The organism is Nonomuraea composti (assembly GCF_012034275.1).
In the GTDB taxonomy this organism is placed as follows: domain Bacteria; phylum Actinomycetota; class Actinomycetes; order Streptosporangiales; family Streptosporangiaceae; genus Nonomuraea; species Nonomuraea composti.
Map to the genome: position 1 here is coordinate 1 of NZ_JAATEP010000053.1, position 57,232 is coordinate 57,232.

Annotated in this window: 52 protein-coding genes (1 of these 52 cut by a window edge); 23 read left to right on the forward strand and 29 right to left on the reverse strand. The window is 71.2% G+C overall.

Annotated features, from left to right (window positions below):
• Positions 1–416 precede the first annotated feature (416 nt).
• The 3 genes from HCN51_RS45775 to sigJ form a co-directional block, all read right to left on the reverse strand.
• Positions 417–677, reverse strand: coding sequence for a hypothetical protein (locus HCN51_RS45775; RefSeq protein WP_168018201.1), 261 nt, complete (start codon positions 675–677; stop codon positions 417–419).
• A 378-nt stretch (positions 678–1,055) separates the two neighbouring features.
• Positions 1,056–1,562: a phosphotransferase gene (locus tag HCN51_RS45780; protein ID WP_206068658.1), complete on the reverse strand. Its 507-nt coding sequence runs from the start codon at positions 1,560–1,562 to the stop codon at positions 1,056–1,058.
• A 381-nt stretch (positions 1,563–1,943) separates the two neighbouring features.
• Positions 1,944–2,831 (reverse strand): RNA polymerase sigma factor SigJ, encoded by an 888-nt coding sequence (gene sigJ, locus HCN51_RS45785; RefSeq protein ID WP_168018202.1) that lies wholly within the window; start codon positions 2,829–2,831, stop codon positions 1,944–1,946.
• Positions 2,832–2,976: 145 nt separating this feature from the next.
• Between sigJ and HCN51_RS45790 the strand changes: the two genes are divergently transcribed.
• From HCN51_RS45790 to HCN51_RS45805, 4 genes are all read left to right on the forward strand, one after another.
• Positions 2,977–4,119 (forward strand): serine hydrolase domain-containing protein, encoded by a 1,143-nt coding sequence (locus HCN51_RS45790; RefSeq protein ID WP_168018203.1) that lies wholly within the window; start codon positions 2,977–2,979, stop codon positions 4,117–4,119.
• Positions 4,120–4,128: 9 nt separating this feature from the next.
• Positions 4,129–5,577, forward strand: a complete 1,449-nt coding sequence (locus tag HCN51_RS45795; protein WP_168018204.1) for an MFS transporter — start codon at positions 4,129–4,131, stop codon at positions 5,575–5,577.
• 88 nt (positions 5,578–5,665) lie between these two features.
• Positions 5,666–6,148, forward strand: a complete 483-nt coding sequence (locus tag HCN51_RS45800; protein WP_168018205.1) for a carboxymuconolactone decarboxylase family protein — start codon at positions 5,666–5,668, stop codon at positions 6,146–6,148.
• A 298-nt stretch (positions 6,149–6,446) separates the two neighbouring features.
• Positions 6,447–6,755 (forward strand): carboxymuconolactone decarboxylase family protein, encoded by a 309-nt coding sequence (locus tag HCN51_RS45805; RefSeq protein WP_206068669.1) that lies wholly within the window; start codon positions 6,447–6,449, stop codon positions 6,753–6,755.
• A 1,053-nt stretch (positions 6,756–7,808) separates the two neighbouring features.
• Here HCN51_RS45805 and HCN51_RS45810 read toward each other — a convergent pair.
• Positions 7,809–8,147 (reverse strand): hypothetical protein, encoded by a 339-nt coding sequence (locus HCN51_RS45810; protein WP_168018206.1) that lies wholly within the window; start codon positions 8,145–8,147, stop codon positions 7,809–7,811.
• Between the two features lie 44 nt (positions 8,148–8,191).
• Positions 8,192–9,463: a tetratricopeptide repeat protein gene (locus tag HCN51_RS45815; protein WP_168018207.1), complete on the reverse strand. Its 1,272-nt coding sequence runs from the start codon at positions 9,461–9,463 to the stop codon at positions 8,192–8,194.
• Positions 9,464–10,680: 1,217 nt separating this feature from the next.
• On the opposite strand from HCN51_RS45815, the gene HCN51_RS45820 reads away from it, so the two are divergent.
• The 3 genes from HCN51_RS45820 to HCN51_RS45830 all read left to right on the forward strand — a co-directional run bounded on the left by HCN51_RS45820 (position 10,681) and on the right by HCN51_RS45830 (position 13,507).
• Entirely contained in the window at positions 10,681–11,814 is a 1,134-nt protein-coding gene (locus tag HCN51_RS45820; protein ID WP_168018208.1) for an MFS transporter, read from the forward strand.
• A 222-nt stretch (positions 11,815–12,036) separates the two neighbouring features.
• Positions 12,037–12,801 carry a ferric reductase-like transmembrane domain-containing protein gene (locus HCN51_RS45825; RefSeq protein WP_168018209.1) on the forward strand — a complete coding sequence of 255 codons (765 nt, stop codon included), beginning with the start codon at positions 12,037–12,039 and terminating at the stop codon, positions 12,799–12,801.
• 112 nt (positions 12,802–12,913) lie between these two features.
• On the forward strand, positions 12,914–13,507 hold the full coding sequence (locus tag HCN51_RS45830) for an SbtR family transcriptional regulator (protein WP_168018210.1): 594 nt from the start codon (positions 12,914–12,916) through the stop codon (positions 13,505–13,507).
• Positions 13,508–13,580: 73 nt separating this feature from the next.
• On the opposite strand, the gene HCN51_RS45835 is transcribed toward HCN51_RS45830, so the two are convergent.
• Together HCN51_RS45835 and HCN51_RS45840 are read right to left on the reverse strand one after the other, a co-directional pair.
• Complete coding sequence (locus tag HCN51_RS45835) at positions 13,581–14,039, reverse strand: ATP-binding protein (protein WP_168018211.1); 459 nt, start codon at positions 14,037–14,039, stop codon at positions 13,581–13,583.
• 200 nt (positions 14,040–14,239) lie between these two features.
• Positions 14,240–14,917 (reverse strand): ATP-binding cassette domain-containing protein, encoded by a 678-nt coding sequence (locus tag HCN51_RS45840; RefSeq protein WP_206068659.1) that lies wholly within the window; start codon positions 14,915–14,917, stop codon positions 14,240–14,242.
• Between the two features lie 647 nt (positions 14,918–15,564).
• On the opposite strand from HCN51_RS45840, the gene HCN51_RS45850 reads away from it, so the two are divergent.
• Positions 15,565–16,755, forward strand: coding sequence for an enoyl-CoA hydratase-related protein (locus HCN51_RS45850; RefSeq protein ID WP_206068660.1), 1,191 nt, complete (start codon positions 15,565–15,567; stop codon positions 16,753–16,755).
• A gap of 115 nt (positions 16,756–16,870) precedes the next feature.
• Here the strand turns inward: HCN51_RS45850 and HCN51_RS45855 are convergent, their stop codons facing one another.
• From HCN51_RS45855 to HCN51_RS45865, 3 genes are all read right to left on the reverse strand, one after another.
• Positions 16,871–17,413: a TetR family transcriptional regulator gene (locus HCN51_RS45855; protein ID WP_168018212.1), complete on the reverse strand. Its 543-nt coding sequence runs from the start codon at positions 17,411–17,413 to the stop codon at positions 16,871–16,873.
• A 266-nt stretch (positions 17,414–17,679) separates the two neighbouring features.
• Positions 17,680–18,180 carry a GNAT family N-acetyltransferase gene (locus HCN51_RS45860; protein WP_168018213.1) on the reverse strand — a complete coding sequence of 167 codons (501 nt, stop codon included), beginning with the start codon at positions 18,178–18,180 and terminating at the stop codon, positions 17,680–17,682.
• 55 nt (positions 18,181–18,235) lie between these two features.
• A complete protein-coding gene (locus HCN51_RS45865; protein ID WP_168018214.1) occupies positions 18,236–19,084 on the reverse strand; it encodes a dienelactone hydrolase family protein in 849 nt (282 codons plus the stop codon).
• Between the two features lie 92 nt (positions 19,085–19,176).
• On the opposite strand from HCN51_RS45865, the gene HCN51_RS45870 reads away from it, so the two are divergent.
• Positions 19,177–20,142: a GlxA family transcriptional regulator gene (locus HCN51_RS45870; RefSeq protein ID WP_206068661.1), complete on the forward strand. Its 966-nt coding sequence runs from the start codon at positions 19,177–19,179 to the stop codon at positions 20,140–20,142.
• A gap of 9 nt (positions 20,143–20,151) precedes the next feature.
• Here HCN51_RS45870 and HCN51_RS45875 read toward each other — a convergent pair whose 3' ends face one another.
• The 3 genes from HCN51_RS45875 to HCN51_RS45885 form a co-directional block, all read right to left on the reverse strand.
• Positions 20,152–20,667 (reverse strand): NUDIX hydrolase, encoded by a 516-nt coding sequence (locus tag HCN51_RS45875; protein ID WP_277350255.1) that lies wholly within the window; start codon positions 20,665–20,667, stop codon positions 20,152–20,154.
• Positions 20,664–22,142 (reverse strand): MFS transporter, encoded by a 1,479-nt coding sequence (locus tag HCN51_RS45880; RefSeq protein WP_168018216.1) that lies wholly within the window; start codon positions 22,140–22,142, stop codon positions 20,664–20,666. The genes HCN51_RS45875 and HCN51_RS45880 overlap by 4 nt, the downstream gene beginning before the upstream one ends.
• Positions 22,143–22,246: 104 nt before the next feature.
• Entirely contained in the window at positions 22,247–23,101 is an 855-nt protein-coding gene (locus tag HCN51_RS45885) for an alpha/beta fold hydrolase (RefSeq protein ID WP_168018217.1), read from the reverse strand.
• Between the two features lie 310 nt (positions 23,102–23,411).
• Between HCN51_RS45885 and HCN51_RS45890 the strand changes: the two genes are divergently transcribed.
• The 3 genes from HCN51_RS45890 to HCN51_RS45900 all read left to right on the forward strand — a co-directional run bounded on the left by HCN51_RS45890 (position 23,412) and on the right by HCN51_RS45900 (position 25,619).
• The gene (locus HCN51_RS45890; RefSeq protein ID WP_168018218.1) at positions 23,412–23,894 is read left to right on the forward strand and encodes a hypothetical protein; all 483 of its coding nucleotides are present in this window, start codon (positions 23,412–23,414) and stop codon (positions 23,892–23,894) included.
• Positions 23,895–24,009: 115 nt separating this feature from the next.
• Complete coding sequence (locus HCN51_RS45895) at positions 24,010–24,474, forward strand: RNA polymerase sigma factor (protein WP_346434027.1); 465 nt, start codon at positions 24,010–24,012, stop codon at positions 24,472–24,474.
• Entirely contained in the window at positions 24,471–25,619 is a 1,149-nt protein-coding gene (locus HCN51_RS45900) for a hypothetical protein (RefSeq protein WP_168018220.1), read from the forward strand. The genes HCN51_RS45895 and HCN51_RS45900 overlap by 4 nt, the downstream gene beginning before the upstream one ends.
• A gap of 24 nt (positions 25,620–25,643) precedes the next feature.
• Here HCN51_RS45900 and HCN51_RS45905 read toward each other — a convergent pair whose 3' ends face one another.
• Positions 25,644–26,183 (reverse strand): hypothetical protein, encoded by a 540-nt coding sequence (locus tag HCN51_RS45905; protein ID WP_168018221.1) that lies wholly within the window; start codon positions 26,181–26,183, stop codon positions 25,644–25,646.
• Positions 26,184–26,413: 230 nt separating this feature from the next.
• Here HCN51_RS45905 and HCN51_RS45910 point away from each other — a divergent pair, with 230 nt between their 5' ends.
• A complete protein-coding gene (locus HCN51_RS45910) occupies positions 26,414–27,322 on the forward strand; it encodes an FG-GAP repeat domain-containing protein (protein ID WP_206068662.1) in 909 nt (302 codons plus the stop codon).
• A gap of 72 nt (positions 27,323–27,394) precedes the next feature.
• Positions 27,395–31,828: a polymorphic toxin-type HINT domain-containing protein gene (locus HCN51_RS45915; RefSeq protein ID WP_168018222.1), complete on the forward strand. Its 4,434-nt coding sequence runs from the start codon at positions 27,395–27,397 to the stop codon at positions 31,826–31,828.
• 85 nt (positions 31,829–31,913) lie between these two features.
• Here HCN51_RS45915 and HCN51_RS45920 read toward each other — a convergent pair whose 3' ends face one another.
• The 8 genes from HCN51_RS45920 to HCN51_RS45955 form a co-directional block, all read right to left on the reverse strand.
• On the reverse strand, positions 31,914–32,156 hold the full coding sequence (locus tag HCN51_RS45920) for a hypothetical protein (RefSeq protein WP_168018223.1): 243 nt from the start codon (positions 32,154–32,156) through the stop codon (positions 31,914–31,916).
• An 18-nt stretch (positions 32,157–32,174) separates the two neighbouring features.
• Positions 32,175–32,441 carry a hypothetical protein gene (locus HCN51_RS45925; protein WP_168018224.1) on the reverse strand — a complete coding sequence of 89 codons (267 nt, stop codon included), beginning with the start codon at positions 32,439–32,441 and terminating at the stop codon, positions 32,175–32,177.
• Positions 32,442–32,697: 256 nt separating this feature from the next.
• Positions 32,698–34,161 (reverse strand): aldehyde dehydrogenase family protein, encoded by a 1,464-nt coding sequence (locus tag HCN51_RS45930; protein ID WP_168018225.1) that lies wholly within the window; start codon positions 34,159–34,161, stop codon positions 32,698–32,700.
• 277 nt (positions 34,162–34,438) lie between these two features.
• A complete protein-coding gene (locus HCN51_RS45935) occupies positions 34,439–34,759 on the reverse strand; it encodes a hypothetical protein (protein WP_168018226.1) in 321 nt (106 codons plus the stop codon).
• A 69-nt stretch (positions 34,760–34,828) separates the two neighbouring features.
• Positions 34,829–35,758, reverse strand: coding sequence for an endonuclease/exonuclease/phosphatase family protein (locus HCN51_RS45940; RefSeq protein WP_206068663.1), 930 nt, complete (start codon positions 35,756–35,758; stop codon positions 34,829–34,831).
• Between the two features lie 139 nt (positions 35,759–35,897).
• On the reverse strand, positions 35,898–36,158 hold the full coding sequence (locus HCN51_RS45945) for a helix-turn-helix domain-containing protein (RefSeq protein WP_168018227.1): 261 nt from the start codon (positions 36,156–36,158) through the stop codon (positions 35,898–35,900).
• On the reverse strand, positions 36,158–36,859 hold the full coding sequence (locus tag HCN51_RS62700; RefSeq protein WP_168018228.1) for a DUF2975 domain-containing protein: 702 nt from the start codon (positions 36,857–36,859) through the stop codon (positions 36,158–36,160). The genes HCN51_RS45945 and HCN51_RS62700 overlap by 1 nt, the downstream gene beginning before the upstream one ends.
• Before the next feature lie 102 nt (positions 36,860–36,961).
• Positions 36,962–38,254 carry an amidohydrolase family protein gene (locus tag HCN51_RS45955; RefSeq protein ID WP_168018229.1) on the reverse strand — a complete coding sequence of 431 codons (1,293 nt, stop codon included), beginning with the start codon at positions 38,252–38,254 and terminating at the stop codon, positions 36,962–36,964.
• A 190-nt stretch (positions 38,255–38,444) separates the two neighbouring features.
• Here HCN51_RS45955 and HCN51_RS45960 point away from each other — a divergent pair, with 190 nt between their 5' ends.
• Positions 38,445–39,416 carry a hypothetical protein gene (locus HCN51_RS45960; protein ID WP_168018230.1) on the forward strand — a complete coding sequence of 324 codons (972 nt, stop codon included), beginning with the start codon at positions 38,445–38,447 and terminating at the stop codon, positions 39,414–39,416.
• Between the two features lie 158 nt (positions 39,417–39,574).
• Positions 39,575–39,712 carry an alcohol dehydrogenase catalytic domain-containing protein gene (locus HCN51_RS63200; protein ID WP_428981576.1) on the forward strand — a complete coding sequence of 46 codons (138 nt, stop codon included), beginning with the start codon at positions 39,575–39,577 and terminating at the stop codon, positions 39,710–39,712.
• Between the two features lie 130 nt (positions 39,713–39,842).
• Here HCN51_RS63200 and HCN51_RS45965 read toward each other — a convergent pair whose 3' ends face one another.
• Positions 39,843–40,619: a TetR/AcrR family transcriptional regulator gene (locus HCN51_RS45965; RefSeq protein WP_240973934.1), complete on the reverse strand. Its 777-nt coding sequence runs from the start codon at positions 40,617–40,619 to the stop codon at positions 39,843–39,845.
• A gap of 88 nt (positions 40,620–40,707) precedes the next feature.
• Here HCN51_RS45965 and HCN51_RS45970 point away from each other — a divergent pair, with 88 nt between their 5' ends.
• A complete protein-coding gene (locus HCN51_RS45970; RefSeq protein ID WP_168018232.1) occupies positions 40,708–41,934 on the forward strand; it encodes an FAD-dependent oxidoreductase in 1,227 nt (408 codons plus the stop codon).
• Between the two features lie 279 nt (positions 41,935–42,213).
• On the opposite strand, the gene HCN51_RS45975 is transcribed toward HCN51_RS45970, so the two are convergent.
• From HCN51_RS45975 to HCN51_RS45995, 5 genes are all read right to left on the reverse strand, one after another.
• Positions 42,214–43,635 (reverse strand): serine hydrolase, encoded by a 1,422-nt coding sequence (locus HCN51_RS45975; protein ID WP_168018233.1) that lies wholly within the window; start codon positions 43,633–43,635, stop codon positions 42,214–42,216.
• A 219-nt stretch (positions 43,636–43,854) separates the two neighbouring features.
• Positions 43,855–44,124, reverse strand: coding sequence for a hypothetical protein (locus HCN51_RS45980; RefSeq protein WP_168018234.1), 270 nt, complete (start codon positions 44,122–44,124; stop codon positions 43,855–43,857).
• 301 nt (positions 44,125–44,425) lie between these two features.
• Entirely contained in the window at positions 44,426–46,294 is a 1,869-nt protein-coding gene (locus tag HCN51_RS45985) for a P-loop NTPase family protein (RefSeq protein WP_240973935.1), read from the reverse strand.
• A 21-nt stretch (positions 46,295–46,315) separates the two neighbouring features.
• On the reverse strand, positions 46,316–47,692 hold the full coding sequence (locus tag HCN51_RS45990; protein WP_168018235.1) for a DUF2201 family putative metallopeptidase: 1,377 nt from the start codon (positions 47,690–47,692) through the stop codon (positions 46,316–46,318).
• A gap of 62 nt (positions 47,693–47,754) precedes the next feature.
• On the reverse strand, positions 47,755–50,274 hold the full coding sequence (locus HCN51_RS45995; RefSeq protein WP_168018236.1) for a hypothetical protein: 2,520 nt from the start codon (positions 50,272–50,274) through the stop codon (positions 47,755–47,757).
• A gap of 213 nt (positions 50,275–50,487) precedes the next feature.
• On the opposite strand from HCN51_RS45995, the gene HCN51_RS46000 reads away from it, so the two are divergent.
• Entirely contained in the window at positions 50,488–50,745 is a 258-nt protein-coding gene (locus tag HCN51_RS46000) for a hypothetical protein (protein WP_168018237.1), read from the forward strand.
• Between the two features lie 226 nt (positions 50,746–50,971).
• Here the strand turns inward: HCN51_RS46000 and HCN51_RS46005 are convergent, their stop codons facing one another.
• Positions 50,972–52,003: a substrate-binding domain-containing protein gene (locus HCN51_RS46005; RefSeq protein ID WP_168018238.1), complete on the reverse strand. Its 1,032-nt coding sequence runs from the start codon at positions 52,001–52,003 to the stop codon at positions 50,972–50,974.
• 119 nt (positions 52,004–52,122) lie between these two features.
• Between HCN51_RS46005 and HCN51_RS46010 the strand changes: the two genes are divergently transcribed.
• From HCN51_RS46010 to HCN51_RS46030, 5 genes are all read left to right on the forward strand, one after another.
• Positions 52,123–53,022, forward strand: a complete 900-nt coding sequence (locus tag HCN51_RS46010; RefSeq protein WP_168018239.1) for a nitrilase family protein — start codon at positions 52,123–52,125, stop codon at positions 53,020–53,022.
• A complete protein-coding gene (locus tag HCN51_RS46015; protein WP_168018240.1) occupies positions 53,022–54,200 on the forward strand; it encodes a hypothetical protein in 1,179 nt (392 codons plus the stop codon). Before HCN51_RS46010 ends, HCN51_RS46015 begins: the two co-directional genes overlap by 1 nt.
• Positions 54,197–55,624, forward strand: coding sequence for an amidase (locus HCN51_RS46020; RefSeq protein WP_240973936.1), 1,428 nt, complete (start codon positions 54,197–54,199; stop codon positions 55,622–55,624). Before HCN51_RS46015 ends, HCN51_RS46020 begins: the two co-directional genes overlap by 4 nt.
• Entirely contained in the window at positions 55,617–56,648 is a 1,032-nt protein-coding gene (locus tag HCN51_RS46025) for an alpha/beta fold hydrolase (protein WP_168018241.1), read from the forward strand. Before HCN51_RS46020 ends, HCN51_RS46025 begins: the two co-directional genes overlap by 8 nt.
• 466 nt (positions 56,649–57,114) lie before the next feature.
• A protein-coding gene (locus HCN51_RS46030) for a hypothetical protein (protein ID WP_168018242.1) crosses the window boundary here: on the forward strand, positions 57,115–57,232 show its 5' portion. It continues 83 nt past the right edge of the window; the window shows 118 of its 201 coding nt (coding positions 1–118); the start codon lies at positions 57,115–57,117; the stop codon falls past the right edge of the window.

Here is a 57,232-nt window from a genome sequence, read left to right on the forward strand (position 1 = left end):
GGCAGGTCGCTGTCGTGCAGCAGCTTCTCCACCGCGAAGAAGTGGCGGTAGATGCCGGGGACGAGCTTGGCGACGTCGATCCTCTGACTCATCGGTAACCTCCGAGGTCGTCTCAGTTTTCAGGGAGACAACACAGCCCGTCCTGTTGTGACGACCCCAGCACGCAGGCAGTGCCGCCGGAGCGTGGGCGGCCGCTCGCGGGGCCGGGCACGCTCGCCCACGGGGCAGGAGGCGCTGTGGCGCGTGCGCCGCGAGGTGTACCGCCGCCGTGACGGCCGGGCCTGATCGTCCGGCGATCAGGCTCGGCCGCGTGCAGATGTAGGTTCAGTACTCCGCCAGCAGCGTGATCGCGGGCACGTGCTCACACATCGCGCCTCATCGAAGAAGGTGCGGGACCATGTGGGTGCTGAACGTCCTCAGGTTTCCCACACCAGGAGTTCCAGTGCGAACCGGCCGTCGTCCCTTTCAGCGCAGTAGTAGGTAAGGGCATCTCCCCTCTGCACCAGTACCTCTCCGACTGCGATGCACGCCGAGGCATATTTGTAGACGTCGTACACTTTCCACACGTACTCCATGGCCGTGCTTGCGTTGGCCGCCGGCACAGCCGACACACTTGTTCCCGCGACCATGGAAGCCGCAACAACCAGTGCGCCGAGACCACGCTTGATGGCTCGCATACCGCCTCCTGTTCGTCTTCGCGTTTCCGGCAGAGTACGAAGCGTCAGAAGAACGCGTATCCGTCATTTGACTGGCCGTCGAAATGCTGCCATCCGTTGCGCCTCTTGAGCATCCGGCTCCGACAGCTCAAGCCTGGCCGGCCTCTTCACTACCGATTCGTGATCCTGCCGGCCTGCCGATGACGGTGCTGACAGGGTGCCCGGTGGTATCCGGCGAACGCGCCGCTCATGGCGCGCTGGCGTCGGCGGCGATCGCTTGAAGGTGTGCCCGGCGGCATTCGGCGACGAAGGCGGGAGAGGTGTGCCGGTAGTAGGAGATGCCGCTGAAGCCCACCGCCATGGCCCATCGTCGCAGTCCTGCAGACGGCCTCTGCGGTATCAGCTGAGGGCGTCCGGGCGAGTCGCTCCCATCAGGTCGATGTCGTGCAGTTCCCGCACGAACGCCGCCAGATCGGTGCCGAAGGCGGCCCAATCCTGGATGGTGTCCCGCCGGGCCTCGTCCCCGGCGATCCAGCGGTAGACCGACCAGGAGAGCGGGAACGCCGTGGTGGGCGCCGCGGCATGGACCGGCTCCGGGATCGCACGCGTGGGCAGTGCCGCGAGACGAGCAAGCCATTCCTGTTCCTTCCGTACGGACCGCGCCTTGTCGGCTGTCCGGGGCAGCCGCACAAGCGAGTCCTCGCCCAGCCGGTACAGGGTGTTATCCGTGCCCGCGCCCGCCGGCGACAACGGCAGGCGGGCCCACTGCGGGCAATGCTCCTCCAGCAGCGACCGACCGTCACCTCGTCGATCGCGATCTCGTTGTCGTGCAGTGTCATGCCGGAGATCTTCGCGCCGGATGACCTGGCAGGCCGAGTGTTTGTGTGTGGCCCGGCTTCCGCTCACCCGACGACCGCCGCAAGTCGTTCATGCCGGCCGCCAGGCGGGCGATCGCCGGCAGGGCGCCCTGCCCCGCCAGGGTCGCGGGTGCGGCAGCCGTACGACGAGGGTCCCCTCACAGCGTGACCGGCGTTCGGATCGGCCCTCCTGGCGGATACAACACCCGGCCGATGCAGGACATCCGCAACACGCGTGCCATTCACGCCGTCGTCAGCCGCGGGTGCCTCTCCGACCGGCATCGGCTCGATGCGATGCCGGCCGCTGTGGAGGCCGCGGCGGCGCAACCGCTGCGCTCAGGGGCGTCCGCGCACTGCTGCTGAGGTTCGCCCAGGTGGCACAGCCGGGAGTGGCGCAGTCAATGGAGGGTATGGCCGGCGCCGGCGGGTTTCACGGCTCCAGGCGGGTGAGGTCGAGCCGGGCCAGCCGATCGGGGTCGGACAGGATGTCGATGGTGGAGATCTTGCCATCGGAGATGGTGAAGCTCATGACGGAGATGAGCCGTCCGTCGATGGTGTTGACCAGACCGGCGAGGCCGTTGACCAGCGCCGGGTGGGCGGTGGCGCTGGTGGCCATGCGCTGGAAGGTGGCGAGCTGCCCGGCCACGGCCGCGACCCCGCGCAGGATCTTCATGCCGCCGGCGAGTGTCCCGCCGTCGCCGCGCAGTACCACGCCGGGGTCGAGAATGGACACCAGCGCTTCGAAGTCGCCGCCGCGGGCGGCGGCCAGGAACGCGTCCACGACGCGGCGCTGATCGGCCGGATCTGGGTCGGGGTTCGGGGTCGCGCCGCGGACGCGCTGACGGGCGCGGCTGGCGAGCTTCTTGGCCGTCGCGGGGGTGCGGTCCACGATGGGAGCGATCTGCTCGAACGGCAGGCCGAACATGTCATGGAGCACGAACGCCAGCCGTTCGGCCGGGGTCAGGGACTCCAGCACCACCAGCAGCGCCAGGCCCACCGAATCGGCCAGCAGCGCTTCCTGCTCCGGGTCGGCGGCATCCGCGAGGCTGACCACCGGATCGGGCAGGCGCTCCTCCAGTGACTCCTCGCGCCGGGACTTACGGGCACGCAGCATGTCCAGGCACACCCGGCCGACCACGGTGGTCAGCCAGCCGCCGAGATTGCCGATGTCGCCCGCGTCCGAGCGTGCCAGCCGCAGCCAGGCCTCCTGGACGGCGTCCTCGGCCTCGCTCAGCGAGCCGAGCATGCGGTAGGCGACCGCCTTCAGATGGGGGCGGTGGCCCTGGAACTGGTCGGCCAGAAGGTCATGCGGCGTCACGGTTGTCTTCCTCTCATCTCAGTCACGTCGAAGCGTTGACGCATCAAACCAAGGGAAGGTGACCGCATCCGCACCCGGTCACCTTTTCCGCGGACCATCCGTCATGCCGGCGACCAACACTCACCTGACGAAGGGTTGCCGAACGATGAGCAGGATGAAGGTCCACGGAAGGGTCGCGGACGGCTTCGAGCCGGTGCGCGAGGAGTTCGCCGCGGTGGTGGCCGAGCAGGACGGCCAGACGGGCGCGCAGCTCACCGCCTACGTGCACGGTCGGCGGGTGGTGGACCTGTGGGCCGGGGACGAGGCCGGCGGTGACACGCTGACCGGCGTCTACTCCTCCACCAAGGGCGCCGCGACGCTGGTGACGGCGCTGCTGGTGCAGGAGGGCGTGCTCGGCCTGGACGAGCCGGTGGCCCGGCACTGGCCGGAGTTCGCCGCCGCCGGCAAGGGCATGATCACGCTGCGGGACGTGCTCACGCACCGTTCCGGCGTGATCGGCGTCGACGGCGGGCTGTCGGCGGCCGAACTGGCCGACGATGCCGTGATCGCGCGCCGCCTGGCCGCGCAGCGCCCGTACTGGCGGCCCGGTTCGGCCTACGGCTACGGCGGGTTCGTCACGTTCGCCATGGTGAACGAGGTGATCCGGCGGGTGACCGGCCGGTCGCTGCAGCAGGTCTACGACGAGCGCATCCGCGTCCCGTACGGGCTGGACCTCTACCTGGGGCTGCCCGAAGCCGAGGAGCAGCGGTTCCGCCCGATCCAGTGGTGGACCGCCACCCCCGAGCAGGAGGCCGCGTTCTGGGCGAACCTGCCGGGCCCGCACAGCATCCTCGGCATCGGCTACGGGCTCAACAGCACGCCGCCGCTGGACCAGGTGGCCTTCGCCAACACCCGCGCCGTCCGCGCCAACGGCCCGGCGTCGGCCGGCGGGGTGGGCAGCGCGCGCGGCCTGGCCGGACTGTACGCGGCGGCCGTCTGGGGCATCGACGGCCGTCCCCCGCTCCTCAAACCGGACACCGTCGCCGAGTTCGCCCAGATCCACTCCACCGGCGCCGACCTGGTCCGCGGCGCGCAGGGCAACTACGCGCTCGGCTTCCAGGCCAAGGGCCTGCAGTATAGGTTCCTCGCCGCGAACGCCTTCGGCCACGACGGCTCGGCCGGCTCGGAGTCCTTCGCCGACCCGGTCAGCGGCATCGCCTTCGGCTACACCCGCCGCCGCTTCGGCTTCGCCTGGTCCTACCCCGAACACGAACGGCTCGCCGCCGCCGTCCACCGCGCCGCCGCCTGAGGAGTCCCCATGAACATCCGCGCAAGAAGCGGCCTGGCCCTGCTGGTGATCGCCGCCGCGCAACTGCTGATGGTGATGGACGGCACCATCGTGACCGTGGGCCTGCCCGTCATCGGAGCCGGGCTCGGCATCGCCGAGGCCGACCTGGACTGGGTGCTCACCGCCTACGCCCTGGCCTTCGGCGGCCTGCTGCTGGCCGGCGGCCGGGCCGGCGACCTGTTGGGCCGGCGCAGGCTGTTTCGCGCCGGGCTGGTCATCCTCCTGGCCGCCTCCCTGCTGGGCGGCGTGGCCGGCACCGGGAGCGTGCTGATCGCCGCCCGGGTGCTGCAGGGCGCCGGCGCCGCGATCGTCGCTCCGGCCGCGCTGTCGCTGCTCGCCGACACTTTCCCCGCTGGGGCGGAGCGCAACAAGGCGCTCGGCGTGTACGGCGCGATGGGCGGCCTGGGTTCGGTGGCCGGGCTGCTGCTGGGCGGCGCGCTCACCGAGTACCTGGGCTGGCGCTGGATCATGTTCGTCAACATCCCCATCGTGCTCCTGGTCCTGGCCGGATCCTCCGCCCTGGTGCCTGGCACCCGCGAGCGCGGCCGGCTCGACCTGCCCGGCGCCGCCACCGTGACGCTCGCCCTCGGCGCGCTGGTGTACGCGATCAACCGGGCCGGCTCGCACGGCGTCGGCGACGGGCTCACCGTGGCCTTCGGCGCGGCGGCCGTCGCGCTGCTCGTGGCGTTCGCGTTCATCCAGCGCACCGCGCGCGGCCCGATGCTGCCCGCAGGCGTGCTCGCCGACCGCGGCCGGCTCGGCGCCAACCTGGTCATGTTGCTCATGGGCGCCGGGCAGCTGGCCACGTTCTACTTCCTCACCCTCTACATGCAGACCATCAAGCACTACTCGCCCATGATCACTGGTTTGGCGTACCTGCCGTTCGCGATCGGCATCGGCGCCGGCTCCGGCCTCATCGGCCCCAGGCTGCAGGCCCGCACCTCCACCCGGGCTGTCCTGGCGACCGGGATGGCGGTGGCCGCCGCGGCGATGGGCTGGTTCAGCCTGCTCACCCCCGGCCAGAACCCCCTGCTCGTCCTGCTGCCCGCCCAGCTCGCCGGCGGCATCGGCCTGGGCATCGGCTTCGTCGCGGCCACCATCGGCGGCGTACAGGGCGTCGCACCGCGCGACTCCGGCATCGCCTCTGGGCTGGTCAACACCAGCCAGCAGATCGGCGGCGCCCTCGGGCTGGCCGTCCTGGCCGGCATCGCCGTCACCGCCACCGCCAACCAGCCCTCAGGCACACCCCTGCCCGACGCGCTGACCAGCGGATACACCGCCGGCATGCTCGGCGCGGGCGGCTTCTACCTGGCCGCGATCCTGACCGCCGTCCTCCTCCTGCGCCCCCGGCCCGCCAACCGGGACACCGAGCCCACGACCGGCTCCACGCCGCAAACCCTCGGCAGCACGCCCGGCTGAAACCGACCGCCCCAACCGGTCACCTTCGCCCCACACGATCCGTCAAAGCAGCGATCCACCAGTTGAGACCCCGAAGGGAACCCCCGCCATGACCACCATCGAATCGCGCCTGCCCAACCCCGCCGTGCTCATCCCCGAACTCAAGGACATCGGCGGCGCCCTGTACAGGGCGACCGGCAACGGCACGATCCCGCAGACCACCATCAGCCTGGCCCAGCTGCGCGCAGGCCAGATCGCCGGCAGCACCTACCTGACCGTCCTGCACACCGGAAACCTGCGCAAGGCCGGCGCCACCGAGGAGAGCATCACCGCCGTGGCCTCCTGGCGGGACGCGCCCTACTTCACCCACGCCGAACGCATCGCCCTGGAACTGGTCGAAGCCGTGCTCACCCCGAACCCGTCCGGCGAACGCGTCCCCGACGAGCTGTACGCGAGGGCGTCCGAGCAGTACGACGACAAGGCGCTGGCCACCCTCATCATGGCCATCGGCCAGGTCTGCTTCTTCCTCCCCCTGGCCCTCATCGGCAAGCCCCTGCCCGGTATGTCCCCCGCGGAGCAGTGGAGACCGTAACGCCGGAAATCCTCAGGGCGAGGACACGGCGACCCGTACCTCGCCCTGCCCCGGGCCAGATCAGGGCCAGCAGCCCAAGCGACGGGCCCGCCCGGACCCGTCCAGCACCCCCACATCGCAAGGAGAAGAATCATGCACGCGCGGATGGCCAACCCTGCCTTTCTGGTGCCAGACGCGGGACATGCGATCGGGGCCCTCATACAGGCCATGCAGCACGACATGGAACAAGGCATCGTTGCGGCGGCGACACTGATGCCGGCCGCCATGCGGCAGTCAGATCAACGGCGGCAGCGCCTGCCTGTACGCCGACGCGGCCGAGGCCAGAAAGGCCGGAGTCACCGACGATCAGCTGATCACGGTGGCGGCATGGCGGCAGTCACCGTACTTCACCGACGCTGAACGGGCCGCCCTGGCGCTGGCCGAAGCGGCGACCCGCATGAACGACCGGGCCGGCGACGCCATCCCCGACGCGGTCTGGGACGAACTCGTCGAGCATTATGACGAACGACAGCGCCGTCCGAGGAACCTCGTCTCGCTTGTCCTGGCACCTGCCACGCGTACCTCACCGTCGAAGACGGCGTTCGCGCACAGAAGATCACGTCGATGATCAGGCCGTCGGCATGGACGGCCTGGAGTGCGCGGCTCGCTGCGCCGCTGAGATTCAGCGTCCCGGACACCTGGGCTCCGGCAAGCCGGATCGGGCCAGCCATCTTGCGGCCTTCCAGACGAAGCGCCCCGCCGATCACAGCGTCCGCAGCCTGCAGTCCGGCCGCCCGGGAGGCCGCGAGGTCCACCAGGCCGGTGCACGCTCCTGTGAAGACCGGCGCCTCCTCGAGCTCGCACTTGGTCAAGATCAGAGGATGCTGTACCTCGGCGTACGACAGGTCCGATCGGCCCGCGATCCGGACGCCGGGCGTCTGCCTTGCAAGGCGTGCTCGGACGCCGGGCAACATCCTGGCGATGATGCAGCCCGGACGGGGTCCCAGGAAGATCCACAGGACGCTCGGTGGTAATCGCCCCCCAAAGGGCGAGTTCCGGCTCGGACAGATCCTCCGTGATCATAGCGCACTCCTGGAAGATCGCACGCGTCGGTAAGGAGAGCCTCCAAGGTCACCACCTGCCTTGGCAACCTTCCTGCCCGCCCCATCCCGTGGATCACAAAGCACGCAAGTCGACCACACCCTGTTCATCAGCGGCATGGCCGGCCTGGCCCTGGCCGCTGCGCGCTGCCCCGCCATCGTGAGCTGCTGTCGCGGATCGGCGACTACCTCGCCGCCCATCAGAACGACCACGGCAGCTGGGCCTACACCGAACGCGTCACCCAGGCCGACGTCGAAAGCACCGGCGCCGCCCTGGAAGCCCTCCACGCCCTGGCGCCCGACCACCACCGCCACACGCCCCTGCTGCACCGCGCTCTTCCTGCTGCGCGCCCAGCAGGCCGACGGCACCTTCGAACGCAGCTGGAGCCCTGACCCACACCCAAGGCCTGCGCGCTTCCTCGGCCCGATCGGCGTCACCCATCTGCGCGCCCGGCCGACCACCATCGACACCGCCCGGCACCGGGTGCGCTGCGGCGAGCACAAGTGCCTACGCCGCACCCGGCGGGGCGGCGGCACGACGGCGCAGGCCGAGAACCGCAGGTGCGCTCACGGCTTTCGGATCACTTGGGCAGCGTGTCTCCGGGGAAGCCGTGACATGGGCGGATCTCACAGAGGATCATCCTCGCCTGGACGCACGGGTCCCGGTCCATGATCTCTCTGGCCTCCTCGGGCGGCACGTTCATGATCGCGACGCCGGCCAGGGTCTCGGAGGCGGCCGGGCAGAGAATCGCGATCACCCCGTCGGCGCGCAGCGACACCATTCGTCGCTGGTGTTCGCGTTCCGTCGCCTCGGCGCCGTCCATGTGCCGTTCCGGACCCCACCACAGCAGCGCCACGCTGTACGGCTTCGCCGTTTCAGCCAGCTGTCGTATCTGCTCGTCGGTGACGGTCGTGCTCAAGTTGTTCCTCGATTCTCGTATGCAACGCTGTGCGTGTTCGGTGATCAGGCGGCCTTGCCGCGCGCGATGTAGAGCTTCATGCCGGTGAAGTCGACGGTGATGTTGTACGGCTTCCAGAAGCAGTGGGAGAACCAGCCCATCGAGTCGAACCCTGTCCCAAAGGGGAAGGGCACATTGACCGGCTGGTTCGGGTTCGTGTAACAGTAGCCCGCCTTGGCGACGGCGTCACCGAGGCGGGCCTCCTTCGGGTAGCAGGGATAGACCACGGCCGGGTGGCTCTGGGCGAAGGTCCCGATCTGGCGGTCCTGGTCGGTTCGGATCCCCAACCGCTCGGCCGTGTCCCCGCGCACGCCCGCGACGATCTCGCCGGAGCCGCCGAAGTTCACGCCCACCACCCCGGTACCGGAGCCGGCGGCGCCGGCGAAGCCGCCTGTGCTGTGCAGGTACTGCTCACGGGCCAGCCACACCGGCAGCGGCTTGACGCCCGCCCGCTCGGCGGCGGCGCGGACCTCGGCGGCCCTCTCGGGGGTGCGGCGGCGCAGGATCAGCTGCCGGCCCGCGTAGTCGAAGGTGGGCAGCAGGTGGTAGAAGACCCACATGCCGATCAGGCCGTCGGCGTCGGTGTCGACGTCTTCGCCCGAGATCGTCGACGACCAGCTCACGGGGACGTTACGCAGTTCGATGCCGCCCAGCGTGAAGGAGTCCAGGATTCCCCAGTACGCCCGGATGGGACCCGTCCCGAAATCGGTCTCCTGGCTGAAGACCGGGCGCAGGCCGGCCTCCTCGGCCACCGACGCGCGCATGCTCAGATTCGGGGCGCCGGTGTAGAACGTGAAGCGCTTGGCCGCTCCGCCGTTGACCGATGCCTCCACCAGCGGCCTCGGGTCCATCTGCGTGAAGTCCAGCCGCGCGAGGTCCCCGTGGACCTGATAGGCCTCGCCGCTGACCGCCGCGAACCACTTGGCGTAGCTTTCCTCGCCAGCCGCTTCCCAGCGTGGCGCGGCGAGGGCGAACTTGTCCTGCCGGATGTAGCAGTCGCCCAGGTACGTGTTGGTCTCCTTGTCATCGGGCGCCAGGTCGAGGGCCATCTTGAGGTATCTCTCGGCCTCGGTGAACCGGTTCGACAGCAACGCGACATAGCCGCGCTGGCGGGCCGCGTGCAGGTTCGCGGGGTCTTTCTTGAGGATCTCCTCATACGCGCGGCCGGCCTGCTCGAACTTGCCGGCCTTGAATAGCGCGTCCGCGTCACCGCTGCCGGCCTGCGCCGTGGCGGCGCCGCCCAGCAGCGGCGCGGTCGCGGCTGCGCCGGCCAGCACGGCGGCGCCCCGCAACAATGATCGCCGATCCCACTCTCGGTTGTCAGCCACGCCTTCTCCATCTCGTGGTCGCCTTCGTCGTGACGTCGCGTCCCACTGTCTGCCGGTCATGTCCCCGCCGTGTTCGCGCCGCGTCATGATCGTGTGACCGTTGCGCGGGCGGTGGCGGCGGGTTGTCCGAGGGCTCACCCAGCGGCATGGCTGCGTGCCGGCGGGTGGACGGCAGAGCCGATTCTCAGCCGTCCAGGAGACCGCGGTGCGGGTGGCGGGTGGGCGGCCGTACTTGCCGGAGACTGCCTCCACGGTGGTCGCCGTCTCCGTGCCCGCCCAGTCGAGGGCCGGGACGAAGTACGCGTCGGTTGTGGCCCCCAGGCATCCCGCCGAACCATGCAATCAAAGGTCTCTTGTCCTCGCCGCGTTCGACGATGACGCGGAAGCATGTCCCTGGCCCGCCTGGAGCCTTCATGACAGCCTTCCGGAGACGGTGGCCTGATGCCGTAAACAGCGGGGACCGCCACCGTCCTGACCAGCGACAGCGCTCCCCAAACCGGCGGCGGGGACGGCGCATCCGCCCCATGCGAGCGACCCGAGACCGGTACCGCCGATCGGCCCGGCTCCGCCGCGGCCAACGCCCCAGACGTCGCGCAGGTGATCGTCGCGGAACGCCGAGCTACTCGACCAGCTCGCGGACCAACCGAGCGAAGCGCTCGACACTGAAGGCGCGCCATTCTTCGCCCGTCCGTTCTGACCCAGCGCTGAGCAGCGCACGCCCGTCAGAGCCTCGGGAGAGGCTCGTACGCCCTCCGATCCCCCACACGCCACCAGCGCTCCGCGATCCTCGTCCCGGGCCGCGTGGGCCAGTGGCGGGATCGCTGAGGCCGGCATTTCGTTCCGGCGTCGTAGCGCTTCAGAAGCTGCACACCATGTGCGCGTCGGTCGCGTGTCGCGGTACTTGTGCCCCTCACCAGCGGATATCGCCCGCTTCGGGCCCGTCACGTCGGCCCGGCTGTCGCGACGCGCGAGCGGTCGTCGGTTCGCCGTTATGCAGCCGTTATCCAGTAGTCGAGATGCCATCTCGACTTATGCGTAGGATCAGGCCACCGCCGGTCTCCAGCGGGCACGGAAGGGAAGGCATAGGTATGCAGCGGACTCCTCGTCACGGCGATACAGCCATGTCCGGCCCGCAAGCGGCGGCTTCCTCCGTCGCCCGCGGCGGGATGACACTGCTGGTCGTCTTCGTCGTCGTCTGCCTGAACCTGCGGGTCGCCTTCACCGGGATCGGCCCGCTGATTCCGGTCATGGGGCTCGGCCAGGTCACCGCGACCGTGCTGACGACCATCCCACCTCTGTGCATGGGGCTGTTCGCCCCGCTCGGTGCCTTGACCCGTACCCGGGTCGGGGAGGAACGTGGCCTGTTCATCGCGACGATCGTGCTGACGGCTGGAATCGTCGTCCGTTCCCTGGGCATGGTCGGGCTATTCGCCGGCACGGTCGTCGCCTCGGCTGCGATCGCGGTGCTGAACGTGCTCACCCCGGTGCTGGTGCGCAAACGGTTCGCTCCCCGTCGGGTCGGGGTCATGATGGGCCTGTACGCCCTGCTGATGGGGGCCAGTGCCGCCCTGACCGCCGCTGTCACCGTGCCCCTCTACCAGGCGACGGGCTCCTGGCAGATCACTCTCGGGGCCGCCTTGGTTCCCGCGGTCCTCGGGCTGGCCGTCCTGCCCACCCAGCTTCGGGTGCCGCCCACTCGGCGCTCGGCGACGGCGTACGTCTCCTGGGCCGGGCTGCTGCGCAACACCACAGCCTGGGCCGTGACCGGCTTCTTCAGCATTCAGACACTACTGTTCTACACGCTGGTCGCCTGGTTGCCCGCCATCATGGTCGATGCGGGCGCCGGCCCGGCCTCGGCCGGGACCGCGATCGCTTTCTGCCTGGTCGGCGTCGCGGCCGGCGGATTCCTCGGTCCCGCCTGGGCGGGCCGACGCGAAAGTCAGCAGTTGCCGATCCTGGCGACGATCGCCCTCTGCCTGGTGGGCCTCGGGGGGATCATGTTCGCTCCTGTCTCGTCCGCCGCCGGCTGGGCGATCGTTCTCGGCATCGGCCTCGGCGCCGGCCAGGGAATCCCCGGCGTGCTCTATGTCCGGCGGGCCGCGAACCAGCATCAGACTGCCCAGCTGTCGAGCATGGCTCAAGGCGTGGGTTTTCTCGTCGCGGCGACCGGTCCTGTCCTCGCCGCCGCGTTGCACGGTGCCAGTGGAACCTGGACGGTGCCGCTCGTCGCGCTCGCGATTCTGCTGATCGTCAACGCGGCACTGAGCCCCCGAGCTGGGAGCGGCACCGCATCTGCCTGATCGGCATCGGCGGCGGCGGATCTGACGACGTCGTGGGGTTGTGCGGGCCGTAACCCGCGTGGGTCGAGGAGGATCTCGTTGCTGTTCCGTCGATCAATCCGCTCCCCTGGCCGTGCCACCGCGGCCGGCGTCGCACGTACGGACTCCAGGCGCGGGCCAGGGCGCGCCACCCTGCGCACCGATCTACGGGCGGCCGGCGTGGATGCCACCGTCGCCGTTGCGGTGACTCTTCTGGTCTACCTGGTCCTCGTCGCCCAGGTCGGCAGCGGTGCTTCTGCCGCCGTCCAGGCCATGCCCCACCTGGTCCATACCGGTGGGGTCTGGGCGTACTCCCTCAGCCAGGCGGCTGGATTCGCGGCCCTCGTCTGGGCGTGGCTGACCACGTTGCTCGGGCTGACCGTCGCCAGCCGGCTCTGCCCACGCCGCGTTCGGGCTGCGGTTGAACGCATCCACCGAAGCACGAGCCTCACGGTGATCGCACTGACGCTCGTGCACGCCCTCGCTCTGCTCTGGGACAAGATGGGCGACACTCCACTCACCGTGCTGGTGCCGGGGGCTCAGTCCTACACCCCCGGCCGGCTGCCCCAATCGCTGGGCATCATCGCCCTCTACCTCGCCGTGATCATCGGCCCCAGCTACTACCTGCGTGACCGGATGGGATCCCGGGCCTGGCGGCTCATCCACCGATTCCTCGTCCCCGCCGTCTACGTCCTCTCCGTCTGGCACACCTTGATGTACGGCAGTGACGTCAAGCTCGGAAATCCTCTCTTCCTGGCACTGTGGGCCATGCAGATCCCCGTCATCGGGGCCTTCCTCACCCGGCTGCTGACGCCGGCCCGGCCCGGTGAGCGACTCACCCGTCACTTCCACCCCGTACGGCGCAGACCGCCCGCCGGCCGAAGGCGGCCTCTCATGAGGGGCAGGAGGCGCCACCGCCATGATCCGCACCGACACACCAGGGCTTCCGGCTGCGCCCTGTCATACTGAGAGGATGTCTCATGCTGCCCACTCCCCCTTGCCAGAAGGCGCGTCGAGGGCCGATCGCCCGGCGAGATGGAAGCGTCGCGATGCGGAGGCAAACCGCGCTCGGCTGATCGAGGTGGCCACGGAGGTGTTCGCCGAGCGGGGCTTGGACGTGACGTTGGACGAGATCGCCGCTCGGGCCGGTCTGGCCGTGGGGACGATGTATCGCAATTTTCCGTCCAAGGCGGCGTTGATCGCGGTCGTCTTCGAACATCGCGGTGAGCAGTTCGCGCGAGTCGCCCACGAAGCCAACGCTCACGAGGACTCCTGGGAGGGGCTGGTCTCTTTCATCGAGGGCATGAACACCCTCATGGCGGGCGATCGTGGGTTGCGGGATGTGTTCATGTCGACACGGGACGGTGCCGAGGCGCTCGCCCGGACGCGGGCCGAGTATGGGCCGGCGGTGGAGCAGCTGATCGCCCGGGCGAAGGCTGACGGATACCTTCGTCCGGATGTCGAGCGCGCCGACCTGTTCATGATCGACGTGATGATCGACTCCGCCCGCCGTTTTGCCGGCCCGGTCGATCCCGAACAGTGGCGCCGGTGCTTGGCGGTGGTGTTGGCCGGCCTGCGCCGGCAGCCCTTTGCGGACGCTGCCGAGCTACCGGGCTCGGCGTTGAACACGGCGCAGCTGCAGCAGGCGATGCGCGAGGCAGCTCGTCGACGCTGACCACGCATCGCGCTGAGCATCGCCGGCCTCGAGCGGGCCGGGCCGCGCGGCGTCGGCAAGCGTCCCTGCTTGGTCAGCCGGTGCGGTGGGCGTGCCGGCCATCGTGATGAGTGAAGCGTTGACGGGGAAGACCGGCGAGGTCGGGGCGCCGGCGCACCTGCAGGGTCAGCAGGGAGCCGAGGCCGGTGCGTTCGAGGCGGATCTCGTCGCACAGCCGCTTGATCAACCCCAGGCCGACCCCGCGCGGGCTGGTCAGGTCAAGGTGGTCGGCGCCGGCCAGGTGATCGTGGGTGAGCCTGCCGGCTAGGTCGAGGATCTCCACGACGATGCCCTCGGCGGTGCGCCGCGCGGTCAGCATGCCCATCCCGTGGCCGTGCTCGAGCACGCCGGCGACAGCCTCGTTGACGACCAGCACCAGGTCATCCAGCCGTTGCCCGCGCAGCCCGCCATGCCGGCCATGGACCTGGACCAGGTCCCGGATGAAACCAAGATCGGCGCTGATGGGGCAGCGCAGCTCGAACTCCACACTCATGGTCGTCTCGCCTGCCGGGTGTCGGGGATGGGCGGCACCTTGTCCGCCTGCCCGCCCATCGCGCCTCAAACGTCTCCATTCCCTCACGGCATGGGAGGAGAAGTGGCTGCCTCCGCGCGAGGCGGCGGCTTTCGGGTGGGGCGCTCCTGTCGGGATGCGCGGCTGCCTGCCGGGTCTGCGCCCGGCCGAGGTCCGTCCCGTCAGGCGAGTGCCGCCTGGGCTGCGACCAGTTCGGCGTACCTGCCGCGCAGGGCCAGCAGCTCCTCGTGGGTGCCGCGTTCCACGATCCGGCCGGCCTCCAGGACAAGGATCAGGTCGGCGTCCCTGACCGTGCTCAGCCGGTGGGCGATGACGATGCGGGTCTGCGGCAGCCAGCACAGGTTGGCCTCGATGGCCGCCTCGGTGGCGCTGTCGAGGTTGCTGGTGGCCTCGTCCAGCAGCAGCACCTTCGGCCGTGACAGCACCGCGCGGGCCAGGGCCAGGGCCAGCCGCTGCCGCTGGCCGCCGGACAGGCCGCTCCCGTCGGTGAGCATCGTCTCGAACCCCATGGGCATGGCGGCGATCTCCTCGTGCAGCGCAGCCAGCTCGGCCGCCTGGACGATGCGCTCCAGCGGCGCGCCGGGGTCGTTGAGAGCGATGTTCTCCCTGATCGAGCCGTAGAACAGGGACGGATCCTGGGTGACCACGCCGAACTGGCGGCGCAGGGAGTGCAGGTTCAGTTCGCCGGCCGGGACGCCGTCGTACCGGATCTCCCCCTCCGTCGGCGTGTGCAGCGCCAGCAGCAGCCGGGCCAGCGTGCTCTTGCCTGAGCCCGACGCGCCCACCAGGGCCACCTTCTGGCCGGGGCGGATGCTGGCCGAGACGCCCCGCACGTCCACGGCCTCGGGGATCGTGGCGGAAGCCCACCTCGCGCTGCTCGATCGCGATGTCGCGGTCGCCCGTGGCGACCAGGTCCGGCGCGAGGCTCACCAGTACGGCTTGGGCGCCGGCGAACCCGCACACGGTCAACGCCGTGCCGGCGACGATCGGGATCGGCCCGGTGAAGACCGCGACCACGAGCACGCCGACGACGGTGAGTGCCGCCGGCCCGGCCGACACCTGCCAGCCGGTGAACCGGTCGGTCAAGGTGCCGACCAGCCGCCCGGCCACCACGCGTGTCCGGCGGGCTTCCCCGCCGGGCACCACCATGACCCGCACCGGCAAGACGTCTCTCCTGTTCACTCCACACGGATCAGGCCACCAGGGCATCGCTTCGCATGTCCCACACCCCTCCGGCACGGGCCAGGGCCGACACGTCTTCACCGTCTCCGGCCAGGCCGGCCCGTTGACGATCGAGGTCATCGAGCTACCGCCTGACGTGACTGACCGCCCTTCAAGTGGCTGAGCAAACAGTTCGCTTGACCTCCCCAGACAATCATCGAAATCCCTCGAAAGCCAAACCTCGGCGCGTGAGCTGGAGGATCCGCGTTTCGCCGACGAAATCCGCGTCTCCGTGTCAGTTGGTTGCCGGATTCGACATGCTGAGGTGGACCTGCAGGTCAGGAGGTACCGCTTTACCTTCAGAGGTCTTCCGCGGGCGGGCGGCGGCCACGCCCTCTTCGGTGGCCGCTGCGCTTCCTCGTACCGCCGCGACCGCCGCGAGGACCAGGTCTTCCAGCGGTGTGGTGCCGTTGCCGCGGGTCCGGGCCTCGCCGGCGACGTCAAGGCAGGTGAGCGCGCAGGCGACGATGGCCTCGGCGCGCCTCCCTGCCTGGCAGCTCGCATCGCCGATGAGCGTTCCGTTCGCCCGAATCCGACGCTTTCTGTGATCTGTCGGGTATCCGGCACGGGCCGGCTTTTGGGGATTGAGTCGGCTGTGGCACGCAAGGAGCATGATCGCATGGCCGATCAGTTGAACGCAGGCAGATGGGCGGGGCTCGTCAGCCGGCCCGACCTCGCCGAGTACGCGGAGAAGTACCGCGACTTTTTCGCGATGCGCCGCCGTGACGGCATCCTCGAGCTTCGTATGCACACCGACGGCGGCTCGTACGTCCAGACGTTCGCCGGTCACAACGCCTGGGGGCAGGCATGGCTGGAGGTCGGTAACGACCCGCAGAACGAGGTGCTCATCCTCACGGGCACCGGCGAGCATTGGCTGGACGCGCGGCGCAGCGCCGATGGGCATGTCGATCGGACGGTTGACGACATCGCCACGATGTACGAGGACGCGGCGAAGCTGTTGCAGAACTTCGTCTTCGGCATCGACGTCCCGACGATCGCCGCGGTCAACGGGCCGGGACCGCACACCGAGATCGCGCTCACCTGCGACATCACGATCTGCACCGAGGACGCACGCTTCTTCGACCCGCATTTCCTGGTGTCGACCGCGCCCGGTGACGGGCAAGGCCTCACCTTCCAGGAACTGATGGGCACCAAGCGAGCCGCCTATCACCTCTACACCGGCCAGGCGGTGGATGCGCGGCAGGCACTCGAGTACGGCATGGTGTCGGAGATCGTGCCGCGCGAGCGCCTGATGGACCGGGCGTGGGAGCTCGCTGACCTGATCATGCGACGTCCGCGAGGCGCGCGCCGGATGACACACGCCATCGTCAGCCGACCGTGGAAGCAGCGGGTCGTCCATGACTTCCCCTTCCAGCTGCAGAGCCAGGCTGCGGCACTGTTCCTCGACGGCCCGAGGGCCGGCCGCCCACCGGCCGGCGAGGAGCTTCGATGGTGAGCCCGGTGGCGGACGGGCATGGTGCCGCATGGAACCGCGAGGCGACGGCGTTCAGCGGCATCCTGCACGGCGCCCGCAGGCGGGCATGGTGCCGAATAGCGCAGAAGTACCCAGGTCACCGTGACGCCGGCCCCAGCTCGTGCAACACCGCGCGGGTCACCTCGTCGGCCGCCTGGTCGGGTGGGGTGTCCGGCAACCCGCTCTCCCGCCACCAGCAAACCGCGCCCACGATCGTCGAGCCGACGATGTGCGCCGTCACGGCCGACTCGTACGCGCCCCGTTCGACGAGCAAGCGAGACACCTCGGTGCGCACCGCGCGCTGGATCAGCGGGCGCAGAACGTCGACGTCGCGCCGGCAGCCGTCCGCCCGGCTGGAATCCTCCCACAGCAGCACCGCCAGCGCGTGGACGAGGTCGGCGAGCGGCGCGGGCGTGGCCGGGAGCCTGCCGGCGAACCGGTGCCGGATCTCATCGCGCACCATTGCTTCGGCGAGCGCGTACTGGTCGGCGTAGTGCGCGTAGAAGGTGGCTCGGTTGACGTCTGCGCGCTCGGTGATGTCGCGGACCCGGGCCGCACGAAAGCCCTTCTCCCGGATGACCTCGATGGCCGCCTGGCGCAGCAGCGATCGCGTCCGCCGGACCCGCCGGTCCGTGGTCACGCGGGCGCTTTCGCGTCACCGGCCGGCGCGGCACGGCGATCGCTGATCGCGGTGACGTCCCCGACGAGGTGCACGCGTACCGTCGTCGCGCAGCGACTCGGCGTCGCCTGCCAGGTCACACCGCCTCCATGATGGCTCCGCATTCGACAAGTGCACCACGACGACCACCTTGTGCCGGGCCGGGCCGACCCGAGCGGTGAACCATCACCCTGGGGGCCCGGGGGTCTCGCCATCGCCGGGTGGCAGGCCGGTATCGGTCGTGCGGCTCACTGTTTCTTCTGGTGTGGCACGAAGCCCAGGGACTCGTAAAGGCGGCGGGCACGAACGTTGTCCTGCGTCACCGCGAGGGACAACCACCCGTGACCCTGCGCGCCGAGGGCGTGCATCGCCGCTTCGATGAGCCGCCGTCCCAGTCCCCGGCCGGTATGGGGCGGCGCGGTGAAGACGTACGCCAGCAGCGGCACGTCCTTCCACACCGTCACCAGCGCGGCGGCCACGGGCCGCCCGTCGTCCTCCGCGACGAAGGACGCAGCGGGCAGGAAAGACCCGTAGGCGCCGGTGAGGGCCAGCCGGATCTCCTGCGTCGCCGCGGCCACGCTGCCTCCGGCGTCCTGTTCGTCGGGCGTACCCCGGTAGGCCTGCCACATCAGGTGCCCCAGCACCGGTATGTCGGCCTCCACCGGGTGCCGGAAGTCGTGCGCCGGTACGGCCCGCGGCAGGCGCACGTCGAGACGCGATCGCCGGGGAGCCACGGGAGCCTCGGTCATGGTGACAGTGTCCTTGGCCGATGCGCCCGTCCCCGAGCCGGCCGGGCCACGGCGGTCACGACGCTGCTCCGGCGTGGCGGTTCGCCGTCCCGCAAGGCCCGGAAGGGCTCAGGCGCTCGGTCAGGAAGGCGAGGATCTCGTCCCTGGCCCGCACGGTGGGGTGCCCGTCCTCATCGACGAGGTGGGCGGTGACGACGCTGTGCGGGGTTTCGACCACGTCGGCGAAGAACGGCGGCGGGCTGGTGTTCGCCGAGCCGCCAGGCAGGACGCGACCGTCGAAGGCGTCGCCGAGCAGTGCCCGGTAGGCGGCGAAGCGCTGCCCGGTGCACCAGCGGTCGTTGTCGAAGCGGTAGGCGAGCACCGTCAGCCCGTCGCGGGTGACGCGGTCGCGGACGGCGCGCGCGTCCTCGTCGCTGAGCTCGAGCCCGGCCGGGTCGTCCAGCGGCAGGGACGGGTGGTTGACCACCGGGGCGATGACGGCCGGTTCGAGCGCCATCGTCAGGGCGAAGTTGCCGGTGAAGCACAAGCCGATCGCGCCGACTCCCGGGCCGCCGCACTCGGCGTGGGCCTGGCGGGCGAGCCCACGCAGCCAGGCGGTGACCGGGCTGGTACCGCCCCCGGCGAACGCGCGGAACTCGGCGCTGACACAGGCGCGGCGGATGACCTCGGTGCCGTCCTCGGCCGTGGGGTAGGCGCCGTCGACGCCGAACAGGGAGGGGACGAAGACGGTGAAGCCCGCGTCCCGCACCCACCGCGCCAGCCGGAGCACGTCAGGGCTGATGCCCGGCATTTCCGGCATCAGCACGACGGCCGGCCCGGAACCGGCCACGTACACCGTCTTGACCACCCCCTCCACGTCGACGGATCGGCGGGCGAAGTCGGTGATCGGGTCGTCAGAACTCATGGGTGACAGCCTGAACCTGGGGTCCCGTGCCGGGTAAGAGGCGAGATCGCCAAGTATGCGGGTAATCTCGCCATGGGGAGGAGGTGGGGGCGTTGCGGGTCGCGGTCCTGGCCTATCCGGGGTGCTTCGCCTCGGAGGTGTTCGGCGTGCCCGACCTGCTGACGATGGCCACGCACGTCGCCGGGCCGGGCGGTCCCGGGTACGAGGTGTCGATCGTCTCGCCGCGCCGCCGCGTCCTCGCCTCGGGCGGGGCGGCGCTGGACGTCTCTCCGCTGCGCGAGGCGGACGTCCTGCTCGTGCCGGGGTTCGAGCTCGCGCCGGGCCTCGACATGGACGCCAGGCTCGCGCCCCTTGGCCCCGAGGTCGCGGCGATCCGCGCGCACGCCGCCGCGGGCACCGCCGTCGTGGCGATCTGCGTCGGCGCGTTCCTGCTCGCCGAGGCCGGCCTGCTCGACGGGCGCCGCGCCACGACGGCCTGGCTCCTGGCCGGCGAGCTGGCCCGCCGCTACCCGGGCATCGACGTGCGTCCCGAGCTCCTGGTCGTCACCGACACCGGGGTGACGACGACGGCGGCCTTCAGCGCCATGTACGACTTCGCGCTGAACCTCATCCGCCGGCACAGCGGCGCCGGCGTGGCCCGTACGACCGCGCGCGTGGCGCTCGTCGACGACGCGCGCTCCTCCCAGGCCCCCTACATCGACGGCCGCCTGCTGCCCCGGCCCGGCAACGCCTTCTCCCAGCAGGTCATGCGCCGGCTCGACCAGAACCTCGCCGCCCGCTACGACCTCGCCGCGCTGTCGGCCGCGTTCCAGGTGAGCACCCGTACGCTGCTGCGCCGCTTCGCGGAGGAGACCGGGCAGAGCCCGCTGGCGTACCTGCAGGCGGCGCGGGTCCGCCGTGCCCGCCACCTTCTGGAGACCACTGACCGCACCGTGGCCGGCATCTCGGCCGCCGTCGGATACGCCGATCCCGGCGCGTTCGCCGCGCTGTTCGCCAGGCACACCGGACGCCGCCCCAGGGATTACCGCGCGGCCTTCCGCCGCACCGGCCCCGGCTGACGCGTCACGTCACGGCCACAGCTCCAGCGGTTCGACGATGTGCTCGCCCGCCAGGAACAGCGGCAGCAGCTCGGGCAGCGCGCGCGGATAGAACCGTTCGCGGCCGGCCGCCACCTCGGCGACCGGCCACCACCGGAAGCCGACATAGTCCTGCAGCTCGAACTCGAGTCTCTGCGACGTGTCGAGATCGGGGCCGGGGATGCCGAGGCGCACGCAGGCGACGACCTCGTGCTGCAGCCGCCGGGTGCCCCGGTAGCGGAAGGAGCTGTCACGCCGCCAGGTGGGAGCGCCGATCTGGGACGGGACGGCGCGAATTCCGGTCTCCTCCCTCAGCTCCCTGATCGCCGTGTCCACATAGCTCTCGCCGTCGTCGATCCCGCCGCCGGGCAGCTCCCACCAAACACCCTTCTCCGGCATCGTGGGATCGTGGGTGTGGAAGAGCAGCAACCGGTTCTCGCTGTCGAGGACGACGAGCCGTACCGCGTCTCTCTCGATGACCGGCAGGTCCTTGGGGTGCTCGATCAGCGTGGTTCCTTCGGCGCGCGGGCGAGGGCGGCGAGGGCCAGTCCGGCCAGGGCGACGGCGAGCAGCACGGCGTAGGTGCGCCCGAACCCTTGTGTCAACTGCCCGACCGCCACCGGCGACAGGGCGGACAGGGTGCCGGCGCTCACCTGGGCCCGCAGATGCTCGTCCACGCTGCTGGTCAGGACGCTGAGGGACAGTCCGACGCTGATGACGATGCCCACATTCATGATCATCATGCGGAGGCCGTTCACCACGCCAAGGCTGCTCTGAGGCACGGCCCGCATGACCTCCGTGGTGTTGCCGGTCATGAAGGCCCCGCTGCCGCATCCCGCGACGAGCAGGCCGAGCCCGATGATCCAGTACGGCGCCGCCGGGTCGATGGCCAGCATCAGCACGCCCAGCCCGGCCGCGCTCAGCAGCGCCCCGCCGACGGACAGCGCGTACGACGACACCCGACGGCCCAGCAGCCCCGCCGCAGGAGAGGCCAGGGCCATGCCGACCGGCAGCGGCAGCACACTCAGCCCGGCGTCGAACGCGTCCAGCCCTCTGACGGCCTGGAAGTACAGGGCGGCGATCAGGATGAGCGCCGAGCGCGCCAGGGCGTTGCAGAACGACGCGAGGTTGGCGCAGGTCAGCAGCCGCCCGCCGAGCAGCCGCAGGTCCAGCACCGGGGACGCGGCTCGCCGCTCCACCAGCACGGTCACCGGCACCAGCACCACGAACACCGCCGCGCCGCCGATGACGGCCGGGCTGGACAGTCCGGCCGAGCCGGCCTCCGACAAGGCCAGCAGCAGCGCCGACAACGCGGCGAACAGCAGCGCGTTGCCCAGCGCGTCCACCGGCCGCCGCGGCCCGCGAGGCATCCGGCGCAACGTCATGGCGCCCCACGTCAGGGCCGCGAGCCCGGCGGGCACGTTCACCCAGAAGATCCACTGCCAGCCGGCCGTCTCGGCGATCAGCCCGCCCAGCGTGGGCCCGGCCAGCTGCGCCACCGACAGGGTGCCGATGTAAACGCCCATGCCCTGGCTGAGCCGCTCCGGCGGGAACGCGTCGGTGAGGATGACGGTGCCGTTGGCCAGGACCATCGCCGCCCCGACCGCCTGCACCACCCGCATCCCGACCAGGAACCACACGTCCGGTGCCAGCCCGGCCAGCAGCGAGGCGGCCGTGAACAGGGCCAGGCCCGTCAGATACACCTCGCGCCGCCCGACCAGGTCGGCCACCCTGCCGAAGAAGACCAGGCTGGCCGTGTTGACCAGCAGGAAAGACAGCAGGATCCAGCCCGACTCCATGGCGCTCGCGTGGAAGTGCCGCACCACCGAGGGCAACGCCACGTTGAGCGTGCTCCCGGCGACCCCGATGAGTATCAGGCCGAGGCTCGTCACCGAGCACACCCTCCAGGCGTACCGCATCCGGGCCTGATGGTCGGGCGTGGCCGGACCCGCCGCCGCCCGCTGATCGCCGATCGCCTTCATCTCGACCCTCCGCTACGTACGAACCAACCGCAACCATGGCATGGGCACGTTCCACTGCGAATCCGTCGCCCAACTGGAATGGCCCCCTGCGGCGCGCCGGCCGCTCAGCCGGGGTGGCGGGCGAACCAGTCCAGCATCAGCCCGGTCACCGTCTCGGGAGCCTCCCGGTGCGGGAAGTGACCGAGGGCGGGCAGGATCCTGCGCTCGTAGGGGCCGCTGAACCCGGGTGCTTCCTCCGCCGCGTATCTCGTGGTGAAGTCGGTCTCGCCGAACAGCGACAGCGTGGGCACCTCCGTCGCGCCCACCGGCACGGTGCGCTCCCGCTGCGCGCGCCACAGGGCACGGTAGTAGGCCAGCGCGTTCTTGATCCCGCCGGGCGCGGCCAGGGTGCGTTTCACGCCGGCCACATGGTCGGGGTCCCGGAGGTTCGGCGACCAGGTGCGCCACAGGTAGTCGACCATGGGCAGGCCCTCGACGGGCACCGCCCAGTCGGCGCTGTCGGACTGGAAGAACCAGAAGTGGAACAGCCGCTGGACCAGCTCGGGATCCTTGACGCCGCTCAGCACGGTGTAGGGGTGGGCGGTGTTCAGGACGACGGCGGCCCTGATCCGGGCCGGATGGGTGAGGAGTGCCGCGTGTGTGGCCGTCCCGCCCCAGTCCATGCCCACCACGTGGGCTCTGCCGTCCGGGCTCAGCCCGTCGATCAGGGCCGCCACGTCCTCGCCCAGCGTGCGGGGGTCGTAGGCGCCGTCCGCCGGGGCGCCCGACGGGGCGTAGCCGCGCAGGAAGGGCGCCACCGCCCGGTAACCCGCCGCGGCGAACCGTTCGAGCTGCCACGTCCAGGTGAAGGCGTTGTCGGGGAAGCCGTGCAGGAACAGGACGAGCGGCCCGGCGCCACGTTCGAGGTAGGCGAAGTCGATGGCGTTGGCCCGCACCTGGCGGATCTCACCCTGGGACATGTCTCCTCCGATCGTGCCGCCTTCACCGTCGCGGCCTCGGCTGGACGGCGGCGCGTACGTCGTGCGCGCCCCCTGACGGTTCGGCGGTCGAACGCTAGAGCGCACGAGCCGGGCCGCACATCTGTCACGTGACCAGGCTGGAGTGAGATCCTTGCGCGGGTTCGTGGCGGTTGCCCTCATCGTCCTCGGCGCTGGACGGGGCAAGGACGAGCCTCAGGAGTGGACAGGTCGGATGACGGATGCGGCCGCGCGTCCGGCCGCTGCACACTGACAGGCAGTCACCAGCCCGAACGTCACGAGAGGCGTCGCCATGGCCGCGGCATCCCGCGAGCTCGCCCCCATCTGGAGCCCCCGCCTACTACGGACGACGTTCGCCTGCTCCTTCGTCTTCGCGCTCACCACCCTCGTGTACGGATGGCTGGCCACCAGTCCCGAGACGACGGCCCTGGCGCTGCGGCTGGCCGGCAAGAGCGCGGCGGAGGCGCCGGCGGCGCTGCCGGAGCTCCTGACCAACCTCCGCGCCGTCATCGCGATCGGCGTGCTGGGGAACGTGCTGGGCATGTTCGCGCTGCGCGGCACGACGTGGTCGTACTGGGCGGCCCTGCTGGTCAACCTCACGCAGGCCAGCGCGCTCCCCGGCCTGGTGCCGGGGCAGGTCCACCAGGCGGCGCTGCAGCGGTACGGGCTGCCCGGCCTGCTGCCGATCGTCGTCACCGGCGGCGGGGCGGTGCTGCTCACCTGCGCGCTCATCGCCCAGCTGGTCTCCGTACGGGACGTGCGGGCCGGCGCGTGAAGGTGCGGGCTCAGCCGCAATGGTCCTTGGTCCCGTAGTGGGTCGCGACTGGGCTGTGCGCCGAGCGTCCGTGCCGGGTCACCGTGCGTACCGCGGCCGGGTTCACGCGTACGCGGTGAGCAGATGTGGCCTCCAGCTCGCCGAAGAGGGGGTCAGCGAGACGTTCATGGTCGCCTGGCGGCGCCGGGAGGAGATGCCGGCCGGGGCCGGGCTGCCGTGGCTGCTCGGCGTCGCCCGCAATGTGACACGCGGACTCTACCGGGACGAGCTGCGCCGGACCGCGCTGGACGAGGCGCTGCGGGTGTGGGCCGGGCAGGCCGATCCGGACGTGGCCGACGAGGTGACCGAGCGGGCCGCCGTACTGCGCGGGCTGGCCACGTTGAGCGACGCGGACAAGGAGGTTCTGACGTTGGTCGCATGGCATGGGCTGACCTCGGCGCAGGCGGCCAAGGTGGCGGGCAGTACGCGGTTGGCGTTCTCCGTCCGGCTGCACCGGGCCCGGCGGCGGCTGGAGGCCGCCATGAACGACGCGATGACGACTCCCCGGCAGCGGGCTCTCGTCCCCGGGGAGGAGCGGTGAAGCAGAGGAACGTACTGGACGTCCTGGCCGCCGCACGCCCTGCCGACCTGGGCGAACTGGAGGGAGTCCCCGGGCTCGCGTCCCGGGAGCGGCGGCGGAGCCGGTGGATCGGGGTGGTGGCCGCGTCGCTGGCCACGGCGGTGGTCATCGGCGGAGTGGCGCTGCCGCGGCTGATCGGCGGCGGGGTGTCCACGGGACGCCTGCTCGGCGGTTCCGCCGCGGGCCCGCTGGACGGGGCGGCGGAGCGGGCGGCGACGCGACGGGACGCCTCCGGCCGCTACTGGCACGCGGCGGGCTTCATCCTGGGCGAGCAGGTCGTCGGGACGGCGCGGCAGCCGTACCGGATCAAGACCCGGGTCCGGACGAGCCGGTGGACGTCTCGTGATCCGGCGCGGCCTCTGGTGCTGGCGCAGCACGGCCTGCCGAGCGTGCCGGCCTCGCGGGCGGACGAGGCGACCTGGCGGCGGGCCGGCGCGCCCAGGCTCTGCGGCGACGACGCCGACTGTGACAACGACACGGCCCCGCTCGGACACACCCGGTACCTGTTCATGCCGGGCAACTGGCCGTTCCATGACGAGGGACTCGCGCTCGGAGTGGATGAGTTGCTCGATCTGCCTCAGGAGCCGGGCGCGCTGAAGGAGCGGCTGCTGTCGTTCTGGCCCGCGTACAGCAAGGGCATGGCGGAATGGCCGGCACCGCCTTCGGGAGCCTCACTGCCGGGGAAGGACTCCTGGCTCCTGGGACTGTCCCTGGACCTGCTGCAGTACGGGCCCGTCCGGCCGGGCACCCGCGCCTCCCTCTACCGGATGGTCGCGGACCTGCCGGGCACCCGAGCCCTGGGCCGGGTCCGCGACGGGGAGGGCCGTTGGGGGCTCGCCGTCGGATGGACGCGTCCGCTGGCCGACGGGCAGGTCGAGCAGCGGCTCGTCGTGGACGAGACCGACGGTGACCTGCTCTCGGTGCAGAACGTCGTCGTCAAGGCGTGGACCTACGACCCGCCGGGCACCACCGGGCTCGCCGGACTGCCCGTGGGCACCGTCTACCAGGAGATCGTCCACGAGCAGCCGGGCTGGACGGACGTCTCTGCCTCGCTGCCCGCGTCATGCCCCGCCCGGCCCGTCGCAGGCGATCAATGCGTGGGGTGATGAGCCGGCGTGGCCGGGATGCGGTCAGGCGGAGGTGATCTCCAGGGTGACCAGGGAGTAGAAGCTCGGGACGGTGCCCAGCCCCGCGGTGCACAGCAGGAGGCTCGCGGACGGCGCGACGTTGGCCTGGACGACGGTGCTGCCGGCGAACAGCCCGGAGGTGACGGTCCCGGTCAGGGTGAAGGTGACCACGGCACCCGCGATGGTGGTGGTGGAGTTGCCGGAGATCGTGGAGGTCTGTCCGGTGTTCCAGGTGACGGTGAAGGCGATGGGGGTGGCGGCCAGGAGATCCAGGCAGCTTCGCGAGGAGACGTTGACGCTCGTGCGGGTCCCGGAGGCCAGGGTCGGCTGGGACGCTGAGGTGCAGGGTCCGTACTGGGCGGTGTTGACCACCGTCACGGTCTGCGGCGTGAGTGTCAGCGCCGGGTTGTAGGTGGCGATGTTGCTGCTGGGCGGCGTGCAGGTGACATCCAGCACCTCCGCGGAGGCCGCGGGCGCGGTCGTCAGGACGGCGGCGCCGAGGGCGGTGGCGAGCAGGATGGCGAGCGAGCGGATAGGGGCCATGGCAGCGGGCTCCTTTCGGAGGTGCTCGTGCGATGGCGCCCGGGAACGTGGCCGGCCTGCCGTTCCGGGACATTTCCCTTATCTCACGAGCCGGGCCTGCCGTCAGTAACCCGGCGGTGACCTGATGTGGCCACGTCCACGCTCGGGACGTACGCGCTGCCGACGGCGCCGGCAGGACCCCAGTCGGCTGACAGATGCGGCGGAGCCCCGCGTTGCCTGATCGTCGAGGGATGTCTCTCTTGACGGCCGTCGTCCGTTCGCGGCGAACGGCGGGCCTTTTCGCGATGGTCGTGCTGGCCGTGTCCGCGGTCATGGTCGCTCCGCACGCGGCGGCCAGCTCCGGCAAGGGCAACCGGGCGGCGCTGACGGCGACGGTGACGGCAACGGTGACGGCGGCGCCGCGGCTGCCGTTGCTGGTTCGCAGGTCGAGCGACGGTCATCTGCTGGCTTATGAGCCCAAGGCGACGGGAGCGGGTCTGCAGCCGGCCGTGGACCTGGGTGGCGGGTTCTCGGCGGTGACGGCGATCCTGCGCGCGAACGTGTCCGGCGCGGCCGGCAGCGATGTGTACTTCCGGCTGAACGGGACCCTGTTCTATACGGCCGAGCGGGGCAGCGGGACCAGGCGGATCGGACCGGGCTGGGATGCCTACAACCTGCTGATGTCGCCGGGCGACATGGGCGGCGCGGCGGTGCCGGACATTCTCGCGCGGGACGCTGACGGCGCCCTGTGGCTGTTCCAGGGCAAGCCGGACGGCACCCTCCTGGACCGCGTCCAGGTCGGGCCGGCGGGCTGGAACACCATGAGCGCGCTGGCCGGATACGGCGACTACACCGGCGACGGCAAGAACGACCTGCTGGCCCGCAGCACCGGCGGCACCCTCTACATCTACCCCGGAACGGGCGGCACCACCGCCGGCGCCGTTCTGGGCACCCGGATCAGCGCGGGCACCGGCTGGGACGCCTACACCGCGCTGGTCTCCACCGGCGACAACGACGGGGACGGCAAGGCCGACCTGTTCGCCCGTGACGCGGCCGGCGCGTTGTGGCTGTTCAAGGGCACCGGCACGGCCTCGGCGCCGTTCGCCGCGCGCGTCCAGATCGGCGCATCGGGCTGGAACGCCGCCAACGCCTTCCTCTAAGGCCCCGACGCGTAATGGCCCGACGCGTAATAACCCGACGCGTCCCCCTTCTTCCTCCCCGAACGGTTGACCATGTTGATCAATTTATCCCGGCGGCTGGTCGCGGTCGTCGCATCCGCCGCGCTGCTGGCCACCGCCGCCCCGCTCCCGGGCGAGCGCCCGGCGGCCGCGTACGCCTCCTCCGGCTATGAATCCGGCTCCGGCTCCGGCTACGACCTGGATCGTGCCGCCGACGTGCGTGCCGCGCAGTGCCTGCTGACCGTCGTCCAGCGCAAGGGCGGCCAGGCGCTCAAGTCCGTGGCGCGCAGCGGACTGAAGGGCACCGAAGAGGAGCTCCTGCAGGCCGCCGACCCCGAGTACTGGAGCACCCCCGGGACCCGGCTGCATCTCGCGTCCACGATGGACCACAACTGGCTGCGGGCCAAGGCCGACGAACTGGCCGGGCGGAACGAGGTGTGGGAGGAGTCCCTGGCCCTCTCACCGCCGGACGCCTACTCCTACGCCGCCTTCCACACGATCGAGTCCAAGGACGACCCGTTCGTCAAGGTGGGCCTGTTCGGCTGGATCAACACGATGTTCTGGCAGGCCGAGGACGAGTTGTACGCCGACCGGACGCCGGTGGCGGGCCAGGACTCGGTGGAGGCGGCCACCAAGATCGCCGCCGAACGTTACCCCGAAGGCTCCGACTGGAACGCGCGCAACGCGTGGGAGGGCATGACGTTCATGCACCCCATGTACGCCGACGACGCGCGGCTCTTCCTGGAGCACGGCGGCTTCCCCACCAGCGCCCCCGACCCGGACAGCACGGAGTTCCGGATCGACGTCGAGAACCTCAAGGCCCGCTTCGCCTCCTGCACCAGCCACAACCCGCCCGACCCGTACAAGGTGCTGACCACCGAACTGGTCACCGCCTCCACCGAGTGGCAGGCCGAGATCGACGGCCAGCGCGCCCAGCGCGAGTCCATCCTGGCGGAGGAGGCCGAGGCCAACGCCGACCTCCAGATCGCCACCCAGGCCCTCGGCGAGGCGCTCGGCCAGTCCATCATCGCGTCCCGGCTGGCCGACTGGCAGGCGTACTGGCTCAAGCAGACACCCGACACCCCGTCCTACCCCGACGCGGCCGAGTTCCCCCGGGTCAGGAACGACATCGTCAAGGCCCAGGGACTGGCCCTCGGCAGGGTGTTCGTCGCCTCCCGCGCCGCCCAGTCCGCACAGCAGCACGCCACCAAAGCGGTGGCCGCCCAGCAGGCCGCCTACCAGATCGCCGACGCCGCGCACCTGCCGCGCGGCCGCGGCCTGCTCTACGGCCAGCAGGCCGTGCAGGTCACCCGCGCCTCAGCCGCCGCCACCCTGGCCGTCGCCAAGGCGACCGAGACCGCCGCCAACGCCACCCGCGCCTCGGCCACCGACAGCAAGACACTGATGGCGCTGGCCGAGACCCAGGCACACGCCTCACAGGCCGAGTTCCGCCGCGTCGCCGCCCAGGAAGCCGCCGCCCAGGCCAAGGCCGCCGCCGAGGGCGCCGCCGAGCAGGCCGCCCAGGCTGCGGTCAACGCCACCAAGGCCAAGGACGCGCAGGCCAGAGCCGAGGCCGCCGAGCAGGCGGCCAAGGACGCCGCCGCGGACGCCCGGGCCAAACGGGAGATCGCCGAGACCGAGCGCGAGAACGCCCGAACCCAGAAGGAGATCGCCGCCAGGCAGCAGGCCGTCGCCGCCGAGGCCGACGCCAGAGCTCAGTCCGAGCGGCAGAGGGCGGCCACTCAGCTCAGCGCGGCCCAGAGCGCCGGCGCCACGGCGGCCGAGCGGAAACAAGCGGCCCTAGAGGCGGAGCGTACAGCGGCCGCGGCCCGCAACGACGCGCTGCAGGCGGAGAGCGAGCGGGACGCCCTCCTGGTCAAGGCCGAGGCTCACGAGGCGCACGCCGCCTCTGTCGAAGGCACCGACGCCGCCGCGGCCGCCCGGACCGCCGCCACCCAGGCGCGGGCCGCGGCCAATCGGGCGACCACGGCGGCGGCCAACGCCCGCGCCGCCGCCAACGACGCCACCGCGGCGGCGACGGCGGCTCGCGAGGCCGCCACCCGGGCCGAAGCCGCCGCCTCCCGCGCCAAGGCGGCCTCCGACGCCGCCCAGCGCGACGTGGCGATCACCAACGCCGCGGTGAAGAGTGCTCACGCCGCGGCGGCCGATGCCATCGACGCCTCCGAGGCCGCGGCGGAGAACGTCCGCCTCGCCCGGATCTACGCCGACACCGCCAAGGCCAAGGCCGCCAAGGCCAAGGCGGACGCCGCGGTGGCGCGTCAGGAGGCCGACGCGGCGGGGGCGGCCGCGGTCCGTACGGCTGGATTCGCCTATTCCACCGCGCAGGCGGCACGCGCGGCCCGCGACTCCGCCGCCCAGGTGATCAAGCCGGCCAACGACGCGATCGAGCTCGGCTCCCCGTACCAGGAGACCGACGCCTCGGCCGGACTGGCGGTCCTGACCGGGCAGGCGTCCAAGACCGTCGCCGCCCAGCAGGCCGCCGTCGCCAAGGCCAAGGCCGCGCAGGCGGCCAGGGCCGCCAAGGAGGCCGCGGCGCTGGCGGCCAAGGCCGACGCCGATGCCAAGGTCGCCGCGACCGCCGCCGCCGACGCCGCCGACTGGGCGGCCAAGGCGGCCGACTCGCTCGCCGAGGCGCAGGCCTTCGCGGCGCAGGCGGCGTCGGCGGCCAAGGCAGCGGTGCGGGCGGAGGCCGCGACCGTCGCCTACGATCGCCAGGCCACCGCGGACGCGGCAGCAGCCGCATCGGCCGCCGACGCCGCCGGCGGATACGCTGGCGAGGCCCGCGACTCGGCCACCGAAGCGGAGCGGGACGCGGCCTCGGCACGCCAGGCCGCCAGCGCGGCCGAGGACGACGCGGCCAAGGCCCGCGACGTGGCCACCCAGGCCGAGAAGGACGCCGACACGGCGGAGAACGCCGCCGCTCACGCGCGCGAGCTGGCCGAAGAGGCGCAACGGGCCGCCGAGCGCGCCGAGGCGGAGGCAGATCGGCAACGCGAGGCCGAGCGAGCGTCGGAGGCGGGCCCGACAGGCATTCCCGGACTGATCGGCTTCGCCTGGGAGCCTTCGCTCGACATGGACCCGCAGGGCAACTGCACGGGAACCGGGTCCGGTTGCCACATCGACATGGAGTATCACCTCTACGGGACGCAGGACTACTACCTGCTGAGCTGTCCCCAGGCCGGCAAGGAGATCGCCGATTGCACCGCACCGCTGGTCGGTGACTACGTCGGCAGCGGACCGTTCGACCTCCGCTTCACCAAACGGACCTACATCGACGGGGGGGAGCTGACCCAGTCCGTGTGGGCGAGCCTGACCAAGGCTCTGGTTCACGACTACGTCGGCTGCTGGCGCAAGGTCACCGGCAGCGGAGGATCGCTCGGCAACTGCGCCTGGGCTTTCGGCGACATCGTCGTTCCGCCCATGATCAAGGCGGGTTACCGGTACGCGCGGGCCGTGCGCGTAGGTATCCGCGACGGCGGCAATCTGGCCGAGGCGGTCTTCCAGCTACGCAACTATTCGGGACTGCCCGCCACGGCCGTCACGCGCCTGGAGGTCGCGGCGGGACGAGCGATGGCGGCAGGGCAGTGCTTCCCTGCCGGGACCCTGGTCGACACCGAGCACGGCGCGCGCCCTATCGAGCAGATACGAGTCGGAGACCGCGTCTGGTCCGCGGATCCGGCGACCGGCAGGCGCGGCCTGCATCGGGTCACCAGGCTGTTCCATCGTTCGGCGGACGCGCTGGTGAACATCACCGCGGCCGGTGGAACGCTGTCCGCGACCGAAGGCCACCGGTTCTGGGTGCAGGGTCAGGGCTGGACACAGGCGAAGGATCTGCGGCCCGGGGACGCGCTGCAGGAGCCGTCGGGGAAGGCAGCCCGCGTCGTCGCGGTGTCGCCCGGTGGCAGGGGCGCCGACGTGTACAACTTCGAGGTCGAGGCCGACCACACCTATTACGTGTACGCCGGATCGACGCCCGTCCTGGTGCACAACGACTGCCTGCCCAAGATCCAGCGGGGGACCCATGTCGTGCTCGGTATGGATCCGTACATCACGGAGTTGACGAAGGAGGTCCGGAAAAGAGATCCCGCCGCGATCAACTTCCTGGGTGACGCGTTCGCGAAGGAAGGTGTCTCCGAGCGACCTTTGTGGATGGACTTCGTCGACAACTCAGTGAGCACGCCGGGAGTCAAGGTGTCGGTCACTCTTGACGGTGTCATGGACGAGACAGGCGCCATTGTCGCCGACCCGACCCGGGCGTTCGCGATCCAGGTGGCACGAGCCGAAAAGGTGCCGGCAGGGGATTGGCGGACAATCGCCGACAGGAAGAACAACCTCGGGACCGCATGGGAGATGAGGCGCCTCAGGACCTCTTACATCATGGGCAACAAGGAGTGGGAGGATATCGACTTCTACATGACGCGAAATGGCGCGTTCGTCAAGGTAGAGGTGGACCGTCCAGCGCGGTGATCTCACCGGGCCCGGGCGAGGGCCGGCGTCCGCTGCGACGCCGGCCGCCCTTCCCGAGGCTCTCGCACGCCGGCATCCCGGCTGATCATTCGCCCGGGTCGGCGATCTCGATGAAGTACAGCGGGTCGTCCAGGGCCGCGGCGGCCTGTTCCCAGTGGGAGCGGCCGAGGGAGAGGATCGGGCAGGTGGCCATGGAGGCCAGCGCCGCGACGTGGCCGTGGCAGGGGTCCAGCCCGGTGCGCTGGATCATGTGCGCGAGCAGGCCGGCCTGCTCCACCCCGTCCAGCGCCGCGACCTGCACGTGCTCGAACGCGGTCAGGCCGGACAACAGGGCGCCGGGACCTGGTCACTCACCGGCGGCCACCTCGAAGCCCGCCTGGCGGGCCTGGGCGTCGATGTGCCTTCTCATGCGTTCGACCCGCACCGGGTCGGCCTGGGCCGCCCGGGCGCGCAGCAGGGCCAGGGCGTGCTGGTCGCGCTGGCGTTTGGCCGCCATGGCCTCGTTGAAGGCCGCGGACACCGACTCGGCCTTGCCCGCTTCCACCAGATGCTCGGCGTAGTCGGCCAGGTGGGGGTCCACGGTGATGGTGATGCGCTTCTTGGCGCCGCTCATACCCGGATCATACTCATCGGCGGGTGGCGGCGCCCTTGGATCGGTCCCGCCGGGCGCGTACGCGGACGGCGGGGCCACCACGCGAGGGCGCCGGGAATGTCCCCGCCGGTCTTGGCGGCGGCGCAGGCCCGCACCACGGTGCCGGGAGTCACCTCGTCGCTCATGACCGTCCTCTACTCGCGAGGGGCCGGTGATGAGCCTGGCCGGCACGGGCCGGGGAAATCCGTGCCGGCCACGGTCGTTGCCGCTGAACGGTTCAGAAGGGGTACGTGGTCTGCTCCGCGCGGCGGGTGATCCACTGCCACTCCGTGAACCCCTCCGGGTCGGCGGGGCCGCCGAAGGCGTCGCCGTTGCCGGAGGAGCCCATGCCGCCGTAGGGGGCCCAGGTCTCGTACACGACGGTCTGGTCGTTGACGTGGATGACGCCGGCCCGCAGCCGGTCGGCGACCGCGGCGGCCCGCGACTCCGAGCCGCTGCGGATGGAGGCGGTCAGGCCGTACTCGCCCATGTTGGCCAGCGCGACGGCCTCGTCCTCGGTGTCGTAGGCGATGATCGGCGCGACCGGGGCGAAGATCTCCTCGGTGAACGCGGGCATGTCCGGCGTCACGCCGGACAGCACGGTCGGCTTGAAGAACGGTCCCTCGTGCCCGCCGCCGGCAAGGACCACGGCGCCGGCGGCCACGCTGTCGTCCACGATGCGCCGGGCGCGGTCGATCTGCGCCCGGTTGACGATCGGCCCGAGGTGGACCTCCTCCACGGCAGGGTTGCCCACGCGCAGCGACCGGGCGCGGGCGGACAGCTCGGTGGCGTACGCCTCGGCGATCGAGCGGTGGACGATGTGCTTGCCGGCGGTCATACAGACCTGCCCCTGGTGCATGAACGTGGCGAAGGAGCCCGCGGAGGCGGCGGCGTCGACGTCGGCGTCGGGCAGCACGATGTACGGGTTGTTGCCGCCGAGTTCGAGCACGACCTTCTTCAGCAGCGGCGCCGCCGCCTGGGCGACCTTGCGCCCGGTGGCGGTGGAGCCGGTGAAGGAGATCATCGCGGTGCCGGGGTCGGTCACGATGGCGTTGCCGACGTCGCCGTCGCCGGGCAGCACCTGCAGCACCCCGGCGGGCAGGCCCGCCTCCTCGAACAGCCGCGCCAGCAGGACGCCGCCGGTGACGGGGGTGTGCGGGTTCGGCTTGAGCACCACGGCGTTGCCGGTCGCCAGGGCCGGCGCGAGCGTGCGCAGGGCCAGGACGAGCGGGAAGTTCCACGGCGTGATCACGCCGATGACGCCCCTGGGGACCTTCCTGGCCTGGCTGAGCACGCCGGGCTCCGACGGCAGGATCTGACCGAGCGGGCGGGTGGTGAGGGAGGCGCCGTGCAGCAGCAGTTCGCGGCTTTTGAACAGCTCGAACTCGACCTTGTGCCGGATGCCGCCGCTCTCGCGGATCAGCCATTCGGCCAGCTCGTCGTGGTGCTCGGACAGCACCTCGGTCGCGCGGACGAAGATGTCGCGCCGCTGCGCCGGGGGCGCCGCCGCCCAGGCACGCTGGGCTTCGGCGGCCGTCGCCGCCGCGCGGGCGACGTCGGCGGGAGAGGCGGTGCCGACCTCGGCGAGCTGCTCGCCGGTCGCCTTGTCGAACACGGCCAGCGCGGGACCGCCCCCGGGCGACCAGCCGTCGGCGGTGCGGATCAGGCCCGTCCAGCTCTTCGGGTCCAGGAATTGCGTCATGATTTCTCCGTCCAGCGAAAAACAAGGGCGCCGGGGTGAGTTCGGGGAATCCGGCGGCCGGCACGAATATGAAAGACTTTTCCTCGTCGGGAACGGGGCGTTCCGTCCGCTTCGAGCGGCTGCCGTCATCCCGTTCCGTGACGCGGAAAAGCGGGCTCCTCGCCTTTCAGGCGGCGTATGGAGAAACACGCTAGTTTCACCGGCTGGTGCGCGAATCTGTCGTGCGACTGGTACGCATCAGGGGTGTTTCGCACAAGACGATGAGCGATCGCGGGCGTCAGATGGTGACCGGGCGGGCGACGGCCGGATCCGCGCGGCTCACCATGACGGGGCCGCGGCGGACGCCGGCCTCCTCGATGCCGAATCGCGTGTTCAGGCTCTGCTGCACCTGCGCCACCGCGGACTCCGAGCGGTCGGCCGCCTGCTCGTCGGCGAAGAACGTCACCGTCAGCGCCGAGCCGTCGCCGGTGTCCACGGCGGTGTAGAGCAGCGCGCCGACCTGCTCGGGGATCCGGTCGGCGAATTCGGCGCCGACCTGCTTGAAGACCTCCTCGGCCGAGCCTGACTTCGTGGTGTAGACGCGGACTACGGCGTACATGGGCAGCTCCTGATCCTTGAGGGATGAGCCTCCAGCATAAGTCCTCATGTGAGGACTTTGGTAGGTGGGTCAGGGCTGGACCCGGACGGAGACCGTGCCGACGACGATGCGATGGTCGGAGCACGGCCCGCCACAGGCGGTGCTGAGCTCCAGCGAGTCGCCGGTGTAGGAGCCGACGATCGCGCTCTCCCGGGCGAAGAGGAGATCGATCTTCGGCCGCTGGTTGCAGGGAGGCACGAGGCCGATCGGCTTGCCCTTGCCGTTGACCTCGCCGACCGTGGTCTCGCCGATACCCGGGCAGGCCGGTTCGAGGTCGTCGAGCTCCCTGTACTGGCCGGTGTTGCCGCCGTTGTTCGGCACGTCGAGGCTGGGCGCGTACCAGGTGTCGAGCCGGCTGTACTGCGGTCGGGCGTTGAAGTCGCCGCCGATGAGCACGGTGTCCCCGGCGTCGTGGAAGGTCTGGAGGTGACCCAGGACCGCTGCGAGCTGCTTCCGGTTGATGTACTCGCCGTCGATGATCTCGTTGGACGTGGTGATGTGGGTGGTGCAGAATCGCAGGTGCGGCCGGGCCGCCGGCGACACGCAGAGCAGCTTGTGCACCCCGCCGTCGTTGTCCTGCGGCAGGGCGTACTGGATGGCGGAGCCGATGTCGCGGCGGCTGAAGATCGCAATCCCGAACCGCTCGCCGCCGCAGGCGCCGTCCGTGGCGGCCACCTCGTTCCTGATGGCCGCGAAGCGGGAGAAACTCGCACCCTGAGGCCAGCCGAGATTGCCCAGCGTGGCCTGGATCGCCTTGTACTGATCCCAGCAGAGCTCGTTGAACGCCGCGAAGTCGGCGTTCCTCTCCTTGATCGACGCGGCGGCGGCCTTCACCATGCCGGTGGTCGCGGAGCCGTCGTTCATCGTCCATCCGGCCACGTTCCACTGCCACATGCGGACGGTCTCGACGGCCGGATCGTCGGCTTGTCCCGCGCCGCCGGGCAGCAGCAGGACGGCCATGGCCGTGAGGGCGGCTAAGGAGCGGGCAAGCGTTCGCATTCGGCGTCACTCCGATCTCGCCGCCACCCTCGTGCCTCGGGGTGGAGGACGCTGCTTGAGGTACGCGGATCGTAAACGCCGCCACCCGGCCGCGAATCTGTCACCCGACCGGTTCTTCTGCCTCATGCTCGCGCCCGACCATGGGGGCGGGGGCGTACGACAGCAGGTCGCCGGGCTGGCATGCCAGCACCTCGCACAGCTTGGCGAGTGTCGTGAACCGGATCGCCTTGGCGCGGTTGTTCTTGAGTATCGACAGGTTGACGTTGGTGATGCCGACCCTGTCGGCCAGCTCGGCGAGCGTCATCCCGCGCTCCTCCAGCAGCCGGTCCAGATGCACCTCGACGCGCGGCTCGGCCTGCATCAGACGGTCCCTTCGAGTTCCTCGCGCATCCGGGCGCCGACGCGGACCACCTTCGACAGGACGGTGAGCCCGATGCCGGCGATCAGGAACGCCCAGGGGACGTCCCAGCCGATGATGACCGAGTCCCACGGAGCACGCAGCCTGCCCGGCACCATCCAGTCGGTCAGGACTATCTCGGCGAGGGTCTCGTACAGCGACGACACCAGCGTACCCACACCGAGGATGAGCCCGGTGACGCGCAGCCCGCGCACGACCGCCTCGTCGAAGCCGCTCTCCCGGCGGGCGCGGGTGATCAGCCGTTCGAGCTGGACGATCGCGGCGAGCACGACGAGCGCGGTGGTGAGACGGGAGCTCTGGTACAACGCCTGAATGCCGGGGCTGGAGTCGTCCTTGCACATCTGCGGAAGCGGATGGAAGAACTCGACCCCTGGCTCGACCGGGAAGAAGGAATCCTCAGCGGGTTCGGGCTTCTCCTCCCGCGGCTTCTTCACGGGTGGCGGGTTCTCCAAAACATTGCCCTCGACCTGAGTCGCCGCCGGCGCGTCCACGCACACCAGACTGAAGGCGCTCTGGCCGCTGTAGGCGTTCTCTCCGCCGGTCAGGATCGCGTGACCGATCTCGTACGCAAGCACGACGACGTACAGGGCCAGGAGCACGCGGACGACGATCAGCGTGCGCGTGAGGGGGTAGGCGCGGGACACGGAGGTCTCCATATCGCTTGTCGTTATTATCGAAGGTCGATAATAACGAAAAACGATATGGGTGCAAATGTGCCCGGCGGCCCGGCATCGCGCACGCGCGGATCAGAATCGGCGGTCGATGAGCGAGCCGTTCTTCCACACGGCGGCGACATCGCGCATCACGGTGATGTCGCGCGTCGGATCGCCGTTGACCAGCACGAGGTCCGCGCGGAGCCCGGGCAGCACGCGGCCGCGGTCGGCCAGCCCATAGGCCGCCGCCGGGCCGGACGTGGCGGCGGCCAGCGCCTCCGCGGGCCGCAGCCCGGCCCGTACCAGCGACTCCAGCTCGACCAGCATGCTGACGCCGTGCGCCACCCCGAAGGCGCCGGCGTCCGTGCCGGCGAGGATCGGGACCCCGACCCGCCGCAGGCGGCCCACGTTGTCCAGGCCCGTCTCGACGTTCCACGGCATCTTCACCGGCCAGGGCGTCTGGAGCTGGCGATGCTGGTCCGGCGACAGGTACGGGGCCACCCGGGGATCGTCGACCACGGCGGCCCTGGCCGGGTCGTCCGCGTACGTGGCCGCGCCCAGCAGGGCCAGCGTCGAGGTGACGAAGGCGCCGCTCCCCTTGGCGGCCCGGAGGAACTCCTCATCGGCGGGCACGTCGGAAGGCACGTGCGCCAGGCCGCTGACCCCGTTGTCGAAGGCCATGCGAGCGTAGCGCTGCTTGGAGACGTGCACGACCGAGCGCACCCCTCTGCGCCGGGCGGCGGCGGCGAGCCCGCGCACCTGCGCGGCGCTGAGCGCGGGAATCGGCTCGCCCCGCATGCCGACGTCCTCCAAGGCGATCTTGAGGAAGTCCGAGCCCTCGGCCAGGCGGGCGTCCACGAATGCCGCCGGGTCCATGCCGTCCTGCAGCACGGGGAAGTCGATGCCCTGGCCGGTCCCCCACCCGCCGGGAACGGTGGCCCAGGTTCCCGCCGTCCACAGGTCGGGCAGGCTCGTCGGAGCGTGCGAGCGCCGCCGGTCCGCGAAGTCGCCCAGCTCCGCCAGCGTGGAGAACAGGTTCAGCTCGGTGGTCACGCCGAAGCGCGGCGCGTCCCGGCGGCTCACCTCGGAATAGTGCGTATGGCTGTCGATCAGGCCCGGTACGAGCGTCCGCCCGCGCCCGTCGTGCACCGGCATCCTCTGTGGAACGGCGCCGCCGGACGTCACCGACCTGATGCGGCCGCCGGAGACCACGACGTTGCCGGCCCCGAGCAGCCGGACACCGTCGAAGATCCGCGCGCCCGCGATGACGAACGGGCCGGCGGGAGCCGCGTCACCGAACCGGGCCGCGAAGGGCGCGGCCGCGGCAGCGGCCATGAACGTGCGACGGCTCAGCGGGTGGTCGCGCAGGGCATGGAAGTAACACATGGGAAGACCCCTCCCGTCACTGCTCGCGAAAAGACCGGCCTGAGCGTAGGCGGCCGTCGCGCAGCGGCGCATCTGTCATTCCACCGGCCGGCGAGCCCCGGCATCGCGACGAGTCAGGCGACGGATTCGCCGCGCGGCCTCACCCCGTACGGTGTTCCCTCAGTGGTCCGCAAGCACCGCCGGGAGTCTCATGGCCGTCGAGGAGTATCTGATCACGGCGGCCGCGCGGCTTCTGGAGCAGTGGCTGCCGGCCGGCCCGTGGCGCTTCGAGGTCGTGCGCGGCAGCGTGCCGGACACGGAGTGGGATCCCGCACTGGCCTGGGAGCACGCGCGGTTCCCACGGACGGGCAGGCGCTTCCCCGTCAGCGTCGAGTCGCTGAAGTTCGATGAGAACCCGGGATTCCATGCGGGCCAGCGCGCTGCGTCCGGCCGCCCCGACGCCGCCGCCGCGCACGTCATCGCGCTGCTGCGCGAGGTCATCGAACGGGACTTCGGGCCGCTGCCACCGCATCTCAGGTCGTTGATCGCCTTCCTGGCCGGTGTGCTGACCGAATGGGACTGCGAGGACCTGCTCCGGCTCCACATGGCGGCCGAACCGGGAGGCCCTCCCCTTGACGGCGAGCTGCACCTGTTCGTCCGCGATCTTGACGGCGAGACGTGCCGCCTGTCCCTGACCCCTGACGCCCCGCGGCCCGCCGCCCTCGACGCCCGGATCGAATGGCTCACCACGCTGCTCGGCGAGTTCCTCTGGGTGGGCCGCGACAAACCGGTCGACTTCACGGTGACCGTCGCGGCGCACGGCGTGGACCTGGGCTCCGACGCCGAGGCCGCGCTGAGCGCATGGCGGCGGTTCGCCGACGACGATCTCCGGCCGATGGACGGCGCGGCGCTGGCCCGCGTCGTCGCCGACACCGAACGAGCCGCCGCCGATCTGGCCTTGGCCGTGTTCGAGGGTGACGCGGAGAGTGGGGTGGGACACCTCGTGGCCGTTCTCCTGCGCGACCTCTTCGACACGATCGCCGACCGCATCGGCGGCGGGCTGCGAGCGTCGCTGCCCGCCTTCGGCACGGGCTGGCCGCTCAAGTTCGCCGGAGAGGGCGCCCGCCTGGTGCTGGTCGGCCCCCGCCTGACGGCGGTCATCACGGTCGACGACCGCCACTGACGGGCCTGCGTCGCGGCGAACCTGGCGCCTTTTCTGCAAGGCGGGTCAGGGTGCCCGGGTGAAGCCGCCGCCTCGGGCGGCGACCGAGGCGATCGGCGCGGGCAGGTGCTCGGTGACCGCATGGCGGACCCGCGCCAGCGCCCCGCCTCGGGGGCCAGGTGCTGGTAGGTGTTGTCGCCTCCGCCGTCAACCCCGTGGACGACGAGACGCGTGAAGGGGCCATCGGTGAGGGCTCCCCACCTCCGCCAATGATCTTGGGAGGGGAACTGGCGGGCCAGGTGAAAGGTAGGACTTGACTCCGCACACAGCCTGCGAAACCTGCGAGAAGCACACGAGCGTTTCGGCCGCGCTCAGATGGCGGGAAAGATCGCGCTCGTTTTCTGACCGGCGGAGCAAGGCTTCGGTCGTTCCGACGAAAGCGCGGGCTCATTCCATGGCGGCGGCGCGCAGGAACGCCGCGCTGAACTCCGCGCGGACCTGCTCCACTTCCGGCATGGACGCGGCCAGCGCGGGTTCGAGGACCGGCCGGAGGAGCAGGTGCGTCACCAGCGGGCTGATCAGGAGCTGGATGAGCAGCGGGAGCGGCAGGGGACGCAGGCGGCCGGCGCGTACGTGCGGGACCAGCAGCGTCTGGAAGACCCGCATCAGCCGCGGCGCCCAGGCGAGAAGGGAGCGGCCGGTCGGCCCGTCGGACCTGCCGAAGGCGTCGGCGAGCATGGCGGGAAAGACGCGTGGTTGCCTGGTCAGGGCGGTGATGAGCGTGCGCTGGACGGCCTCGACGGTCTCCTCAAGCGCCTCCGGCGGGTCGCCGGCCAGCGCCTCCAGCTCGTCTATGGGCAGATAGCGGTCGAAGACCGCGTGCAGCAGGCCGTCGCGGCGGTCGAAGGTCGCGTGCAACGTCGGCAGCGAGCAACCGACGGCCGTGGCGACCGCGGACAGGGTGACGGCGCTCAGGCCGCGCGCGGCCATCAGCTCGGCCGCGGCCGTGATCGCCCGCTCGCGTACGGGGACGCGCCCGCCGGGGTCCACGCCGGCCGCGCGTACGGCCTCGTCGAGGGTTTCGCGCCGCCCGCCGAGCCGGCGGATCAGCGTGCTGCGGGACAGGCCCGCGGCGGCGGCGATGACGGGCAGGGGCACCTCGGCGACGTCCTGCCCGCGCTGCCGCGCCACGTCCACGGCCGCGCGTACGATGTCGTCCAACATGGAACCCCACATTACTATTAATAGGACGAAGTGCCAGATACCGTCCAAAGGAAACTCTTCAAGTGATGAGTTAAAGGAGGAGGATGGCATGGAGACGACGGTCGTCGCGGCGGGCGGCGGGCCCGCGGGCATCATGCTGGGCCTGCTGCTAGCCAGAGCCGGCATCGACGTGGTGGTGCTGGAGAAGCACGCCGACTTCCTGCGGGACTTCCGGGGCGACACCATCCACCCGTCCACCCTGGAGCTGATCGACCAGCTCGGCCTCACCGAGCGGTTCGAGCAGATTCCGCACGGCAAGGTGCACGACTTCGCCATGGGGGAGGTGAAGCTCGGCTCGCTGACCGCGCTCGGCCTCAAGCACCCCTACATCGCCATCGCGCCCCAGTGGGACTTCCTCACCATGCTGGCCGAGGAGGGCCGGCGCTTCCCCTCGTTCAAGCTGATCATGAACGCCGAGGTCACCGAGCCGATCCGGGATGCCGGGCGCATCGCCGGCGTGCGCTACCGCGACCCGGACGGCCGCGTGCATGAGGTACGGGCCGCGCTCACGGTCGCGACGGACGGCCGGCATTCGCGCATCCGCGCCGCCTCCGGCCTGGAGGTCAAGGAGACCGGGTCCGCGTTCGACACGCTGTGGTTCCGGCTGCCGAAGGAGGACGTCGACACGACCGAGCTGTACTTCCGGGTCGGTCCCGGCCGGTGGATCGTCGGCTTCGACCGGCGCACGTACGTGCAGGTCGCGTACATGATCCCGAAGGGCGGCTTCGCGGCGGTCGAGCGGGCCGGCGTCGAGGAGATCCGCGAGGGGACGGCCGCGGTCGTGCCCGAGCTGGCCGGCCGCGTGCGGCACCTGCGCTCCATGGACGACGTCACCATGCTGGAGGTGCGCGTCAACCGGGCCGCCCGCTGGCACCTGCCCGGCCTGCTGCTCATCGGTGACGCCGCGCACGCCATGTCGCCCATGGGCGGAGTGGGCGTCAAACTCGCGCTGGACGACGCCGTGGCGACCGCGAACCTCCTGGCCGAGCCGCTGCTGGGCGTCCAGCGCGACGGTACGGAGCTGCCGGACAAGCTGCTGGCGGCCGTGCAGCGCCGCCGGGAGCTGCCCACCGTCGTCACGCAGAAGCTCCAGCAGGCCGCCTACTCCAGGATCGTCGAGCCGGCGTTCCGCAACGAGACGCCGACCATGCCGCTGGCGCTGCGGACGATCCGGCACGTTCCCGCGCTGCGGCACCAGATTCTGCGGGTGATCAGCCTCGGTGTCCGGCAGGAGCACATCCGCACGCCGTCGGTGCTGGGCGAGCGCGCCGGCTGAACTCCCGCGCGCAGGACGGCGAGAGCACCGCTCGCCATCGACTGCCGGGAAGCGGGGCGATCCGGCGGGTGAGACAGTCCGACAGGATCGGCGTGCTGGTCCGGTGACGCCGGCGCAGATGCTGGTGGGGCCGGTGGTGGCCGCGGCATAGGCGACCTCGGGGTACCCGGCCAGGGCGTTGCCGCCGATGTCGAGAACGGCGGGCTGGACGACCTCCACAGCACGGCCCACTTGGCGATGCTGGAGAACAGCAGCTGGTCGAAGTCGCCCGGGACCGGCTCATCCCGCCATCGCCAGCGCCAGCGCGAGCAGCAGTGCTGCGGGCAGCGCCGCGCTCGCCCAGCGCCACCAGGGGTGGCCGCGGGTCAGCGGCAGGGCGGGCCAGCGCAGGACGGCCAGCGCCACGGCCGCCGCCAGCACGCCCGCGCCGGCGAGCCACACGAACGGCGGCACCACCTCCCACGGCCCGCCGTTGCGCGCCAGCAGCAGCAGGAACATCCCGGACAGCGTGCGCCCGGCGATCGACAGCCGGTCGCGCACGCGCCCACGGGCCGCCGCCACCAGCAGGCCGAGCCCGCCGAACGTGACGATCAGCATCACGATCCCCTGCGGGGTCAAAGTGTTGCCGTCGCCGGGCGTCGGCACGCCGAGCAGGCGCAGCCCCACCGCGTCCACCGGCTTGGCCGTGCTGCTGAGCACGACCACACCGCGCCGGGTGGCCGGATCGTAGCCGGCGAACGAGGTGAACCCGCCCGTGCCGCCGTTGTGCCAGGTGATCGTCCTGGTGTCGTAGCGGGTGGTGAACCAGCCGTAGCCGACGCGCCGGCGGTCATCCTCGTCCCAGCGCGGTGTGGCGGCGCCGGCACCGGGGGCCGAGCCGTTCATGACAGCGCCGACCAGCTTGGCGAGGTCTTCGGCGGTGGACCAGACGCCGCCACCCGCCGGGGCATAACCGTGGCTGCGCCAGAAGTCCATGGTCAGCCCGTTCTGCGAGCGGCCGGTGGCGTGGCGGGCCGGCAGGGCGTCGCGAGGGCCGAGCGCGACGGTCGAGGTCATGCCCAGCGGGGTGAGCAGGCGGGTGCGCAGCAGGTCGGCGTAGGTGGTGCCGAAGCGCTCGGCCAGCGCCAGGCCGAGCAGCGACATGCCCAGGTTGGAGTAGGCGACCGTGCCACGCGGCCCGGCCTTGGCGGCTGCCGCGCCGGCCAGCACCTCACCGGGGCCGGCGCCCCCGTACGGGTCGGCCCCGGTGTACGGGCCCAGCAGCGCCCCGGCGAGGAGCCGCCCCGACACAGGCAGCCGGGGCAGCCCTGAACGGTGCGAGGCCAGCTCGGCCAGGGTCGCCGGGGTGGACAGGCCCGCGCGCGGCAGCAGGTCGCCGACCGGCGTGTCGGGAGACAGCCCGTCCTCAGCCAGGTCCGCCAGCAGCATGCCGGTCATGGTCTTGGTGATGGAGCCGATCTCGTACGCGGTGCGCTCGTCGGCCGGGCGGCTGCCGTCGGCGGTGCCCAGCCCGGCGTACCGGATTCGGCCGTTCTCCAGCAGCGCGACGGACAGGCCCTGGTAGCCGTCCTCGCCGGCGGCGCGCAGCACGTCGCGGGCCAGGGCGGCGTCGCCGGTCCGCTGTGGGCCGAGCGCCGGCGGCCGGGGCGCCATGAGCACGGCCAGGACGCACATCACCAGGGCCGACACCGCCGCGCTCACCTTCACCAGCGCATGACCCGAGCCTTGACGGGCACCAGCCGACATCAGGATCCGTCCCCCGCTCTCGTGGCCCTGAACGCGATACTCATGTGAATGCTCCTTCCGATGATCTGCCATCCTCATGCAACCCGACATTCCGGCACGGCCGGCCACCTGGCAGACCGCATGATCGCGACGGTGGATGACCTCAGCGGCCGTGCGATCGACCTCATTGACCGCTCACCAGGCCGGGGTGCCGGCTCCCGGGATGACGTCGTGCATCACGCTCTGCGGGTGGTAGATGGCGAGTTGCCTGGCCTGGCCGGTCCGCACGTTCACCGCGTACGTGATGTGGCGGGTCTCCTTCCATGACGTCGAGGGGAGCGCGCTGAGCGTGACCTCGGCCGCGTTCAGCCAGGAGCCGAGATCGAGGGGACGGGTGCCCTCCGGCAGCCCGGTAGGGGAGCACGTAGGCGTCGAGGCCCAGCGTGACCAGCCAGCGGGCCACATCCGCGCTCTCGTGCTCGGCCGGCCTGGCGTAACCGCCGCCGGGACACACCACCACCGCGCTCGTCGTGGGCGCGCCGGCTCCGTACCGCGTCAGCCGGGGCGGCTCACCGGTGGCCGGGCCGGGAGGAGCCGCCGACCAGAGGGGGATGCCGATCATGCCCCGCGACTCTACCGGGGAGAACCTCCAACCGGTCAGGTGACAGATTCGCCGCCCCGCAAGAGTCTGTAGCGTCATCGGCATCGCCTGGCCGGGCATCATGAGCATGCGCGCCCGGCCAGGCGTCACACCTCGCACGCTCTGTCAAGTGGCGATCATGGCGAACGCGTCCACCCACAGACGCTGCTTGTCCTCCGCCTGACCGACCAGGTACGTCGCGCGCAGCTTGGGTGGCAGGTGCGGCAGCAGCCGGGCCACGACCTCGATGTGCTCGCGCAGCTGCGACACCTCCGCGTTGGCGAAGATCTGGTGCACGGTGTCGGAGTCGGCGGTGCCCTCGTCGTGCTCGGCCGCCGCCGCCAGCCGCGCCTCCCACGTGTCCACCTCGGCCGCCAGGTCGCGGATGCCGATGGAGCGGCGCCCCGACAGCCGGTGCCGCAGCCAGGACAGGGGGATCGGCGCGTATTCGCCGTCGCCCAGGTAGATCAGCCCGCTCTCCAGCGGCTCGCCCACCTGGTGCAGCTTGATCAGCCGCTCCAGCGTGCGCTTGGTCACCCACTGGCGGCCCTCGTCGTCGATGTCGTTCTTCCACCACTCCAGTACCGTCTCGGCCACCTCCCCGTAGGTGTCGATGAGCCACTGGTTGGCCGGGATGTCGTCAGGACGCACCTCGTAGCTGACGGTGAAACGGCTGGCCTGTGCCACGTTGTTGGCGCTGACCAGCAGCTTGCGGCCCAGGTGGTAGGGCGGGTTCTGCAGCGCCACCTGGGCGCGCAGGCCGGGGATCGGCCGCCCGGCCAGCGACCACTCCTGGGTGACCTCCATCAGCCTGGCGAACGCCGACCTGTCCTTGGGCCGGTTGTACTCGTCCCAGACCAGCACCTTGGGGCCGGGCCCCAGCAGGGCGCGGCTCAGCAGCACGTCCAAAGTCCCGTCGGGGGCGGGGACCGGCACGCACAGGTCCTCGATGTTGGTGACCGGCAGCGAGAAGTACACCGGCGGGCGCCCGATCTCCTCGGTGACGACCTGCTTGGTGATCTCGGTCTTGCCGCAGCCGGGCGGACCCTGCAGCAGCACCGCCCACCGGTTGTGGACGGCCGCGCGCAGGATGCGCCGCACCGGGTCGGCGACCTGGTGCGGGTTCGCGGCGCCGACCGCCGCCGCGATCCGGCCGAGGATCTCGCCGGTGCGGTCCGCGCCCGGCGACCCGCCGTCGCACGGCTCGGCCAGCGCCACCCGGGCGCCGTTGAGCAGCGGCAGCCCCCAGTGCAGCGGGAAGCCCTCACGAGCGCAGTCGAGCACGTGCTCCAGCGTGCGCGGTGACAGCAGATGCCGCAGGTACGGGCTCAGCCCCGCCCACATCCTGAACACCTCCGTCAGATCCCAGCCGGCGTGCCGGTCCGCGAGATGGCGGCGCCAGGCGGTGTCGTTGGCGGTGATGCGCAACGTCACCATGCGGTCGAGCACGGCCAGGTCGGCGCGGCGCGCGCCCGTCTCGGCCACCGACTCGTTGTCGGTCAGGAACACCCCCACGCAGCCCAGCGCGCGCAGGTCGTGCTCGCCCAGCGTCCAGGTGCAGGCCACCTGCATGAGCTGCGACTGGATCGTCTCCCCCGCCTGCAGCGAGTCGTCGATCAGCAGCACGAACGGCCGCCCGGGGCTGAGCTGCCGCATGATGAGCTGCCGCAGCGCCAGCTCGCCCCGCTCGGTCCGTACGGGCGCGTTGACCAGCAGGTCGTCGGGCGTCAGATTGGCGGCGGGGACCAGCACCACCTCGGTGCCGGGGTGGGCGCGGGGGATGTAGGACAGGAACGTCGAAGTCTTGCCGATGCCGTGCTCGCCGAACACCTGCCCGGTCTGCCCCGTGGCCAGCATTGCGTCGATGAACCGCTCGAGGCGCGAGCGGTCGCCCTGCTCGGGAGGATCGGGGTAGGTGGCGTTGGGCTTCCACCCGGCCAGGGTGCTCATCACGCGGGTCGTCTCCGGTTTCTCGTCAAGGGGGGCGCTCGTCATCGCGCGGGAGGGCCGCCCGGCTCAGCGGTCGCCGGTGGTCACCCGGTGGCAGGCCATCGGCGGGTCGTGCGTCTCCGGCCAGGTGTCGCCGCCATCGGTGATCAGCCAGATCCACCGGCCGGGATCTGCCGGCCTGACGGGCGGAGCGTGCCCGTCGGTCACCATGATGACCGCGTCGGGGTGCTGCTCGAACGCCCGCCCGCGCACCTGCAGCCGGCCTTCGGCGTAGTCGACCACGTTCTGGAAGTTCGTGCCGCCGCCGCCCAGCACCCGCTCCCCCGCCACGAACGGCATGACGGCGCCGTCGAAGCTCAGCCAATGCGTCTCCACCCCGTCGGTCCGGCCGACGAGCGTGGTCAGCCACTGCACCACCTCGTCCGGCATGGAACCCGATGTGTCGATGGCCACCAGCACCACCTTGACCCGCTCGGGCCCGCGCCGCGACAACATCGGGTCGTGCCCCAGCGACAGCAGCACCGCGCCCAGCTTCTTCGGATAGACCAGGCGCTCGCCCTCGCGCAGTTTGGCGGCCAGCGTGTCGGCCAGCCACCGTTTCCACCACTCCACCCGGCGGGTGCGGGGCGTCTGACCGCGCAGCGCCGCCAGCCCGAGGTCACCCCACGTGCGCGCCAGGCGCTCGCCGCCGCCCTCTGTGCGCTCCGCCAGCTCCAGCAGCTCGGCGCGGGCCAGCTCGTTGCCGCCCAGCGCCTGGCGCATGACCTCCGCGAGCACCTCTCCCCCGACCGCCTCCAGCGTCTCCGGATCGACCGGGACGCCCTGCTCCATGTGCACGCACACCGCAGGCGGCAGCGAAGGGTGCCTCATGCGCTTGAGCTCGCCGTACACCGACAGGTCGGTGCGGACGAAGGCGTCGTACGGCGAGGGCGCCAGGCCCTGGCCGCGCAGGTCCGCCGCATAGGCCCGGTGCACCTCACGCGGATCGACCCCGGCCTTGCCCTCGGCCGTCCTGGGCAGCTCGTGCCGGCCCAGCCTGGTGAGCACCACGTGGTTGATGCTCACCTCGGTGGCCAGGATGAACACGGGGTCGGCGCGCAGCGCCGCATCGGTGTAGAGATGGCGCTGCATGAGGTGACGAGCCTCGTGGTAGAGCACGAACTTGACGCCGTGCGGCCCCAGCGCATCGAAGAAGACCGGGTTGTACAGCAGCAGGCACGTGCCATCGCCGGACGCCACCACCGCCGCCGTCTCCACTGCGGTCGTCGGGATCTGGTGGTGGCACTTGGCATAAAGCCACGACGCCACCACGCTGTCCTTGATGCCGAAGTCGAGCAGCGCCGCGTCCTTCAGCCGCCGCGCCCGCTCCACCACCTCGGGTTCGGCGGGCTCGTGGGCGGCCAGGGCACGACGGTCGGTGAGGTCGATGACGCGCCGTCCCACCGGTGCCCCCTTACGTGTTCCGTCGTGGCGGTACGCTAACAATCGGCGCCGACAAACACCGCTCAGCCTGCTGCCAGCCCGGCCGTGCGCAGCAGCTCGGACACCGTTCCGGTGAAGTCCGGCAGCATGCTCACCGCCAGGAGCCAGGCATCCGGGCTGCCCTTGAGAGTGTCGCGCATGAGCGCGGCCAGCGGTTCACGGCCGGCGTCGTCCAGGATGAGCCTTTCGAGCACCCTGCGCGCGGGCCGGCTGTGTTCGAGGACCTGTTCCCAGGTGAGGCGCCCGTGCTGAACGGCGATGGTCAGCCAGGGACGCCCGGCGGTGTCGGTGTCGCTGGGGCTGATCCCGGCCAGCACCTGCTCCGCCGGCGTGCCCGCCATCAGCAGGCGGTATCCCTGGTGCTGCCAGCTCGGCAGCACCGTGCGGGCCTCGTCGAGGAACTCGCGGGGGCAGCCGGACGCCCGGGGCAGCACGGCGACGAGGTCGTCGTCGAACGGCTCGCGCCGGTGCTCGGCCAGCAGCTCCGGCCAGTGCCAGCGATGGCTCTCCGCCATCAGGGCGGCGCGGTCCCGGCGGGAGCGCCACATCGCGATCTGCCCCTGGGCGCTGGTGCCCTCGGCCACCAGCGCCTCCAGCTCGGCGCGCGCCGCCGCGCGATCGGGCCGGGCCAGCAGCTCGCGCACCTGCTCGCGCGAGCGATGATAGGTCGAGTACGTGACGGGCGGGCGGTCGAGCATCGCCGCGACCTCCTCCGGCCCCCACGTGCGCCACACATGCAGGAACAGCTCCAGCTGGGGCACCTGCCCGAGGACGAACACCCGCTTCAGCATCAGCCGGAAGATCGCGGCGTCGGGGCAGGCGAACAGGTCGTGGTGCCGCCAGCTGTCCAGGTGCGCGGGCAGGTCCGATGTCCGGTCGTGGCAGGTGAACAACGATTCCGCGGCGACGGATGACCAGATGCGGGCGCGCTGGTCATCGGTCGCGGCGGCGTGCCAGAACAGCGTGACGAGCGTCTCGGGGTCGTCGGCGTCCAGGAGCCTGTCGATCGCGTCCGTCCGCAGATGGGGGCGCCCGGCCAGGATCCGCGCCGGCGCCAGGACGGCGGCCGCAGCCTGATCTGCCTGGGTGTCGCCGGCGGCTGCAGCGGTGGCCACCGCCTGCTCCGGCCATGCCGGACGCCAGGCGCAGAAGCGGTAGAGGTCGTGCAGGGTGCGCGCGTCGAGATGCGGCAGCAGCGCGGCGTGGGCGGCGTCGGGCGCGGCCTCCAGCATCGTCACGAACGCGGCCCGGGCGCCGGCCAGCGACGACGGCGCCGACGTGGCCGGGTGCCCGGCCGCATCGGGCCACTCCCCGTCCAGCGGCGCGGACGCCGCCGCGACGAGCAGCTCGGGAATGGTGCCGGTGAAGTCGCCCAGCAGGGCACGCGCCGCCCGCCAGGCCCGGACCTCGTCGCCCAGATGCTCTTCCACCAGGCCGGACAGCACCTTGGTGAACGCGTCCCACTCGCGGGCCGCCGCGGCGTCCTGCCCGGGCCGGACCCGCATCGCCTCCAGCACCGGCACGGCCGCGCTCGCCTCGGTGGCCAGGGCGGCGCCGCCGATACCCCGGCCCAGCCCCCGCCTCACGAGGATCTTCACGGCTTTGGGACGGCTGCGTTCGACGCACTCCGCCGTCACCAGACCCAGGTCGAGGCGGGCCGCGTGCTCGGCGACCGCCGCCGGATGCCGGAAGTAGAGCAGGTCGCGCAACTCCCGGGGGCAGTCCGGATGCGCCGCCAGTGCCGCGGCGGCGTCCTTGCCGACCGGCTTCCCGCCCTGGCCTCGCGTTTTCGTGCCTGCGGCGGCGAGCAGCGCCGTCCAATCCGGTCGTTCGCGCCGGGCGATGGCGGCGGCGTACTGAGCCCGCCCGCCCGGCGCCGGCTCGCGTAACTCCGCGATCAGGCCGTCAGTGCCCATGGCTCGCTCCGCGGCCCCGCGCAACGCGGCGACATCACCGCCGGCGAGCACCTCGGCGACCTCGGGACGCAGCCGCTCGGCGGGCACCTCGCCCAGCCGTCCATGCTCGTGCAGAAGCAGCAGGGCGTAGAGCTGGTCGGAGGCGGGTCGCGCGCCATCCTGAAGGATCGAGCACGCCTGGCGGACGGCCTCGGCAGGGCCGGCGGCGGCCAATACCTCGCGGCGCAACCGCCAGCTCCATCCCCCGACCCCGGTGGCGTGCGCCCCGTCGGCGACACCGGGATCGCCGGTCGCAACCAGCCTCTCCCGCACATCGGCGCGGCTGGACAGGTGCGGGTGGGCCAGCAACGACCGGATGTACGGCCTGACGTCGCCCGCTCCCAGCACCCCGGCGATCCAGTCGAGCATGCCGGGACCGACGTGCTCATTGGCGAGCAGAGCGTCGACAAAGGCGGGCTCGCCCGCCGCCAGCGAGCTCCCCAGCAGGCCTTCGGGGATTCGCGGGCTGCGGCGCAGCGCTGCGAGGCAGACCTCGGCGGCACCGGACAGCAGGCGGTCCCAGTCATCCACCTCCGCGGCCTCGACCAGGAGCACCCGGACGTCAGCCGGCCGACGGTACAGGGACATCGACGTTACTCCGCTCCGTTGCGAACCAGCCCACGCGCTGCCGCGCCGCTGGGCCGGGGAGCGTACTTGATCTTCGATCGCCCCGTCAACGGCCTGCTACCGATACGACTGCGGTCAGGGTCAACCAGTCACATGACGGATTCGGCCGCGCGACCCCACCTCTAACCTTGTCTCGCCGGAAGCGGCAAGACGACGATGACGGATGGACGACGGATGGATGACGGGCTCGCCGAGAACGTGGTGCGAACGGCGCCTGCCCCGGCGCTTCCCGGAGCGCCCGATCCGCCGGACGCGTCCGCTGCGGCGGACGAGCAGGTCACGCTGCCCAAGGCCATCGGCGTGTCCTTTCCGCACCGGCGGGTGATGAGGGGAGTGGCGGCGAGGGTGACGGCCCTCGCCGCCACCGCGGTCGTGCTGCTCGCCGACGGGCACTGCGCTGTTCGGGCCATGGCTGCCGGCGTCTTGCTGTGAGGGCCTGTCTCGAGGTGCTATCAACGGCGTGTCAGAGCCGAACAAGTGAAGAGGCCCTCCGGTACGGGCCCAACGACCAAGAAGAACCTGTACCCGGAGCCTCGTCCTCCCACGACGCGGCCGCACGAGCGACGCAAGGGCAGCCGTGAGCGCTGTGCGCGTAGGCCTGCGACCAGCAACGGTGCCTGCCGCTCGTGGCCGGCCGTTGCGCGAGGGCACCTTCCCGTCATAGGGCTGCCGGGCGGCTTCTGGCTGTGGAGGCTCGGGCGGCGAGGACCGGAGGCAGACGCTCCGATCGCACCTCCCCTCCGAACAGGAGCCGGGTCAGCATCTGCAGGGCTCTGCGTCCCATATCGCGCATGGGCACGGAGACGCTTGTGAGCGGGACGGGCAGCTCAGCAGCCAGCGGTGTGTCGTTGTAGCCCATGATCGAGATGTCGGTTCCCACGGTGAGGCCATGGTCGCGTGCCGCGCCCATGGCGCCGATGGCCGCGAAGTCGTTGACCGCGAAGATCGCGGTCGGCCGGTTCGGGTCGGCGAGCAGCCGCTCGGCGGCCAGGCGTCCTCCGGCGGTGTCGAACGGCGAGTGCACCACCCGTGGCGCGGGCAGGCCACGATCTCGGTAGAGGCCGACGAAGCCGGCGGTGCGGTCAGCCCCCGTGCTCGCGTAGGGCTCCCCCGCGATCACCGCCACGTCGGTGTGGCCCAAGCCGAGCAGGTGCTCGGCGGCCAGCCGTCCGCCCAGCAGGTCGTCGGCGGTGACCGAGGGGTGCTCTCCGGCACGCCGGTTGACCAGGACGAACTTCCCGCCGTCCGCGGCCAGCTCGTCAAGGAACCCACTGTCCAGGCTGGCGTCGCCGAAGATCAGTCCCTCCACCCTGCGGGCGAGCAACATCTTGGTACGCACCCGCCGCGTCTTGTCATCGTCGCGGCTGTTGGCGGTGATGGTGGTCAGCCCGAGCTCTCCGGCCGCCTCGTCGATGCCCTCGTAAATCATCGCCAGCACGAGGTCGGACAACCGTGGCACCAGGACTCCCACGAGCTTGCTGCGCCCTGTCCGCAGGCCGCTGCCATGCGGGTCGGGCTGGTATCCCAGCTCCTGGGCCAGGCGGCGGATGCGTGTGGCGGTGTCCCCTGAGGCCGCCCGGGCGCCGTCGTCGGCGCGCCCGTTCAGGACGCGGGAGACCGTGGAGACGTGCAGTCCGAGCTGGTCGGCGATGGAGCGCAGGGTTACCTGGCGCGCTTTGGACTCAGCCACGAAGCCTCGCTTTCCGATCACTTGCCAACGCTAGCGTCCTCTTGACGGCACGCGAGAACGAGGTCCATGCTAACCCAAACGTTTGGCCCAAACGTTTGGGTTAGGGAAGGAACCTGAAAATGACCGATGCGACGGACCCTCCAGCCAGCCCCGCCCGAGTGGCGGTGGTCCAGTTCGACCCTCAAGTGGGCCTGGACAACCACAAGGCCAATGCTGAACGCGCCCTTTCACTCGCCACCCGCGCGGTCCAGGACGGGGCGACACTCATCGTGCTGCCGGAACTGGCGACCACCGGGTACAGCTTCCGCGACCGCTCCGAGGCATACGAGCACGCCGAAGGAGTTCCGGACGGGGCGACGGTGAAGGCATGGGAGTCCTTCAGCCGCGAGCATGGGGTCCACCTCGTCGGTGGTCTCGCCGAACGCGACGGGATGCGGCTCTACGACACCGCCGTCCTGGTAGGGCCCGACGGCTACATCGGCCACTACCGCAAAGCCCACCTGTGGAACCGGGAGAAGCTGTGGTTCACCCCCGGCGACGTCGGCTTCCCGGTCTTCGAGACCTCGATCGGCCGTATCGGGCTGCTGATCTGCTGGGACATCTGGTTCCCCGAGGTACCCAGGCTCCTGGCGCAGCAGGGAGCCGACATCATCTGCAGCGTCAACAACTGGGTCTGGACGCCCCCACCGATCTTCGACGAGGCCGGTCGCTGCATGGCCGCGTACCTGACCATGACCGCCGCGCACGTGAACAACGTCTTCATCGCCGCCGCCAACCGGGTCGGCACAGACCGCGGCGCGCGGTTCCTGGGCTGCTCCCTCATCGCCGGCACCAACGGCTGGCCGATCGGCCGCGTGGCAGGCGCCGAGGAGGAGACCATCCTGATGGCCGACATCGACATCGTCTCCGCGCGCAGCGCGCCGATCTGGAACCAGCTCAACGATCTGGTTCGCGACCGGCGAGCCGACCTGTACGACCCGATGCTCGGCTACACGCTGGGCCCGGCGATGCCGCGCTGATGGCCATCACGACCGCACGAGCCCACCTGGGCGCGCGACACGTGATCGCTGCCGCCGCGGTGGTCGGCGCGGCGACCCTGTTCGCCGGCTGGCTCACAGCGCTACAGCCCGCGCTGCCTTCTCTGCTGCCGGGTTATTCCTCCTGGGGGCTGCGCTACTCCGATCCGAGCTGGTACGCGTACTGGATTCTCGGCGACATCACTGAGGCGACCTTGGCGAAGTCGTTCCTCGGCGGCCTGCTCATGATCGCCGGGGCGGCGCTGGCTCATGTCGCCCGGCGCCGTGGCCGGCGGTGGCAAGGCTTCGCCATGGCCTGCGGCACGGGTGAGCTCTGGCCATGGGTCCTGGCGGCGGCCGGCATGGGTCTGCTGGCCAGCAATCTGCTGTGGGGCTGGACCCTGCACGACTGGCAGCCCACCTTTGCCCCGGTGGTCTCGCTCCCACCCGCCCTGGTGATCATTTACGGACCTGGCTGGCGTGTCGCGGTGACCGGCGCCATCCTCGGCGTGCTGCTGGTCACGCCCCTCGCGCTGATCTTGGTGAACCTGGTGTGCCGCCCGCTCGGCGTCTCGCCCGTGGCCGGAAGCACCCTGGCCATGTCCCTGGGCGGGCTGGCCGCCTTCTGGCTGTGCCGGCGCTTGCCCTGGCTGCCTCCGCCGCGCGTGACGCGAGCGTCCCATCCGGACGGACCACCTGCCCGGTACGGGCCCTTCTGGGTCGTGCGACGCATGCTCGCGGACTTCACCGAAGCACACTTCTACGGCAACGAATGGGCGGGAGCGTTCCTGCTGCTCGGCTGTGTCCTGCACTTCCTGCTCAACCCTGCCGCACCCGCGTACGGCAGCGGACTGCTCCCGCAGTTGCTCCTGGCGCAACTGCTGACCGCGGCCTGTGGGGTACTGCTGTGGAGCAGACGGTGGGCATCTCACGGCTGGTACCCGACGTTCGTGCCGATCGTCTCGGTGGCACCGGCCACCGTGCTGACCTTCGGCGGCACGGTGCCGTCGATCGTGGCCGGAGCCGTGATCGGCGCCGCCGTCGCTCCCCCGCTCGCGGCGGCGCTGGCCCGGCGACTACCTGACGACGTCCAGCCGATGGTCGCCTACACCGCGGCGATGGCCGTGTGCACGGCGGCGCTCATCCCTCTCCTCGATCTGATCCCCGGCTTCCCCTCATGACCAGGAAGGATCTGATGCCGACACCCGCCGGGACCGGCGTTGAAGAGCGGGTGCGCCTCGGCCACCCCGGGCACTTCGCCGGCCGCACCATCTCCGAGCTCGCGAACGACCTGCGCGCGGGACGCGTCACGTCGGTGGAGCTCGTCGGACACGCCCTCGATGCGATCGCGGCCCTGAACCCCCTGTTCAACGCCTTCGTCACCGTGGATGCGGCAGGCGCGCTGGCCGCGGCGGAGCAGGCCGACCGCGACCTGGCCCGCGGCATCGACCGGGGGCCGCTGCACGGTCTTCCGTCCGCGGTCAAGGACGTCATCATGGTCGCGGGCCTGCCCGCGACCATGGGCTCACACCATTTCACGGGACATGTCGCCGACGCGGACGCCGACTGTGTCAGACGCCTGCGTCAGGCCGGAGCGGTCATCGTCGGCAAGACCACCACGCACGAATTCGCCTACGGCCCGACGGGCGACCGCTCGGCCGCCGGCCCGTCGCTCAACCCGCGCGACGCCACCCGGATGTCGGGCGGCTCCAGCGGAGGCAGCGCGGTGGCCGTGGCCGCGGGCATGGTGCCGTTCGCGCTCGGGACAGACACCGGCGGTTCATCGCGCATCCCTGCCGCGCTGTGCGGGATCGCCGGCTTCAAACCCGCGTACGGCACGATCTCGTTGGACGGAGTCTTCCCCCTGGCGCGCACCCTGGACCACCTCGGCGTGCTCGCAGGACGTGGCCAGGACTGCCTCATCGCCTACCAGGCTCTTTCGGCGCGCAGCGCCAACGACGACACCTCCCTCACCACACCGGCAGAGGGCAGCCTGCCCCGCATCGCCTGGCTCGATCCCACCATCCTCTTCGCCTGCGATCCCCGCGTGGTCCGAACGGCACGCCAGATGCTGGAGTTCGCGACCGGACCCGTCGCCGAGCGCCGGCTGCCGCCGGCCGACGTCCGTGATGCGAAGGAGGCGTTCATCGCCATTCAGAGCCGTGAGGCGGTGATCGTCCACGCAGAGCGTATGGCCGAACGCCCTCATCTGTTCGACCGTGAGGTGCTGCAACGCCTGCGCGCCGCAGCCGAGGTTCCCCCCTGGCGGTATGAACGCGCCCTGAAGGTCAGAACCAGGCTCGCCGGCACCCTCGACACGCTGTTCGAGCACCATCAGGTGCTCGCGCTGCCGACCGTGCCCATCATCGCCCCGCACCTCGGCCGCAGACAGCTCCACGTGGGCGGCACGTCCGTGGCCGTGCGTGACGCTCTGCTCTCCCTGACCAGCCCGTGGAACCTGCTGGGCCTGCCGGCGCTGAGCATTCCCACGGGAAGCGTGGACGACCTGCCTGTCGGACTCCAGCTCGTCTGCCGGCCCGGACACGAACAGCACCTTTCCCACATCGCCGCTCTGTGCACCCCATCGGGAGGAAACCATGCATGACATCATCGAACTGCCGGCCTTCGAGCTCGAGTCCGGCGCCGTCCTCGACCCGGCGCGGCTGGCGTACAAGACCTATGGCGAGCTGAACAGCGCGCGGACGAACGCCGTGCTCTTTCCCACCTGGTTCGCCGGCGACCACACCTCCAACGAATGGCTCATCGGCCCTGGCAAAGCGCTCGACCCGCGCACGTACTTCATCATCGTGCCGAACTTGTTCGGCAACGGGCTCTCCTCGTCGCCGTCCAACACGCCGGCGCCTCACGACCGGTCCAGTTTTCCCTCGGTGACGATCCGCGACAACGTCCGCGCCCAGCATCACCTGATCACCGAGCACTTCGGCATCGAACGGCTGGCACTGGTGCTCGGGTGCTCCATGGGCGCGCTGCAGACGTACCAATGGGCGGTGAGCCATCCCGACATGGTGGAGCGAGCCCTTCCCTTCTGCGGGGCACCCAGGACCTCACCGCACAACGCCGTCTTCATCGAGAGCCTGCGTGCCACTCTCACCTTGGACGCCGCCTACGAGGGGGGACGCTACCGGTCCCAACCGCTGGGCGGAATCAGGGCGTTCGCCCGGGTATACGCCGGATGGGGGTTCTCCCAGGCCTTCTACTGGGAGGAGACGTATCGGCAGTTGGGGTTCGCATCGTTGGAGGAGTTCCTGACCGGCTTCTGGGAGAGCAACTTCATCGACCAGGATGCCAACGATCTCCTCGCGATGCTGCGCACGTGGCAGGACGCCGACGTCTCGACCACGCCCGGCCTGGAAGGCGACATCGAACGTGCTCTCGGCTCCATCCGGGCCAAGGTCCTGGCCCTGCCCGCCGAGAAGGACCTGTACTTCCCGCCGGAGGACGAGATGCGCGCCGTTCGCCACATCCCTCACGGCGAGGTACGCGTGATCCCCGGCATCTGGGGCCACCTCACGGGTGGTGGCGCCAATCCCGTGGACGCCGCCTTCATCGATGCAGCCATCCGCCACATCCTCGCTTCACCTGTCACCCTCGCACCAGCCCGGACGTGATCGACGCCATGACGTCGCGGCGCCTGGCCAGTCAGCGTCACGAGAGTGGACAGGCGCCGCACGCGGCCGGGCTGCCGGCAAGGATCGCTAGGATCCCGGTGTTCACCTGCTCGACCGGGAGGCCGGCATGCAGAGCTTCTCCATGTTCGAGGGTGCGTTCTGGCAAGGTGGCGGCGGCTGGGAGCACATCGAGGTGTGCAGCACTGTGTCGGAGCTCGATGCCGCTGTGTCTTTCTACGTTCGCACCGGATCGTGGGCGGCTCACCGGGGGCCCACAAGCCGCCGGTGGCCTGCCGGAGCCCGGAGGGCGGTACGAGGGCCTGAGCGAGGGCGCGATCTGGGCAGAACTGGCCGCGGATGTTCACGAGGCTGCGTTGGAGAACCCTGAGGACATTCAGGCGCGGGTTGACTGGGCTGACGTCGCCCTGCCCGAGCTGGTCCCGCCGATACTGGGGAAGGAGACGTCGTGGCGATGGGCCAGCGCCTGTTTCGCTACGGCCGCAACTCCACACTGGACGAGTGCCTCTGGCACCGCGTGCACGGTGTCGCGCATGGCGAACCGGTCCGGGTTTTCTGCAACCCGA

Bases quoted from the DNA above. Each gene is read 5' to 3' on its own strand.
- HCN51_RS45775 (WP_168018201.1), bottom strand. From the start codon at position 677: ATGCGAGCCATCAAGCGTGGTCTCGGCGCACTGGTTGTTGCGGCTTCC.
- HCN51_RS45790 (WP_168018203.1), top strand. From the start codon at position 2,977: ATGAGCAGGATGAAGGTCCACGGAAGGGTCGCGGACGGCTTCGAGCCG.
- HCN51_RS45795 (WP_168018204.1), top strand. From the start codon at position 4,129: ATGAACATCCGCGCAAGAAGCGGCCTGGCCCTGCTGGTGATCGCCGCC.
- HCN51_RS45800 (WP_168018205.1), top strand. From the start codon at position 5,666: ATGACCACCATCGAATCGCGCCTGCCCAACCCCGCCGTGCTCATCCCC.
- HCN51_RS45820 (WP_168018208.1), top strand. From the start codon at position 10,681: ATGACACTGCTGGTCGTCTTCGTCGTCGTCTGCCTGAACCTGCGGGTC.
- HCN51_RS45835 (WP_168018211.1), bottom strand. From the start codon at position 14,039: ATGAGTGTGGAGTTCGAGCTGCGCTGCCCCATCAGCGCCGATCTTGGT.
- HCN51_RS45860 (WP_168018213.1), bottom strand. From the start codon at position 18,180: ATGACCGAGGCTCCCGTGGCTCCCCGGCGATCGCGTCTCGACGTGCGC.
- HCN51_RS45865 (WP_168018214.1), bottom strand. From the start codon at position 19,084: ATGAGTTCTGACGACCCGATCACCGACTTCGCCCGCCGATCCGTCGAC.
- HCN51_RS45880 (WP_168018216.1), bottom strand. From the start codon at position 22,142: ATGAAGGCGATCGGCGATCAGCGGGCGGCGGCGGGTCCGGCCACGCCC.
- HCN51_RS45885 (WP_168018217.1), bottom strand. From the start codon at position 23,101: ATGTCCCAGGGTGAGATCCGCCAGGTGCGGGCCAACGCCATCGACTTC.
- HCN51_RS45890 (WP_168018218.1), top strand. From the start codon at position 23,412: ATGGCCGCGGCATCCCGCGAGCTCGCCCCCATCTGGAGCCCCCGCCTA.
- HCN51_RS45905 (WP_168018221.1), bottom strand. From the start codon at position 26,183: ATGGCCCCTATCCGCTCGCTCGCCATCCTGCTCGCCACCGCCCTCGGC.
- HCN51_RS45910 (WP_206068662.1), top strand. From the start codon at position 26,414: ATGTCTCTCTTGACGGCCGTCGTCCGTTCGCGGCGAACGGCGGGCCTT.
- HCN51_RS45915 (WP_168018222.1), top strand. From the start codon at position 27,395: ATGTTGATCAATTTATCCCGGCGGCTGGTCGCGGTCGTCGCATCCGCC.
- HCN51_RS45925 (WP_168018224.1), bottom strand. From the start codon at position 32,441: ATGAGCGGCGCCAAGAAGCGCATCACCATCACCGTGGACCCCCACCTG.
- HCN51_RS45930 (WP_168018225.1), bottom strand. From the start codon at position 34,161: ATGACGCAATTCCTGGACCCGAAGAGCTGGACGGGCCTGATCCGCACC.
- HCN51_RS45935 (WP_168018226.1), bottom strand. From the start codon at position 34,759: ATGTACGCCGTAGTCCGCGTCTACACCACGAAGTCAGGCTCGGCCGAG.
- HCN51_RS45940 (WP_206068663.1), bottom strand. From the start codon at position 35,758: ATGGCCGTCCTGCTGCTGCCCGGCGGCGCGGGACAAGCCGACGATCCG.
- HCN51_RS45945 (WP_168018227.1), bottom strand. From the start codon at position 36,158: ATGCAGGCCGAGCCGCGCGTCGAGGTGCATCTGGACCGGCTGCTGGAG.
- HCN51_RS45955 (WP_168018229.1), bottom strand. From the start codon at position 38,254: ATGTGTTACTTCCATGCCCTGCGCGACCACCCGCTGAGCCGTCGCACG.
- HCN51_RS45960 (WP_168018230.1), top strand. From the start codon at position 38,445: ATGGCCGTCGAGGAGTATCTGATCACGGCGGCCGCGCGGCTTCTGGAG.
- HCN51_RS45965 (WP_240973934.1), bottom strand. From the start codon at position 40,619: ATGTTGGACGACATCGTACGCGCGGCCGTGGACGTGGCGCGGCAGCGC.
- HCN51_RS45970 (WP_168018232.1), top strand. From the start codon at position 40,708: ATGGAGACGACGGTCGTCGCGGCGGGCGGCGGGCCCGCGGGCATCATG.
- HCN51_RS45980 (WP_168018234.1), bottom strand. From the start codon at position 44,124: ATGTGGCCCGCTGGCTGGTCACGCTGGGCCTCGACGCCTACGTGCTCC.
- HCN51_RS45985 (WP_240973935.1), bottom strand. From the start codon at position 46,294: ATGACGAGCGCCCCCCTTGACGAGAAACCGGAGACGACCCGCGTGATG.
- HCN51_RS45995 (WP_168018236.1), bottom strand. From the start codon at position 50,274: ATGTCCCTGTACCGTCGGCCGGCTGACGTCCGGGTGCTCCTGGTCGAG.
- HCN51_RS46000 (WP_168018237.1), top strand. From the start codon at position 50,488: ATGGATGACGGGCTCGCCGAGAACGTGGTGCGAACGGCGCCTGCCCCG.
- HCN51_RS46010 (WP_168018239.1), top strand. From the start codon at position 52,123: ATGACCGATGCGACGGACCCTCCAGCCAGCCCCGCCCGAGTGGCGGTG.
- HCN51_RS46015 (WP_168018240.1), top strand. From the start codon at position 53,022: ATGGCCATCACGACCGCACGAGCCCACCTGGGCGCGCGACACGTGATC.
- HCN51_RS46020 (WP_240973936.1), top strand. From the start codon at position 54,197: ATGACCAGGAAGGATCTGATGCCGACACCCGCCGGGACCGGCGTTGAA.
- HCN51_RS46025 (WP_168018241.1), top strand. From the start codon at position 55,617: ATGCATGACATCATCGAACTGCCGGCCTTCGAGCTCGAGTCCGGCGCC.